This window comes from Pseudoxanthomonas sp. (assembly GCF_002863005.1).
Taxonomy (GTDB): Bacteria; Pseudomonadota; Gammaproteobacteria; order Xanthomonadales; family Xanthomonadaceae; genus Pseudoxanthomonas_A.
In genome coordinates, this window is record NZ_PKDG01000015.1 from 1 (window position 1) to 57,671 (window position 57,671).

General features: G+C 64.4%; 45 protein-coding genes and 1 tRNA gene (1 of these 46 running past the window's edge). 25 read left to right on the forward strand and 21 right to left on the reverse strand.

Annotated elements, in window-relative coordinates:
* Positions 1-706 (reverse strand): MFS transporter (locus CYU89_RS05070; RefSeq protein WP_296279143.1); only part of this gene is annotated, 706 nt, incomplete at its 3' end.
* A complete protein-coding gene (locus CYU89_RS05075; protein ID WP_296279144.1) occupies positions 706-2,892 on the reverse strand; it encodes a primosomal protein N' in 2,187 nt (728 codons plus the stop codon). The genes CYU89_RS05075 and CYU89_RS05070, both read right to left, overlap by 1 nt.
* A 445-nt stretch (positions 2,893-3,337) precedes the next feature.
* Between CYU89_RS05075 and CYU89_RS05080 the strand changes: the two genes are divergently transcribed.
* Positions 3,338-4,306, forward strand: coding sequence for a hypothetical protein (locus CYU89_RS05080; RefSeq protein WP_296279145.1), 969 nt, complete (start codon positions 3,338-3,340; stop codon positions 4,304-4,306).
* Positions 4,293-4,889, forward strand: a complete 597-nt coding sequence (locus CYU89_RS05085; RefSeq protein WP_296279146.1) for a DUF3106 domain-containing protein — start codon at positions 4,293-4,295, stop codon at positions 4,887-4,889. Before CYU89_RS05080 ends, CYU89_RS05085 begins: the two co-directional genes overlap by 14 nt.
* A gap of 42 nt (positions 4,890-4,931) precedes the next feature.
* On the opposite strand, the gene CYU89_RS05090 is transcribed toward CYU89_RS05085, so the two are convergent.
* Positions 4,932-6,158, reverse strand: coding sequence for a DUF3667 domain-containing protein (locus CYU89_RS05090; protein ID WP_296279147.1), 1,227 nt, complete (start codon positions 6,156-6,158; stop codon positions 4,932-4,934).
* A 102-nt stretch (positions 6,159-6,260) separates the two neighbouring features.
* On the opposite strand from CYU89_RS05090, the gene CYU89_RS05095 reads away from it, so the two are divergent.
* Together CYU89_RS05095 and sppA are read left to right on the forward strand one after the other, a co-directional pair.
* The gene (locus CYU89_RS05095) at positions 6,261-7,649 is read left to right on the forward strand and encodes an MATE family efflux transporter (RefSeq protein WP_296279148.1); all 1,389 of its coding nucleotides are present in this window, start codon (positions 6,261-6,263) and stop codon (positions 7,647-7,649) included.
* A 49-nt stretch (positions 7,650-7,698) separates the two neighbouring features.
* Positions 7,699-9,603: a signal peptide peptidase SppA gene (gene sppA / locus CYU89_RS05100; RefSeq protein ID WP_296279149.1), complete on the forward strand. Its 1,905-nt coding sequence runs from the start codon at positions 7,699-7,701 to the stop codon at positions 9,601-9,603.
* Positions 9,604-9,696: 93 nt separating this feature from the next.
* On the opposite strand, the gene CYU89_RS05105 is transcribed toward sppA, so the two are convergent.
* On the reverse strand, positions 9,697-9,825 hold the full coding sequence (locus tag CYU89_RS05105; RefSeq protein ID WP_296279150.1) for a hypothetical protein: 129 nt from the start codon (positions 9,823-9,825) through the stop codon (positions 9,697-9,699).
* Between the two features lie 58 nt (positions 9,826-9,883).
* On the opposite strand from CYU89_RS05105, the gene CYU89_RS05110 reads away from it, so the two are divergent.
* Positions 9,884-10,660, forward strand: a complete 777-nt coding sequence (locus CYU89_RS05110) for an SDR family oxidoreductase (RefSeq protein ID WP_296279151.1) — start codon at positions 9,884-9,886, stop codon at positions 10,658-10,660.
* Positions 10,661-10,731: 71 nt separating this feature from the next.
* Here CYU89_RS05110 and CYU89_RS05115 read toward each other — a convergent pair whose 3' ends face one another.
* From CYU89_RS05115 to CYU89_RS05160, 10 genes are all read right to left on the reverse strand, one after another.
* Complete coding sequence (locus tag CYU89_RS05115) at positions 10,732-11,391, reverse strand: DUF4124 domain-containing protein (protein ID WP_296279152.1); 660 nt, start codon at positions 11,389-11,391, stop codon at positions 10,732-10,734.
* Positions 11,388-12,101, reverse strand: coding sequence for a hypothetical protein (locus CYU89_RS05120; protein ID WP_296279153.1), 714 nt, complete (start codon positions 12,099-12,101; stop codon positions 11,388-11,390). Before CYU89_RS05120 ends, CYU89_RS05115 begins: the two co-directional genes overlap by 4 nt.
* Before the next feature lie 60 nt (positions 12,102-12,161).
* Positions 12,162-12,725 (reverse strand): Sua5/YciO/YrdC/YwlC family protein, encoded by a 564-nt coding sequence (locus CYU89_RS05125; RefSeq protein ID WP_296279154.1) that lies wholly within the window; start codon positions 12,723-12,725, stop codon positions 12,162-12,164.
* Between the two features lie 23 nt (positions 12,726-12,748).
* Positions 12,749-15,256 carry a DNA topoisomerase I gene (locus CYU89_RS05130; RefSeq protein ID WP_296279155.1) on the reverse strand — a complete coding sequence of 836 codons (2,508 nt, stop codon included), beginning with the start codon at positions 15,254-15,256 and terminating at the stop codon, positions 12,749-12,751.
* Between the two features lie 182 nt (positions 15,257-15,438).
* A complete protein-coding gene (locus CYU89_RS05135) occupies positions 15,439-16,434 on the reverse strand; it encodes an RDD family protein (RefSeq protein WP_296279156.1) in 996 nt (331 codons plus the stop codon).
* A complete protein-coding gene (locus CYU89_RS05140; protein WP_296279157.1) occupies positions 16,431-17,321 on the reverse strand; it encodes an RDD family protein in 891 nt (296 codons plus the stop codon). Before CYU89_RS05140 ends, CYU89_RS05135 begins: the two co-directional genes overlap by 4 nt.
* Positions 17,322-17,372: 51 nt before the next feature.
* Entirely contained in the window at positions 17,373-18,107 is a 735-nt protein-coding gene (locus CYU89_RS05145; RefSeq protein WP_296279158.1) for a pilin, read from the reverse strand.
* A 26-nt stretch (positions 18,108-18,133) separates the two neighbouring features.
* Positions 18,134-18,607, reverse strand: a complete 474-nt coding sequence (locus CYU89_RS05150; protein WP_296279159.1) for a DUF494 family protein — start codon at positions 18,605-18,607, stop codon at positions 18,134-18,136.
* A complete protein-coding gene (gene dprA, locus CYU89_RS05155) occupies positions 18,604-19,782 on the reverse strand; it encodes a DNA-processing protein DprA (RefSeq protein ID WP_296279160.1) in 1,179 nt (392 codons plus the stop codon). The genes CYU89_RS05150 and dprA overlap by 4 nt, the downstream gene beginning before the upstream one ends.
* Positions 19,783-19,860: 78 nt before the next feature.
* Positions 19,861-20,985 carry a LysM peptidoglycan-binding domain-containing protein gene (locus CYU89_RS05160; protein ID WP_296279161.1) on the reverse strand — a complete coding sequence of 375 codons (1,125 nt, stop codon included), beginning with the start codon at positions 20,983-20,985 and terminating at the stop codon, positions 19,861-19,863.
* 132 nt (positions 20,986-21,117) lie between these two features.
* Here CYU89_RS05160 and def point away from each other — a divergent pair, with 132 nt between their 5' ends.
* From def to CYU89_RS05195, 7 genes are all read left to right on the forward strand, one after another.
* On the forward strand, positions 21,118-21,630 hold the full coding sequence (gene def, locus CYU89_RS05165; RefSeq protein ID WP_296279162.1) for a peptide deformylase: 513 nt from the start codon (positions 21,118-21,120) through the stop codon (positions 21,628-21,630).
* Positions 21,631-21,705: 75 nt separating this feature from the next.
* Positions 21,706-22,626, forward strand: a complete 921-nt coding sequence (gene fmt / locus CYU89_RS05170) for a methionyl-tRNA formyltransferase (RefSeq protein ID WP_296279163.1) — start codon at positions 21,706-21,708, stop codon at positions 22,624-22,626.
* Complete coding sequence (rsmB, locus tag CYU89_RS05175) at positions 22,623-23,918, forward strand: 16S rRNA (cytosine(967)-C(5))-methyltransferase RsmB (RefSeq protein WP_296279164.1); 1,296 nt, start codon at positions 22,623-22,625, stop codon at positions 23,916-23,918. The genes fmt and rsmB overlap by 4 nt, the downstream gene beginning before the upstream one ends.
* A gap of 205 nt (positions 23,919-24,123) precedes the next feature.
* On the forward strand, positions 24,124-25,374 hold the full coding sequence (locus tag CYU89_RS05180; protein ID WP_296279165.1) for an O-antigen ligase family protein: 1,251 nt from the start codon (positions 24,124-24,126) through the stop codon (positions 25,372-25,374).
* A 98-nt stretch (positions 25,375-25,472) separates the two neighbouring features.
* On the forward strand, positions 25,473-26,549 hold the full coding sequence (locus CYU89_RS05185) for a glycosyltransferase (protein WP_296279166.1): 1,077 nt from the start codon (positions 25,473-25,475) through the stop codon (positions 26,547-26,549).
* 38 nt (positions 26,550-26,587) lie between these two features.
* A complete protein-coding gene (locus CYU89_RS05190) occupies positions 26,588-27,403 on the forward strand; it encodes a glycosyltransferase family 2 protein (protein WP_296279167.1) in 816 nt (271 codons plus the stop codon).
* Complete coding sequence (locus CYU89_RS05195) at positions 27,403-28,431, forward strand: CDP-glycerol glycerophosphotransferase family protein (protein ID WP_296279168.1); 1,029 nt, start codon at positions 27,403-27,405, stop codon at positions 28,429-28,431. The genes CYU89_RS05190 and CYU89_RS05195 overlap by 1 nt, the downstream gene beginning before the upstream one ends.
* A gap of 91 nt (positions 28,432-28,522) precedes the next feature.
* Here the strand turns inward: CYU89_RS05195 and CYU89_RS05200 are convergent, their stop codons facing one another.
* The 3 genes from CYU89_RS05200 to CYU89_RS05210 form a co-directional block, all read right to left on the reverse strand.
* Entirely contained in the window at positions 28,523-30,049 is a 1,527-nt protein-coding gene (locus CYU89_RS05200; protein ID WP_296279169.1) for a PH domain-containing protein, read from the reverse strand.
* Positions 30,049-30,555, reverse strand: coding sequence for a PH domain-containing protein (locus CYU89_RS05205; RefSeq protein ID WP_296279170.1), 507 nt, complete (start codon positions 30,553-30,555; stop codon positions 30,049-30,051). Before CYU89_RS05205 ends, CYU89_RS05200 begins: the two co-directional genes overlap by 1 nt.
* A gap of 79 nt (positions 30,556-30,634) precedes the next feature.
* Positions 30,635-31,534 (reverse strand): lauroyl acyltransferase, encoded by a 900-nt coding sequence (locus CYU89_RS05210; RefSeq protein ID WP_296279171.1) that lies wholly within the window; start codon positions 31,532-31,534, stop codon positions 30,635-30,637.
* Positions 31,535-31,626: 92 nt separating this feature from the next.
* Between CYU89_RS05210 and dtd the strand changes: the two genes are divergently transcribed.
* The 5 genes from dtd to CYU89_RS05235 all read left to right on the forward strand — a co-directional run bounded on the left by dtd (position 31,627) and on the right by CYU89_RS05235 (position 37,716).
* A complete protein-coding gene (gene dtd / locus CYU89_RS05215; protein WP_296279172.1) occupies positions 31,627-32,067 on the forward strand; it encodes a D-aminoacyl-tRNA deacylase in 441 nt (146 codons plus the stop codon).
* A gap of 99 nt (positions 32,068-32,166) precedes the next feature.
* A complete protein-coding gene (gene rpoD, locus CYU89_RS05220; RefSeq protein WP_296279173.1) occupies positions 32,167-34,020 on the forward strand; it encodes an RNA polymerase sigma factor RpoD in 1,854 nt (617 codons plus the stop codon).
* 172 nt (positions 34,021-34,192) lie between these two features.
* Positions 34,193-35,719: a glucan biosynthesis protein G gene (locus CYU89_RS05225; protein WP_296279174.1), complete on the forward strand. Its 1,527-nt coding sequence runs from the start codon at positions 34,193-34,195 to the stop codon at positions 35,717-35,719.
* Positions 35,707-37,650 (forward strand): glucans biosynthesis glucosyltransferase MdoH, encoded by a 1,944-nt coding sequence (gene mdoH, locus CYU89_RS05230; RefSeq protein WP_296279175.1) that lies wholly within the window; start codon positions 35,707-35,709, stop codon positions 37,648-37,650. Before CYU89_RS05225 ends, mdoH begins: the two co-directional genes overlap by 13 nt.
* A tRNA-Ile gene (locus tag CYU89_RS05235) sits at positions 37,641-37,716 on the forward strand. The genes mdoH and CYU89_RS05235 overlap by 10 nt, the downstream gene beginning before the upstream one ends.
* A 663-nt stretch (positions 37,717-38,379) precedes the next feature.
* On the opposite strand, the gene CYU89_RS05240 is transcribed toward CYU89_RS05235, so the two are convergent.
* Genes CYU89_RS05240 through CYU89_RS05250 form a run of 3 tightly spaced genes read right to left on the reverse strand, consistent with a single transcriptional unit; the run spans position 38,380 to position 43,341 of the window.
* On the reverse strand, positions 38,380-39,747 hold the full coding sequence (locus CYU89_RS05240; protein ID WP_296279176.1) for a TniQ family protein: 1,368 nt from the start codon (positions 39,745-39,747) through the stop codon (positions 38,380-38,382).
* A complete protein-coding gene (locus CYU89_RS05245) occupies positions 39,734-40,804 on the reverse strand; it encodes a hypothetical protein (protein WP_296279177.1) in 1,071 nt (356 codons plus the stop codon). The genes CYU89_RS05240 and CYU89_RS05245 overlap by 14 nt, the downstream gene beginning before the upstream one ends.
* Positions 40,801-43,341, reverse strand: a complete 2,541-nt coding sequence (locus CYU89_RS05250) for a DDE-type integrase/transposase/recombinase (RefSeq protein WP_296279178.1) — start codon at positions 43,339-43,341, stop codon at positions 40,801-40,803. Before CYU89_RS05250 ends, CYU89_RS05245 begins: the two co-directional genes overlap by 4 nt.
* 78 nt (positions 43,342-43,419) lie before the next feature.
* Here CYU89_RS05250 and CYU89_RS05255 point away from each other — a divergent pair, with 78 nt between their 5' ends.
* Positions 43,420-43,782 carry a helix-turn-helix transcriptional regulator gene (locus CYU89_RS05255; RefSeq protein ID WP_296279179.1) on the forward strand — a complete coding sequence of 121 codons (363 nt, stop codon included), beginning with the start codon at positions 43,420-43,422 and terminating at the stop codon, positions 43,780-43,782.
* A gap of 176 nt (positions 43,783-43,958) precedes the next feature.
* Here CYU89_RS05255 and CYU89_RS05260 read toward each other — a convergent pair whose 3' ends face one another.
* Positions 43,959-44,201, reverse strand: a complete 243-nt coding sequence (locus CYU89_RS05260; protein ID WP_296279180.1) for a hypothetical protein — start codon at positions 44,199-44,201, stop codon at positions 43,959-43,961.
* 263 nt (positions 44,202-44,464) lie between these two features.
* Between CYU89_RS05260 and CYU89_RS05265 the strand changes: the two genes are divergently transcribed.
* The 7 genes from CYU89_RS05265 to CYU89_RS05295 form a co-directional block, all read left to right on the forward strand.
* Positions 44,465-44,680, forward strand: a complete 216-nt coding sequence (locus CYU89_RS05265) for a helix-turn-helix domain-containing protein (RefSeq protein WP_296279181.1) — start codon at positions 44,465-44,467, stop codon at positions 44,678-44,680.
* Entirely contained in the window at positions 44,681-47,962 is a 3,282-nt protein-coding gene (locus CYU89_RS05270; protein WP_296279182.1) for an SNF2-related protein, read from the forward strand.
* Positions 47,959-50,121 carry a DUF4391 domain-containing protein gene (locus CYU89_RS05275; protein WP_296279183.1) on the forward strand — a complete coding sequence of 721 codons (2,163 nt, stop codon included), beginning with the start codon at positions 47,959-47,961 and terminating at the stop codon, positions 50,119-50,121. The genes CYU89_RS05270 and CYU89_RS05275 overlap by 4 nt, the downstream gene beginning before the upstream one ends.
* Positions 50,122-50,123: 2 nt before the next feature.
* Positions 50,124-51,872 carry a hypothetical protein gene (locus tag CYU89_RS05280; RefSeq protein ID WP_296279184.1) on the forward strand — a complete coding sequence of 583 codons (1,749 nt, stop codon included), beginning with the start codon at positions 50,124-50,126 and terminating at the stop codon, positions 51,870-51,872.
* Positions 51,873-51,931: 59 nt separating this feature from the next.
* On the forward strand, positions 51,932-53,863 hold the full coding sequence (locus tag CYU89_RS05285; protein ID WP_296279185.1) for a site-specific DNA-methyltransferase: 1,932 nt from the start codon (positions 51,932-51,934) through the stop codon (positions 53,861-53,863).
* 10 nt (positions 53,864-53,873) lie between these two features.
* On the forward strand, positions 53,874-55,532 hold the full coding sequence (locus CYU89_RS05290) for an RNA-binding domain-containing protein (RefSeq protein ID WP_296279186.1): 1,659 nt from the start codon (positions 53,874-53,876) through the stop codon (positions 55,530-55,532).
* Positions 55,533-55,629: 97 nt separating this feature from the next.
* Positions 55,630-57,671: the 5' portion of a DEAD/DEAH box helicase family protein gene (locus CYU89_RS05295; RefSeq protein ID WP_296279187.1), read on the forward strand. Its footprint extends 1,060 nt past the window's final position; only the first 2,042 of its 3,102 coding nucleotides appear in the window; its start codon is at positions 55,630-55,632; its stop codon lies beyond the right edge, outside the window.

Sequence of the window (57,671 nt, forward strand, 5' to 3'; positions counted from 1 at the left end):
GCGTTCCCTGTGCCTGCCCGCGGTCCGCGTGGCTGGCGTCACGGCGGCAGAACGATTCGGTTTCCACCATGTTCCGGCGCAGCCACAGCGCGACGAGTGCCGCCACGGCACCGATCGCGAACGGGATGCGCCAACCCCAGTCGCGCAGTTGTTCATCGGTGAGGAAGACGCGCTGCAGCGCGATCAGCACGGCCAGCGCGATCAGGTGGCCCATCACCAGCGTCACGTACTGGAAGCTCGACCAGAAACCGCGGTGCCCGCGCGTGGCCATCTCGCTGAGGTAGGTCGCCGAGGTGCCGTACTCGCCGCCGACCGACAGACCTTGCAGCAAGCGTGCCAGCACCAACAGGATCGGCGCGGCGACGCCGATGGTCGCGTACCCCGGCGTGCAGGCGATGATCAGCGAGCCGCCGCACATCATCACCACCGACAGCATCAACGCGCGCTTGCGTCCATGGCGGTCGGCGTAGCGGCCGAGCAGCCAGCCGCCGAGCGGGCGCATCAGGAAGCCCACGGCGAAGATGGCCGCGGTCTTCAGCAACTGGCTGGTGCGGTCGCCGCCCGGAAAGAAGATCTCGGCGAAATACAGCGAGAACGCCGCATACACGTACCAGTCGTACCACTCCACCAGGTTGCCCACCGATCCGCTGAAGATGCTGCGCAGGCGCTGGGCGGAGGTGAGGCGCGTGGGGGGCGTTGGCGTCATCAGTACAGGTCCATGGGGTCGACATCCAGCGACCAGCGCGTACGGCGTGCTTCCGGGAGGGCATGGATCTGCGGCAGCGCGAGATCGAGCATGCGGTGCAGGGCGCGTCGCTCCGGCGAAGAGAGCAGCAACTGCACGCGATGCAGGCCCGCGCGCCGTGGCATCGGTGCCGGCAACGGGCCGTGCATCTCCAGCACGGCGTCGTGCGCGCGGAGCACCTGCTTGGCCGCCTGCAGGAAGTGCTGCGCGGCATCGGCCTGCTGTGCCTCGGCGCGCAGCAGTGCCAGGTGCGCAAACGGAGGAAAGCCGGCCATCTGGCGTTGTTCCAGTTCGGCCTCGGCGAACGCGTGGTAACCGCCGTTGATCAGCGTGTTCAACAGCGGATGATCGGGATGGTGCGTCTGCAGCCACACATCGCCACGCTTGCCCGCGCGCCCCGCGCGTCCGGCGACCTGGATCAGCTGCTGCGCCAGCTTTTCGCCGGCGCGGAAGTCGGTGGAGAACAGGCCTTCGTCCACGCCGACCACCGTGACGCGGGTGAGGTGCGGCAGGTCGTGGCCCTTGGCGAGGATCTGCGTGCCGACCAGGATGCCGGGCGTGTCGCCCAGCTTCGCCAGTTGCTTCGCAAGGCCATCGCGCTTCTGCGTGGTGCCGCGGTCCACCCGCAGCACCGGCACGTCAGTGAACTGTTCGGCCAGCAGTTCTTCCAGCCGCTCGGTGCCGATGCCCTGCGGTTGCAGCGCCAGTCCACCGCAGTCGGGACAGGCCGGCGGCGACGCCTGTCGTGCGCCGCAATGGTGGCACTGCAGCCGCCTGCCCCCTGCATGCACCGTCATCGGGCTGTCGCAGCGCCTGCAGTGCGCGCTCCAGCCGCAGTCATGGCATAGGAGCACCGGCGCGTAGCCGCGGCGGTTCTTGAAGACCAGTACCTGGCCGCCTGCGTCCAGCGCCTGGCGGATCGCCTGCAGGGTGTCCGCCAGCAGGCCCGCCTGCTGTGCGCGCTTGCGCATGTCCAGCACGCGCACGCCGGGCGGTTGCGCCTCGCCGGCGCGGCGCGAAAGTCGCAGGTGCGCGTAGCGGCCGCTGCGCGCGTTGTGCAGCGTTTCCAGCGATGGCGTGGCGCTGCCGAGCAGCACGGGGACGTCCAGCGCCTTGCCGCGGACCAAGGCGAAGTCGCGCGCGTGGTAACGGATGCCGTCCTGCTGCTTGTAGCTGCCGTCGTGTTCCTCGTCGATCACGATCAACCCGGCTTCGGGCAGCGGTGTGAACACCGCCGAGCGGGTGCCCACGATCACCCTGGCCTCGCCGCGCAGACAGGCCGCCCAGGTGCGCGCGCGTTCGCCATCGTTGAGGCCGGAGTGCAGAGCGTGCACGGGCACGCCCAGCCGTTCGCGGAACCGCGCCAGCGTCTGTGGGGTCAGGCCGATCTCGGGCACCAGCACCAGCGCCTGCCGTCCGCGGCGAAGGCAGCCGGCGATGGCGTGCAGGTAAACCTCGGTCTTGCCGCTGCCGGTCACGCCATCCAGCAGCAGCGCGCCGAAACCGACCGTGCCGGTGACCGCGTCAGCGGCGGCCTGCTGTTCCTCGTTGAGCGTCGGCCCGGGGCGTGGAGCGGGCACCGCGGGCACCACGGCGGCAGGGACGCGCTCGGCCAGCCCCCGCTTGCCCAGGTCGCTGGCGGTGGCGCGGCCGGCGTCCAGGTGCAGGTCCAGCGCATCTTCATCCAGTGTGCCGTGCGCCACCAGCAGATCGGCCAGGCGGCGCGGCCGGCTGCCCGCACGCAGGCGGTCCCGCCGGCCCAGGCCCGCCTCCGTCAGTCGCCAGTGCCAGGCGTGGGTGTCGGGCAGCGGCTCGCCCTGGCGCAGCAGGACGGGCAGTGCGGTCGCCACCACCTCGCCCAGCGGCGCATGGGTATAGCGCGCCAGCCAGTGCAGCGATTCCAGCAGTTCGCCCTGCAGCAGCGGATGGGCGTCCAGCAGGGCGTCGGCGTGGCGTAGTTCCATGCCGGGGTCCGTCGCGGGCGCGACGTCGGCGACGAAGCCCGTCAGTGGCCGGTTGCCGAACACCACGCTCACCCGCTTCCCCACGTCCGCGGGGGTGGCGTCATGGCCGGGCGGAGGCAGGTAGTCGAACAGCCGCGGCAGGGGCACGGGCAGGGCGACTTGCAGGACGGACACGGGCGGCATTGCGTGCAGTGTATCGGCCTGTCCCGGCGCGGGTCAGGTCTCACACAGTTGCGGTGATGTCCTGCCGGAATCTTGACGAAAATCACGCAAGTGCTGATCCCGGAAGGAGATTCCGGTTTATCCACACCTGCTGTGGATAAATCTGTGCATGGCCGGAATGCTTCACGGCGCGATGACGCTGCCGCAAGCATCCCGCCCGGGTTGGCCAAAAAAGTGCCAGCAATACTTTCTTTATTTAAATCATGTAGTTAGGCGTGAAACGCAGCTGACACAATCGGGGGGAGGGTGGCATCGCGGCCACGGATGACAGATCGGTGACTGCTGTGCACAACGTGATTTCCCGGAAACCCTTGTGGCGCCGAAGAGAGCAGATTCCGACGGTCTGTCAAGCATCCGTACCGCCGTCGCAGGTGACTATGATCGCCAGTACGCCACCGGTTCCACGATGACCTCTTCCCGTTCCGATTCCTCCCCCGCCCCCGCCGCATTGGCCGCCTTCCTGCGGGGATGCGAGCGCCGCGGTGCGGTGTTCGCCGAACTCCAGTGCGGAGACGCCGATCGCGGCGACGTCGCCCTCGCCGCCGCCCTGCGCGCCTTTCGGGGCAAGGCGGCCGCGCTCCCGATGGCGGACTGGCCCGTGCGCTTCTGGACACTGCTCGCGGCCACGCCCCAGCTGCGGGTCGATGGCCCGTCGGCGCGCTGGGCGGGCGGCTTCGCCGCCCTTGCCCGGCCGGCGGCCGCCGATCGCGCCGCGCTGCTGCTGAGACTCGCCGGCGGCCTGCAGGAAGCCGAAGCCGCTGCCGCGCTTGGCCTCGACGACGCCGCGTACCGCGATGCCCTCGCACGCGCCTGCCCGCGCGACTCCCTGGGACACCCCGATGCGGGCGCCTGGCGCGCCTTGGCCGAGGCGATCCAGCAGCACCTGCGGGAACTGCCGGACCACCGCCTCGCCACGCTCGCGCGCCTGCGGGAAGAGGCCCTGGCTGGGATTCGCATTACACCACCGGCACCCCAGGCGGGACCGGCAACGGCGGTTCCGGCCGCGCGCCGCCGGTATTGGATCCTGCTGCTCGCGTTCCTCCTGCTCGCGGCGGCCGGCGCGGGGCTGTGGTGGTGGCGTGGGTCGCCACCGGGGGCGACAACGTCGCTGCCGGCCGTGAGCGCGCTTTCTGATGAAGGCGTCGCGGCGCTTCCGCCGGATCCGGTGATCACCTCGGAACCGCTACCCGCCACCGATGCGCCCGTTGGCCGCGCCGCCGGGATCGCCACCGCCGACGCTCATGCCGACTTTGCCCTCCTGTCGGACCCCGAGGGCGAAGCGCTCGCGCGCGAGGCGGATTTCCTGGCCTGGTACGTGGCGGGTGCCGGCGCGCCCACGTCTGACGCGGGAGCCGCGACCGATGCCGCCCGCTGACGTCAGGCGGGCAACGGCCCTGCGCGCGATCGCCGTGATCGTGCTGTGGGCGGGCATCGGTGCGTCGTCCGCACAGGAGGCTTCGAATGCCGCCCGCTGGGCCGCGACGTCGCCGCTGGCGCAGGCCGCGTGGCAGCAGCGGCGCGTGGCGTGGGACGCCTTGCCCGCGCGCGAGCGCGAGGACCGTCGCGCGCGCTACGCCGCCTGGCGGGCGTTGGATGACGTGCAGCGCGCCCGGCTGCGTGCCGCCGCCGCCGAGATCGCCGGCCTGCCGCCGGAACACCAGGCGGCGCTGCGCACCCAGTTCAGCGTGCTGGACGCCATGCAGCGACGCGGCTGGCGCCTTGGGCCGGAACTCGGCGCCGACTGGCCACGGTTGCAGCCGCTGTTCGCTTACGTGCCGCCGGCCGAACGCGAGGGCCTGTTGTCGGTGCTGCGCCGACTGGATGCGGAACAGCGCGATGACCTGGCCGCCCTGGCGCAGCGCCTGCCACCGCAGGACCGCGATGCCTTCCGCCGTGAACTGTTGGCGGTGCCGGAGGGCCAGCGCCGCGCGTGGCTGCGGCAGCGGCGCGACCGGTAACGGGGCGGCGTCGCCACGCGATGGCGCAAGGCTCGCCTCGCGCTACGCGTTCGCCCACGTACTCAGCATCAGGTACATGGCCCCCATCACCAGCATGATGAAGTACACCGTGCCCAGCACCGAGAACTTCACCAGCGTCACCACCCCGTGCTGGCGGTACACGCGCTGCTGCATCCACAACAGGTAGAGCGGCATCCAGCAGAAGACCAGCATCTGCGCCATGCGCACCAGCCAGGAGGCGCCCTCGGGCAACAGTCGGCCGATGCCTGCGCACAGGAAGATCGCCAGCAGGCACAGGCACAGATAGGCGTGGCTGTAGAGCGCCACCACCAGGTGCTCCAGGTAACCTCGCCGCGTCTCGATGTAGAAGAGTTTCAGCAGCACCGCGAACAACGGCACCAGTACGAACAACACCGACGGTACCGAGCCGATCAGCAGGTTGAAGAAGTGCGCCGGGTCCTGCTGGATGCGCGGGATGTTCTGCTCGGCGCGCGCGAGCTTGCGGCTCAGCCACCGGTTGGCGAAGTCGGGCAGTCCGCTGAGCCGTACGGGGTTGGTCTCTGCATCGAACGGCTTGTCGCCGACGCTGATCAGGGGCTGCGCGGCCACCTCGGGGAAGGGCTGGCCCTCGGGGAAACGGTCAGGCAGGGCGAGCGCAGGGTGGTCGGGCTGCAGTTCGGCGATGCGCTCGCGGGCGAGTCGCTGCGTCGAGAAGATGTTGTCTTCCATCGGCTTGCGCACGAAGCCCAGCCCGGCCGGCAGGCTGGCGCGTGCCGACACCAGGCCATCGATCGTTTCGTCGCGCAGCTTCAGCACGTCCTCGACCGTGGCGGCCTTGCTGAAATCCACGCCGCCCCGGTCGGGGGCGGCCATCAGGTTGGTGGGCTTGCCGTCGGCCGCCGCGGGGACGGACGGCGGCGCGATCTGCACGTTCGCCAGGTCTTCGGCGTGCAGGGTGAGCTTGGCCACGAAGAACGTCAGCACGGCCAGGATCACGAACAGCCGCAGCGGCGCCACGTACGGCGCGCGGTGGCCGGACAGGTACGCGTTGGCAAGTTTCCCCGGCGACATCAGCGCGCGCAGTGTGCGGAAGATGCGTCCGTCCAGGTGCCAGAACGATTCGAACACCTCCTCCACCGCATGCCCGAAGCTGCGCAGCGGGTTGTGCGCGTTCTGCCCGCACTGGTGGCAGAACCCGCCCTGCAGCGGCGTCTGGCAGTTCTCGCACGCGCGGGCGTGCACCGTGTCGGCGGAGTGCGATGACGTCATGGGGTGTTCGAACGGTGCGGGTGGCGAGCGGGTAAGATACCGGCCTCCCGTGACCCGGTGCCAGCGCGAAACCGCGCGGCCGCAGTCCGGCGGTTGATCCTCATGTCTTCCCCTGCTCTCCCGACCCCGCGCTTCGGCCAGGAAGTGCGCTCGACGGCCACGCTCGCCCTGCCGCTGGTGCTGGGCCATGTGTCCACCGGACTGATCGGCTTCGTCGACAACGTCATCGCCGGCCACCACGCCACCGCCACGCTGGCGGCGGTGACGGTGGGCACCGCGTTGCTGTGGCTGCCGATGATGGTGCCGATCGGCACACTGATCTCGCTGACCGCCTCGGTCTCGCAACTCGATGGCGCGAACCGGCGCAGCGAGATCGCGCCCCTGTTCCGGCAGGCGCTGTGGCTGTCGCTGGGCCTTGGCCTGCTGATGTTCGCCTTCCTGAGCCTGGCGCCGCATGCGCTCGCGGCGTTCGGCATCGCGCCCGACATCATCCCCGGCGCGACCGCCTTCCTGCACGGGATCCGCTGGGGCGTGCCGGCGCTGACGCTCTATTTCTGCATGCGCTACCTCAGCGAAGGCACGCACTGGACGCTGCCGACGATGATCCTCGGCTTCGGCGGACTGCTGGTGCTCGCACCGGTCGGGTATGTGCTGGCGTTCGGCAAGTTCGGATTCCCCGAAATGGGCGCGGGTGGCCTCGGCGTCGCGTCGGCGCTGACCATGTGGCTGCAGGCGACCGCCTTCGCGATCTACCTGGCGCGATCGACGCGCTTCGCCGACCTTCAATTGTTCGCGCACCTCGAGCCGCCGCGCCGGGCACCGATCATGCAGTTGCTGCGCACCGGCCTGCCCATCGGCATCACGGTGCTGATGGAAGGCAGCCTCTTCATCGTCACCGCGCTGCTGATCGCCCGCCTCGGCGCCACGCCGGCGGCGGCGCACCAGATCGCCATCAACGTGTCGGCGCTGTGCTTCATGATTCCCATGGGCGTGGCCGAGGCCACGACGGTGCGGGTGGGGCATGCGGTGGGGGCGGGCAACGTGCAGGGCATCCGCCGCGCTGCCCATGCCGGCTATGTCATCGTGCTGGCCACGCAGGCGATGTCCGCCATGTTCCTGCTGCTGGGCCACGACCTGGTGGTGGCGCTGTACACCGATGATCTCGCCGTGGCCGCGCTGGCGGGTACGTTGCTGCTGTTCGCGGCGGCGTTCCAGTTTCCGGACGGCATCCAGGTACTGTCGGCCGGCGCATTGCGTGGGTTGAAGGACACGCGCGTGCCCATGTGGCTGGCGGTGGTCTCCTACTGGGGCCTGGGCATGCCGCTGGGTGCCGGGCTGGGCCTGGGGCTGGGCTGGGGGCCGCAGGGCATGTGGCTGGGCCTGATCGTGGGCCTGACCGCCGCGGCGGTGCTGCTGGGCTGGCGCTTCGAGCGCAGCAGCCGGCGCCACGCGGCGCTGCCGGCCGTGCCAACGGTGACCAACGGGGCATGAAAGCCCCGCCGCCGCACGCTACAGTGGCCCCAGTTTCCCGGAGCTTTCCATGAGCCAAGTCGCACCCGCACCCCGTCGCAGCCCGATCGTCGCGTTCTTCGTCGGCCTGTGGGACGTGATGAACTTCACCCGCAAGCTGGTCCTCAACCTGATCTTCTTCGGGCTGCTGTTCCTGATCTTCATCGTGTTCGTCATCGCCGCCGGCAGCGGCGGGGTGAAGCCGCTGTCCGAGCGCACCACCTTCGTGCTGGCGCCGGAAGGCCGCCTGGTCGAACAGTTCACCGCCGACCCCGCCACCCGTGCGCTGGCCAAGGCGCTGGGCGACAAGGCCGCCGAGGAAGTGCAGCTGCGCGACCTGCTGCGCGCGATCGAGGCGGCGCAGAAGGACGAGAAGATCGAACGCATGCTGCTGCGCGTGGACGAGCTGCAGCCGACCGGCTACGCCTCGCTGCGCGAAGTCGCCGCCGCGCTGGCGAAGTTCCGCGCCTCCGGCAAGCAGATCGTCGCGTTCGGCGAGAACATCAGCCAGACCCAGTACCTGCTGGCCGCGCAGGCCGACGAGGTCTACCTCGACCCGATGGGCAGCCTGATGCTCGAGGGCCTCGGCCGTTACCGCCAGTACTACCGCGAAGGCCTGCAGGACAAGCTGGGCGTGGACGTGCACCTGTTCAAGGTGGGCGAATACAAGTCCGCTGCCGAGCCCTACGTGCTGGACGCCGCATCCAAGGAAGCGAAGGAAGCCGACCTGTTCTGGATGAACGACGTGTGGCAGCGCCTGCTGGCCGACATCGCCAAGGTCCGCAAGACCACGCCCGAAGCGCTGGCGGCCGGCATCGATACGCTGCCCGAGGGCGTCGCCGCCGCCGGTGGCGACCTGGCCAAGTACGCCCTGCAGCAGAAGCTGGTGGACGGCCTGAAGACGCAGGAAGAGGTCGAGAACCTGCTGATCGAGCGTGGCGTGGCCGACGAGGATTCGGATACCGGTTTCCGCGCCATCGGCCTGGCCGGTTACCTGACCCAGCTCGACGCCAAGAAGAATCCGCTCGACAAGCGCCCGCAGGTCGCGGTGGTCGTGGCTGAAGGCGAAATCACCGACGGCGACCAGCCGGCCGGTCGCGTCGGCGGCCTGTCCACCTCGGCGCTGCTGCGCGAAGCGCGCGACGACGACGACGTGAAGGCGGTGGTGCTGCGCGTGGATTCGCCCGGCGGCGGCGTGTACGCCTCCGAGCAGATCCGCCGCGAAGTGGCGGCGCTGAAGAAGGCCGGCAAGCCTGTGGTCGTCTCGATGGGTGACCTGGCCGCCTCGGGCGGCTACTGGATCAGCATGAATGCGGACCGCATCTACGCGGATCCGTCCACCATCACCGGTTCGATCGGCATCTTCGGCGTCATTCCCACCGTGCCGCGCACGCTGGAGAAGATCGGCGTGCGCACCGACGGCGTCGGCACCACCCGTTTCGCCGGCGCGTTCGACATCACCCGTCCGCTGGATCCGGCCGTCGGCCAGGTGATCCAGTCGGTGATCGACAAGGGCTACGCCGACTTCACCGGCAAGGTGGCCGAGGCGCGCAAGAAGCCGGTCGAAGAAATCGATGCCGTCGCCCGTGGCCGCGTATGGAGCGGCGCGCAGGCGAAGGAGCGTGGCCTGGTGGACGAACTCGCCGGTTTCGATGCCGCCGTGGCCGATGCCGCCAAGCGTGCCAAGCTGGGCGGAGCCGATGCGTACCGCGTGCGCTACATCGAGAAGATGTCCTCGCCGTTCTCGCAGTTCATGGGTGGATTCGCTGGCAGCCGCATCGGTGCGGCGTGGCTGAAGGATTCCGACTTCGCTCGCGCGCTATTGGCGCGCAGCCTGCCGGAGATGGAAGCGCAGCTGCGTTTCGTCGACGAAGCCGTCAACGATCGCCACGGTGCCCCGGTGAAGAGCCTGGCGTACTGCTTCTGCGGATTCTGACCGGCTTCGCCATGCCGTGATCGACGGGCCGCGCGGGCAACCGCGCGGCCCGTTGCGTTTTGCGCATCGCAGGAAGACACGATGTCGCGCGACTCAGGACGATGCGGTATCGCTCCCGGCCTGCGGCTCTGGCGGTTCGTCGGTCGGCGGCGGCTCGGGGGCGCGGCAGGCGGCGCAGGCCAGCAAGGCGGCGGCGAGCAGGATGAGGCGGATCCGGATCATGGCGACGGTCCTCCCGTGACGTGGCGCTATGCTACGCCCATCGACGAAGGAGGCGCAGGTGGCAGCGAACCGGTGGCGGCTGGACGGACAACGGGCGCTGGTGACCGGCGCCAGCGCGGGGATCGGGCTGGCGATCGCCCGCGAGTTGCTGGGCCTGGGCGCGGACCTGCTGATGGTGGCGCGCGATGTCGATGCGTTGCAGGATGCGCGTACCGAGCTGGCGGACGAATTCCCCGAACAGGGGATCGGCACCCTGGCTGCCGACGTGGCCGACGACGAAGACCGTCGCGCCATCCTCGACTGGGTGGAAGACCACGGCGATGGCCTCAACATCCTGGTCAACAATGCCGGCGGCAACCTCACCCGCGCCGCGGTGGACTACACCGAAGACGAGTGGCGGGGCATCTTCGAAACCAACCTGTTCTCCGCGTTCGAACTGTCGCGTTACGCGCATCCCCTGCTCACGCGGCATGCGACGTCCAGCATCGTCAATGTCGGCAGCGTGTCCGGCATCACCGCGGTGCGTAGCGGTGCGCCCTATGGCATGACCAAGGCCGCGCTGCACCAGCTCACCCGCAACCTGGCCGCCGAATGGGCCGAGGATGGCGTGCGCGTCAACGCGGTGGCGCCGTGGTACATCCGCACGCGCCGCACCTCCGGGCCACTGTCCGACGCCGACTACTACGAAGAGGTCATCGCCCGAACCCCGATGCGCCGCATCGGCGAGCCGGAGGAAGTGGCCGCCGCCGCCGCGTTCCTGTGCCTGCCGGCGGCCAGCTACGTCACCGGCGAATGCATCGCGGTGGATGGCGGCTTCCTGCGGTACGGTTTCTGAGGCATGGAAATCCTCGCCCTCATCATCCTGCCGATGACGCTCGCGCTGTGGTCCGCGCGACGGGTTGATCGCTAGAGGCCGCAGCTGCTTTCAGCGACGATGCGTGCGACACGCTCGTAATCGGCGCGGTTCTTCTCTGCATTCTCGCGGCGGGCGAAACGGAAGGCGACCTCGGTCTCGTCGCGGCGCTTCTTCCATGCATCGCACAGCGCGCCATCGGGCACGCGCGCACACGTGTCGCGCACCACTTCGCAAGCCTGGCCGGCGCCGGCCTGGGGATTTCCGTCCAGTCCCACGGTGCGCAGGTTCACGCAGCGCGAGGCCGGCTCGACGTCCTCCGTCACGTACGTGTCCTTGTCGTGCGTGGTGCACTGGAACAGGATCGGCGGCGGCAGGCGACGGACATCGGTCGACGCCGCGGGCGCGGGTGAGGTCGTGGTTGTCGCCGGACGCGGCGCCGTGGGCGTGGATGCCGGCGTGGAGGACGGCGGCGTCGCAGGGGCGGTGGGCGTGGTGCCCGGCCCCATCGGCACGGTGTTGACGCCCTGCATGGTGCGCTGTTCCTGCTTCATGCCTTTCGGGCACGGCGAATTCTGCAGCGTCAGCGCGCCACTGGCATCGGTGCAGCGGTAGATGACCACCTCGGCGCGCGCGGCGGTGGTGCCGAGCTGCCAGGACAGCACGATCAGCAGCAGAAGCACGAGGGGACGAGCGGTGGTTTTCATGTTCATCTGCAATCGTTGGCCATGCGCGCATCGATGCCGCGCTGCTCCAAGTCTAGCGCGCGGCGTTCACTCGGCATCGCGCTGCCGTAGCGGCGAAGGATGTCGTAGCGCCGGTCGGACAGGCGTGAACAGATTTCTTCCTGCGGCAGCGGATGGCAGGGGTCGCGCACCCAGGTGCCGCCGGGCACGAACACGGGACCCGGCCGATGATGTCCGCCGGCCGGTGGAGGCGGGCGGGGAGGATCACCGCTGCGGAAGGACAGGTTGCCGTTTCCGATCGACACGTTGCCCGACACGCTGCCGCCGCTGCGCGGCCACGCGGGGTAGGCGGAATACGGCAGCCCGTAGGACACCCAGCGGGGATTGCCGTCGCCGGTATCGCTGGTATAGGTCTCGCCCTCGGGGGTGGTGCATTCGTACATCGGCTTGGGCGGGCTGAGGTAGACCACGCGGGGCGCCGGCGCCGCAGGGGCGACGAGTGGCGGAGGGGGCATGGCGGCGCTGGCCGGCACGTGCGGCGGATCCTGGGGCCGCTGCATGGCACGGACTTCCTGTTTCTCGCCCTTCAGACAGGGTGAATCGCGCAGCGCGACGTTGCCGTTGGGGGCAACACAGCGGTAGATCGTCACCGGGGGCAGTGGGGCCGGCTGCGCGTGAGGGACCGACGGCAACGCCGTCAGCAAGGCGATCAGCAGGCGTGGAGTCGGGCGGCGCACGGGCCCATGGTGCGCGCCGCAGCGTTCAATGGAAAGGCGATGGTGCGGCCCGTATGGCCGTCAGTCACGCAGCGACTGCCCGGTGAGGGCATCGCGGATGACGGTGGGACGGTCCAAGCCCCCCGTGAGGCCCGGCACGAGCGCATCGACCCGCGCCAGCAGGGCGGGATCGAGCGCGGCCGCCTCGCTCACCGCGGGCTTGCCGCTCAGGTTGGCGCTGGTGGAGACGAGCGCGCCGCCGTACGCCTCGCACAGGCCCACCACGACCGGATGCGCGCTGACGCGCACCGCGATGCCCCGGTGCGCCCCGGTGATCCAGCGCGGCGCCTGTGCGGACGCCGGCATCACCCAGGTATGCGGGCCGGGCCAACTGGACAGTACGTCGGTGAGGCGTGCGGTCGGCACGGCGGCGATGTCGATCAACGGCTTGAGCTGTTCCAGCGTGGCGGCGATCAGGATCAGGCCCTTGTCGACCGGGCGCTGCTTGATCGCCAGCAGCCGGTGCACCGCGCCCTCGTCGAACGGATCGCAGCCGAGACCCCACACGGCCTCGGTGGGGTAGGCGATCACGCCTCCACTGCGGATGACGTCGGCGGCTTCCTCGATGGTCCGTTCGGTGGGCATGGCGTCGGTATCGTCGCGTGGCGTCAGAAGGGCGCGTCGTCTCCGGCGGCGACCTTGGCCGCAGCCTTCTTCACCGTCTTCTTGGCGGCCGTCTTCTTCGTGGCCGTCTTCTTGGCCGTCTTTTTCGCCGCTTTCTTCACCGCCTTCTTGGCGGGTGCCTTCTTGGCGGCGTCGGCCTTGGGCGCGGCAGCCTTCTTCACAACGGCTTTCTTCGTCGCCGCCTTCTTGCCGAAGCCCTTGCGCACCGGCTTGCCGGTTTCTTCCAGCAGCTTCGTCACTTCGTCGAAGGTGAGCGACGCCGGCTCGCGATCCTTGGGAATCTTGCCGTTGAGCTTGCCGTCGCTGATGTACGGGCCGAAGCGGCCGTTCAGCACCTGGATGTCACTGCCGTCGAATTCCTTGATGATGCGGTTGCGCGCGATCTCTTCCTTCTCTTCGATCAGGAACACCGCGCGCGCCAGGTCGATCGTGTACGGGTCGTCTTCCTTCTTCAGCGAGGCATACACGCTGCCGCGCTTGGCGAAGGGACCGAAGCGGCCGATGCCCACGCTGACCTCTTCATCCTTGTCCTGCCCCAGCTTGCGCGGCAGCTTGAACAGCTCCAGCGCGTCTTCCAGCGTAATGGTGTGCATCGACTGACCGGGGCGCAGCGAGGCGAACTCCAGCTTCTCGTCGGTGTCCTTGTCGCCGATCTGCGCATACGGACCATAACGGCCCAGGCGCACGCTGACCGGCTTGCCGGACTTGGGATCGTTGCCGAGTTCGCGCGCGCCGGTGGCTTCGCTGCGGTCGACCGTTTCCGCCTTTTCGTCCACCAGTTCCTTGAACGGGCCCCAGAACTTTTCCATCAGCGGCACCCACTCTTCCTCGCCGCGGGAGACGGCATCGAGCTCGTCCTCCAGCTTGGCGGTGAAGTCGTAGTCCACGTACTGGGTGAAGTGGCCGGACAGGAACTTGCTGACCGCGCGGCCCACATCGCTGGGCTTGAACGCGCGGCCTTCCATTTCCACGTATTTGCGGAAGATCAGCGTCTGGATGATCGACGCGTAGGTCGACGGACGGCCGATGCCGTATTCCTCGAGCGCCTTGACCAGCGCCGCTTCGGTGAAGCGCGGCGGCGGCTGGGTGAAATGCTGGTCGGCGTGGATGCGGTCCAGCGGCACGGTGTCGCCGGGCTTCATCGGCGGCAGCTTGCGCCCTTCGTCGTCGTCCTCGGCGTTCTTCTGGTCCTTGCCTTCCTCATACACGGCGAGGAAGCCGGGATCGACCACGGTGGTGCCGCTGGCACGGAAGCTGTGCTGGCTGCCCGCGGCGAGGTCGACGCTGACGGTGTTGAGCGTGGCCGGCACCATCTGGCAGGCGACGGCGCGCTTCCAGATCAGGTCGTACAGCTTGCGCTCGTCGTCGCTCAGGTACTTGGCTACCTGCGCCGGCGTGCGCAGCGCGCTGGTCGGGCGGACGGCTTCGTGCGCTTCCTGCGCGTTCTTGGACTTGGTGACGTAGACGTTGGGCTTGTCCGGCAGCGCCTGCGTGCCGTAGTCGCGCGCGATGACGTCGCGGATCTCGGCCAGCGCATCCTGTGACAGGCTCACCGAGTCGGTACGCATGTAGCTGATCAGGCCAACCGTGCCTTCATCGCCGATGGCCACGCCTTCGTACAGCTTCTGTGCCACCTGCATCGTCTTGCGGGTCGTGAAGCCGAGCTTGCGCGAGGCTTCCTGCTGCAGCGTGGAGGTGGTGAACGGCGGCGCCGGGCGGCGCTTGCGTTCCTTGCTGGTCACGTCGGTGACGTGCAGCGCGCCTTGTGCGGCCTGCTGGATGCGCAGGCGGGCGGCTTCGGCGGTGTCGCCGTCGGTGACGGTGAACTGTTCGAACTTCTGGCCGTCCAGCCTGGTGAGCTTGGCGGTGAACGCCTGGCGCGGATGCGCGCACTCGGCCTCGATGCTCCAGTACTCGCGGGCGATGAAGGCTTCGATCTCCTCCTCGCGCTCGACGATCATGCGCAAGGCCGGCGACTGCACGCGGCCGGCGGACAGGCCGCGCTGGACCTTGCGCCACAGCACCGGCGAGAGGTTGAAGCCGACCAAGTAGTCCAGGGCGCGCCGCGCCTGCTGCGCGTCGACCAGGTCGCCCGCGATCTGCCGCGGCTGGCCCATGGCTTCCTTGATGGCGCGAGGGGTGATCTCGGTGAACACCACCCGGTGCAGCGGCTTGTCCTTCAGCAGGCCGCGCTCTTTCAGGATCTCGGCGATGTGCCAGCTGATCGCCTCGCCTTCGCGGTCCGGGTCCGTGGCCAGGAAGATGTCGTCGGCACCCTTGGCGGCCTTGGCGATGGCATCGACGTGCTTCTCGTTCTTCTCGATCAGGTCGTAGCGCATGGCGAACCCGTTGGCCGGGTCCACCGCACCTTCTTTCGGCACCAGGTCACGGACATGGCCGTAGGACGCCAGGACGGTGAAGTCCTTGCCGAGGTATTTGTTGATCGTCTTGGCCTTGGCGGGCGACTCGACGATGAGCAGGTGCTTGGGCATGTCGGGGATTCAGGGGAGTTCGGGTGGGCCGTCCGGGGCCGGCTAGGGTGCCCCGGATGCGGGCGCCAGAGAAGCGGACGCCCGGAGCGGGGGCCCCGGGCGTTCAGTTTCCTATTTATAGTGGTGTCACGGCCGGGGCCGGGCTGTCAAGCCGTATCCGCCCGCCGGAGGTCCCCGGGGGCTCAGCGCCAGTTGCCGTTGCCCATCGAGGCGATGGCCGCGAAGGCGACGATCATGAGGATCAGCGCGCCCACCACCAGCAGTCCGCCGATGATCAGCACCACCAGCGCCACCGTGCCCAGTTCCTCGCGCTGGCGCTCGGGTTGGGCCGTGAACGCCCACTTGTCGACGACCAGGGTGTCGCAGATGAGGTCGTGCAGTGCCTGCTTGCGGCCGGTGAAGGCGGCCATCAGGAACCCGATGCCGAGGATGATCATGGACAGGAACGTGGCCCAATAGCGGCCAAATCCGCGCAGGAAGCTGATCTTCTCGCCACTGGTACGCACGACCTTGATGCCGATGGCGAGCTTGCCCGGCGTGGCCATCAGCCCGGCCGCGGAATGGAACCAGCCGTACGTCAACGCCATGAGCAGGTACGAAATGCCCGATTCGCCGACGTTGAAGGTGGAAGCGGCCCCGAAGGAACTCGAGAAAGCGTTGCCCATGCCCAGCAGCCCGGCGACGATCGCGGCCACGATGCCGACCGGAATGCCGATGGCGAACGCGTCGATGAAGCTCGCCGCCACGCGCTTCCAGAACCCGGCATACACCACGTGCCCATCGGTGACACGCGTGCCGTAGGCGCGGGTTTCGACGTCCGCCCGCGGCGCGGCGTAGAGCGAGTCGCCGGACGTGACGGCCGGCGACTGCCGTACGGCCGGGGCAGGCGAGGCGTAGGTGGGCTCACTGGCGGTGAAGACCGCGCGGCCGGTCAGCGGCCTGTCGACGACGGGCTCCGCGGCCGCCGGCGCCTCGGGCGGTGGAAGCGAACTGGCGGGCGTGACAGCGAGGCCCAGTTCGTCGGCAAGTTCACCCAGCGGCGTCCACTGGCCCATGCCGTCCCGCCAGGCGAGCGAGGCCGGGGTGAGTGCTCCCTTGCGATACAGCGCCACCAGGGCGTCCTGCGCCACCGGGCCCTGGCGCTCGTGGCGCAGGTCGACGTAGTACCACTCGGTCATGACAGGTCCTTCATCAACATCGCCCCCATCACGGCGTAGATCGCGATGCTGCCGACGATGGCCAGGCCGGCCAGCACCAGGATCACGATGGTGACCACCCCGAGCTCATCACGCTGGCGCTCCGGGAATGCGGTGAAGGCCCACTTGTCGACCACCAGCGTGTCGCACAGCATGTCGTGCAGCGCCTGCTTGCGCTCGGTCAGCGCCACCATCAGGCCGGAGATCAGCACGCCCAGGCCGCAGGTGACCATGGTGAAGACCAGATAGGCCAGCGAGCGCAGGAAGCCGCGCCAGAAGCTCATCCGTTGGCCGTCGATGCGCGCCACCTTGATGCCGACCGCAAGCTTGCCCAGGCTGGCCTGCAGGGAAGAGGACTGCATCCAGCCGAAGTAGATGCAGGGCGCAAGGAACAGGATCGGGTAGATGGCCAGCATCGAGGCGATGCCTGCGCCGGTGGCGAAGGGATTGTCGGAGCCACCTGCCCCCATCACGCCGACGCCGATCAGCATCAGCGGGATCATCAGCGCGTAGCTGATGATGGTGGTGACGATGCTGTCGATGAAACTGGCGGCAAAGCGCTTCCACAGTCCCGCGTGGACGAGGTGGCCGCTGGCCACCGGCTGGAAGGACGCCAGGTCCGCCGCCGGTGGGGCGTAGGGCAGGTCGGCGCCGGGCAAGGCGGTGTCGGGCGCGGGTGACGCCAGGGTATCGAGTGGCAGGTCGAGCTCGGAGGCGAGCGAGCCCAGCGGCTGCCAGTCCTGCAGGCCCTCACGCCACACCAGCGTGTTCGCGTCCAGGCGCGCATGGCGCACATGGCCTTCCAGTTCCGCGGCCGAGAACGGCCCTTGCCGTTGCCCGCTGGCATCGGCGTAATACCACTGCGTCATTGCGTCATTCCCCGGTGAAACGCGTGGCTCCCGTCGCCACGCTGACGGTCATCAACCGCGGCAGTCCAGCGGCAGGTACTTGTCGTCGATTTCCGACGAGCAGTTCCACGCGCTGCCGTCGGTCCCCATGTCCCACCACAGCTTGCGGCCATCGATCTGCGCGTTGCCGGTGTTGCCGAATTCCAGTTCGAAGCCACAGGTGCCGTCATCGAACTCGCCGACGATCGCCCGCGTCACGTAGGTGCCGGCGTAGCTCTCCGGCGTGCCGATGTCGCCTTCGCCGTTGCCGGGGCATCGGTCCTCGCCGGTGCGGATGGACTCCACCTGCAGCTTCAGCGGCTCGCTCTCGGCGATCGCCTGCGACACCTTGGCGCGCAGCGTGTAGTCGTTGTAGGCGGGAATGGAGATCGCGGCCAGGATGGCGCCAATCCCCAGGCAAGGGACCAGCAGAACGGCGGCGACGATCAGCGCGATCTTGCCGCCGGACATGCGCGGCTTCGGGGCGGGGGCGACCGGTGTGCGCAGCAGGCGGTCCTGCGACGCCACCGCGGCGGCCGGTACGGCCGGCGGTACCGGCGGAGGCGTGCTGGCCATCGATTCGGACGTTGCGGGTGCCAGGCCGAGTTCGTCGGCGAAGGTGCGCAAGGGCTGCCACTCCGGCAGGCCTTCCCGCCACACCAGGCCGTCGAGGGCGATGCGTCCGAAACGGTAATGGGTGACCAGTTCTTCCGACGAGACCGGACCGTGCTGTTCACGGTTCCGGTCGGCGTAATACCAACCCGACATGCTTCCCCCTGAAGCGGATCAACGCCTCAGTGTACCGGCTCGGGCTCGTCGGAAAACATCTGGGTTTCCATCCACGCATAGGCGGCTTCGGAACCCGGTTGGTTGAACAGCACCATCAGCACGACCCATTTGAGGTCGTCCAGGTCCAGTTCGTCCTGGTCCAGCGCCATCGCCCGGTCCAGCACCAGCTCGCGCTGGTCCGCGTCGAGCACGCCATGCTGTTCCAGGAACAGGAGGAAGCCCCGGCACTCGACATCGAGCTTGTCCAGCTCGGGGCCGTGGAACACGCGGGTGGGGCCGCCCACGCGGGGCGTCGAGGCGGCCGGCCGCTGGTCGGCCAGGGCATCGAGCCAGTCGAACGCCTTGCTGATTTCGGCGGGGCTGAAACCGGCCTGGATCAGGCCGTTCTGGAGAGAGTCGCGATCACGGACGGGGTCCGCGTCCTCGGTGAAATAGTGTTCGAACAGGTACAGCAGTACATCCAGGATGCTCTCTTTCATTGCCCCTCGGCCTGCGTCGTCGACGCTGTGGAGGTGAAGAAACCGGTCTTTCTCTGGTATCGGCCGTGGTCCGCCGTTACTAAGCCATCCAGTTCCATGACCAGCAGCATGGAGGACAGTTCCGCGGCCGTCAATCGGGTGCGTGAGACAAGCTGATCCATACCTGTTGGGTCATGGCCCAGTGCTTCCCACAAGCGCTTGTAGTCTGCCTCAAGACGCAGGGGCGTCTCTCCCGTCCCTGCGATCACCCCGGATTCAGCCTCGCCAAGGCGTGCCCTGAGCGCGTCGGCCAGGTCCGCGGCGAGGGGAGCCAGCGCCTCGATGACCTCGGCGGCGGATTCAACCAGGGCCGCGCCATCCCGGATCAGACGATGGCAGCCGCGGGCCTTGGGGTTGTGGATGGAGCCCGGGATGGCGAAGACCTCGCGTCCGGCGTCGCCAGCCTGCCGGGCGGTGATGAGCGCGCCGGAACGCTCAGCGGCCTCGACCACCAGCGTGCCCAGCGCGAGGCCGGCCAGGATCCGGTTGCGGGCGGGGAAATGGCTGCGGAGCGCGGGGGTGCCCGGCGGGTGTTCACTGACCACTGCCCCGTGCAGTGCCAGGCGGTCGCGCAGCCGGTCGTGCCCAGGCGGATAGACCACGTCCGGGCCCGTGCCCACCACCGCCACGGTGGTGCCGCTCCCGATCGCCAGTGCGGCCTCGTGCGCCGCGGCGTCGACGCCACGCGCCATTCCGCTGACCACCACGATGCCGGCGGACGCGAGCGCCCGCGCGAAGGCCTGCGCGTTGTCGCGGCCGCCGCTGGTGGGGGTACGGCTGCCGACGACCGCAACCGCTGGGCGCCACAGCAGGCTGGGGTCGCCATCGACGAACAGGGCGAACGGTGGGCTGGACATCGCCCGTAGCGGGGCCGGGTAGTCGGCATCGTGCCAGCCGATCAGATGGTGGCCGTCGACCTGCAGCCAGCGCAGCGTGCAGGCCAGCGCGTCGTCCTCGCCCTTCTGCTGGAGCTGCGCGATCCGCGGGCCGTCCAGTCCCTCCACGCGCCAGGCCATGGCGCCAGCGGCCATGGCCGCACTCGGTGAACCGTATCGTTCCAGCAGGCGACGACGCGGCAGGACGGGGCCGCCGGCCAAGACCAGCCGGGCCAGCGCGATCAGGTCATCGTTGGGCATGCGCCCAGCGTAGGCGCCAAACGACGACGGCGCCCTCGGGCGCCGTCGCGGTACCGCGTAGGAATTACCCGACGCGCGTCAGTAGGTTGCGTCCGGATGTTTCAGCTCGTAGCCGACGCGCGTGGCTTCCACGCCTTCCATGACCAGCGCGTAGCTGACCTTGTCGAAGGTGCGGAACACCATGGCATGGCTGGCGTACTCGTCCGGCAGGCTGACGCGACCGGCCCCGGACTTGGGCGACTCGCTGACGCGCGAGGATTCCGGATACGCCATGCGGTTGGCCGTGTGGCTGCCATTGCGCCAGACGGAGAACACCGTACCGTTGTCGACGCCGTCCAGCCGGCCGCCGGAAATGGCGATCACGTCGCGCGGACCGCCCGATGTCAGGGCATCGGCCACCGCCAGCACGCGCAGCTTGCCGGCCGGATCGCGGGCGGGCGGGTGCGGGAAGAAATGCAGGTCGTAAGGCTGGGCATCGACCGGGATCAGGCGGTCGCCGACGCGGACTTCGTGACCGCCGATATCGGCGACCAGGGTGCTGACCTCGGTGCCCGGCACGACGCCGCGGGTGAAAGTGGCCACGTTGACCCGGACCAGCTCGTAACCCAGGAACTCGCCCTTGCCGCTCTGCTCGACGATGTCCTTCCACTGGTCCACTTCGCCGCGAATCGAACGGCCGCGGAAATCGAGATCCTGGGCGCGCGGATTGTCGGTGAAGCGGGCGGTGGGCCGCACGACCAGGTAACGCTGGCCGGGCTGGCCGGCATCGAGGCCGCGCACGTAGATGTTGTGGCCGCCGGAGGCGCGCAGGCGGTCTTCGTCCAGGCCGGCGACATGCGGCAGCTGTTCGAAGCTGTCCACCACGCGGCGATCCTTGAGGAACGGCTCGATGTCGGACAGCGGGATGGCGTTGAGCGGAGCATCCTGGCGCGGCCCCGGCTGCACCGCGACGCGGTCCAGGTAGGCCAGGCTGATGACGTCGCCCGGGTAGATCAGGTGCGGGTTCTGGATCTGCGGGTTGGCCTGCCAGATCTCCGGCCACAGCCACGGCTTCTTGAGGAAGCGCGCGGAAATGTCCCACAGCGTGTCGCCACGCTTGACCACATAGGTATCAGGATGGCTTCCCGCCATCTCGGCGGCAGCCGCATAGGTGCCGACGGTCAGCACCGCAACGGCGAAAACCGTACGAAAACATTTAAACATGGCGGTATCTACCTGATTCCCCGACAGGTGGTCAGCACTATAGTCCAGAAAACCCGGCGCAACGCAAGCGCCCGCGTTAGAATTCGTGAGGCCTTGCCGGATTCCACTGGCGCCCCCATCCCGAGACGTACCATGGCCCTGCTTCCCATCCTTGAATTCCCCGATCCGCGCCTGCGGACCAAGGCCGCGCCGGTCGATGCCGGATATGTGACGACGCCCGCTTTCCAGCGCCTGCTCGACGACATGTTCGAAACCATGTACGACGCACCCGGCATCGGCCTGGCCGCTAGCCAGGTGGACGTGCACCAGCGCTTCATGGTGATCGACATCAGCGAAGAGAAGAACCAGCCGCAGGTCTTCATCAACCCCGAGCTGAGCGACAAGGCCGGCGAGCAGGTCTACCAGGAAGGCTGCCTGTCCGTGCCCGGCATCTTCGCCGACGTCACCCGCGCCGACGAGGTGACGGTGCGCTTCCTCGACCGGCAGGGCCAGCCGCAGGAGCTGCGTGCCGACGGCTTGCTGGCGGTCTGCATCCAGCACGAGATGGATCACCTGGACGGCAAGCTGTTCGTCGACTACCTCTCGCCGCTGAAGCGCGAGATGGTGCGCAAGAAGCTGGCCAAGCAGCGCAAGCACGTCGCCTGACGTGCGCGTGCGGCGGGACCGGATGACCGGGCTGTCCCCGCCGGCTCCCCTCTCCCTTCCAGAAGCCTGCCCCCCATGAGAATCGTCTTCGCCGGCACGCCGGCGTTCGCCGTGCCCTGTCTCCGCGCGGCGCATGCCCACCATGAAGTCGTCGCCGTCTACACACAGCCCGACCGGCCTGCCGGCCGCGGCCGCGGACTGACGCCCTCGCCGGTGAAGCTGGAGGCGATACAGCGCGGCATCCCGGTGCTGCAGCCGTTGTCGCTGAAGAAGAAATCCACCCAGGATGCGCTGCGCGAGATGCAGCCTGACGTGATGATCGTCGTGGCCTACGGCCTTATCCTGCCGCAGGCGGTGCTCGACATTCCGCAGTACGGGTGCTGGAACGTCCATGCGTCGCTGCTGCCCCGCTGGCGGGGTGCGGCGCCGATCCAGCGCGCGATCGAGGCCGGCGACGACGAGACCGGCGTCTGCCTGATGCAGATGGAGGCCGGTCTGGATACAGGGCCGGTGCTGCTGGCGCAAAGCCTGCCCATTGGACCTGACGACACCGGCGGCCAGTTGCACGACCGGCTTTCCGACCTGGGCGCGCAGGTGCTTCGCGATGCGCTGGGGTTGTTGCGTGCCGGGATCCGGCTTCCGCCGCACCCGCAGTCCGACGTGGGCATCGAATATGCGCACAAGCTGGACAAGGCCGAGGCGAAGCTGGACTGGACGCAGCCCGCCGACGTGCTGGCGCGCAAGGTGCGCGCGTTCAACCCGTGGCCCGTCGCCGAAGCACAGGTCGCCGGTGAGCGCCTGCGCATCCATGGTGCCGTGCCCGTCGACCACGGGCATGCCGCAGCCCCCGGGACCTTGCTGGCCGCGAACAGGCAGGGGCTGGACATCGCCTGTGGCACGGGCGTGCTGCGCCTGCGCGTCGTCCAGCGGGAAGGCGGCAAGGCCATCACCGCGGCGGACTACCTCAACGCGCGGCGCGACCTGGTGGCCTCATGACGACCCAGGCCGGCGTCGCGGTGCGGGTCATCGCGACCCGCGTCGTGGACGCCGTGATGCATCGGGGCCGCTCGCTGAAGGCCGAGCTCGCCGCGAACCTGCCCCGCATCGAGGATGCGCGCGACCGCGCGCTGCTGGAGGCGATCTGCTTCGCCGCCCTGCGCTCGCGCATGCGCGGCGAGGCGGCGATCGCGGCCTGGATGAGCAAGCCCCCGGGACCAGCCGACAGCGAGCTGCGCGCGCTGTTGCACGTGGGGTTCGCGCAACTGGTGGTGATGGCACTGCCCGCACATGCCGCACTGTCCGCCACGGTGGAAGCCGTGCGGGCGTTGGGGCGACCGCACCAGGACAAGCTGGTGAATGCGCTGCTGCGGCGCGCGCAGCGCGAAGGCTTGCCGACGGTGCCTGCCGACGCAGCATGGCCCGCCTGGTTGCGGCGGCACGTACGCACGGACTGGCCGCAGCAGGCCGACGCGATCTTCGCCGCCAGCCAGTGCGAGGCGCCGCTGTGGCTGCGGGTGAACCGCCGCCACGGCACGCGCGAGGCGTATCGGGGGCGGCTTCAGGATGCCGGCATCGCGGCCGAGACCGCCGACGGCGTGGCGGATGCCCTCCTGTTGCGGGCGCCCATCGCGGCCACCACGTTGCCCGGCTTCGCCGAGGGCCATGTGTCGGTGCAGGACGGTGCCGCCCAGCGTGTGGCGGATCTGTTCCACGATCTGCCGGCCGGTGCGCGCGTGCTGGACCTGTGCGCAGCCCCCGGTGGCAAGTCCGCGCATCTGCTCGAACGCGACCCGTCTCTGCAGCTCGTGGCGCTGGATATCGATGCGCGCCGCCTGCAGCGGGTGCGCGAAACACTGGAGCGCGTGGGCGTGAGTGCACGCCTGCACGCAGCCGATGGTGCCGATCCGGCGTCGTGGTGGGATGGACAACCATTCGACGCCGTGCTGCTCGATGCGCCCTGCTCCGCCACGGGTATCGTCCGGCGCCAACCTGATGTCCTGCTGCACCGCCGTGCGGAGGACATGGTGGCGTTGACCGGCCTGCAGGCGCGCCTGCTCGACGCGGCATGGCAGGTGCTGCGCCCGGGCGGCCGGCTGGTCTACGCCACCTGCTCGCTGCTGCGAATGGAAAATGCGGAGCAACTCGCGTCGTTCAGGGCAAGGCATGCCGATGCCGCGATGGAGGCACTGGGTGACGCGTGGGGTCGCGCCGATGACGGTGGCAGGCAGCGGCTTCCGGGCGAGCAGGACATGGACGGGTTCTTCTATGCCGCGTTGCGGAAAGCGTGAGCACGGTTGCAGGACGTCGCATCTCACCCGCGCGTCGTTGCAGGGGTGTGCCGTGAAGGCGCGCGGCTGACGCATACTTGCGCGCCGCGGGCGGTTCGAGTGTCGCGCGGTCGCGGCACGAACGTGCCGCGATGGCGGTCGCGCCCGCGACAGTGCGGAGACCGCCGCCTTTATCGTCACGTCGAAATGCGCAGGACCGGAAGCTATGCAGGACAGGAGTGAACGTCGACAGGAGGTCGCGCGCGGGCTGACATGGCTGGCCGGCTTCGCCGCTACCGCCCTGCTTGTCGTGCCCAAGGGCCTGTCCGTGTTCGCCGCTCTGATGTTCCTCGCCACGTTGCTGGCGCTGCCGGACGCGCTGCGCGATCGGCGCGCCGTGCCGCGTGCCGTGTATGCGCTGCTCGCCGTCGCGGTGTTCGTGATCGCCGTCGCTGCCACGTCGATGTGGCGAGGCGATGCGCGGCTGGCCGAACTGGACAACCCATCGCGCACCTTGCTGCTGCCTTGGTGCGCCTGGCTGGCCTGGGTGACGCGCGTGCGCCTGTCCGGCCTGTGGTACGGCGCCTTGGTCGGGCTGCTGGTCGCATCCGCCGTGTCGATCGCGCAGTCGGCGTTGGGCGTGGATCGGGCAGGCAGCGACGCCAACCCGATCGTGTTCGCCAATGCCGTGTTGGCGCTGTCGGTGGTCGCGGTGTTCTGCAGGCCCGCTGACGAGCGGGGAAGAATGCGCCTGCTGGTGCTGGCGGCCATGGTACTGGCCAATGTCGCGGTCACCCTGAGCGGCAGCCGCGGCGTGTTGCCGGGTCTGGGACTGGTGGTGCTGATGTGGCTGGTGGGCACGGCGCCGCGCCGTCGCTGGTGGCGGCTCGGCGGCGCGGCCGTCGTGCTGGCGGCGCTGTTCGTCGCGATGTGGACGGTGCCGTGGTTGTCCACCCAGTTCCGTCTGGATCAGTTGCACGCGGACGTGGCCGGCCTTTCCCAGGGACAGGTGGACAAGCCCATCAGCGCGCGTATCGCCCTGCTGTCGGTGGCCTGGGACGCGTTTCGCGAAGCGCCGCTCACGGGGACCGGCATCGGCGGGTTCGCCGAGCGGATCGACGACAGCCGGTACTGCCTGGGACGAGAGCGGCATTTCTGCGGACTGGAGCACGCACACAACGACATCGCCCAGTGGGGGGCGACGATGGGCGTGTTCGGTATCGCAGCACTGGCCGCGCTGTACCTGGTGCCCCTGCTGATCGCTGCGCGCCAGATCCGGCAGGCCCGGCTCGACCGGCCGCGCGGCGCGCCCTGGACCGCAGGCATGCTGGCAGCGACCTATCTGGTGTCCGGCCTGACCCAGTCGATGTTTTCCCACGCCCTGAGCACCAGCGCCTTCGTGGTGCTGGCTGGGCTGCTGCTGGGCAGTGGGATGGTGGCTTCAAGGGGCTCGAGCGAAACCCATTCACATTCGTGAATTCAGGTGAAACGTACCGCGGCCGTGCTTGATGGCTCTCACAATCGAGTCATGGAGCGATTTCTAGAATCGGCGCTCCACCGCCTCCCTTCTCTCCAATGCCGCACGTGAACCTGATCGGTTGGGACAACGGTGTCGGCCTGAGCCGCGATCTCCGTCTCATCGAACAGGCACTGCGGGACGCCGGCTATCGGGTCAGCCTGCAGCCGGCGCGCGGCCGCGGCAAGCTGAGGAAGTGGTTCGGTCCTTGGCTGCAGCGGGCTCGTCTTGCCGGACGGCGCCTGGTCGGCGCAGAGCGGTTCGACCTGAACATCATGCTCGAGCACGTGGCCCCCGAGTACCTGCGGTCCGCTGCCCGCAATGCCTTCATTCCGAATCCGGAATGGTGCCTGCCGCGCGACGTGCGGCGCCTGCGTCGCGTCGATGGCGTGATGACGAAGACCCGCCATGCCGAGCAGATCTTCCGCAGTCGGGGTGCGGCCATCGCACCCATCGGGTTCACAAGCAGCGATCGCCATCTCCCCCACGTGGAAAGACAGCGCACCTTCCTGCACTTGGCCGGGCGCAGCAGCGCCAAGCGCACGCGCGTGGTGCTCGAGACATGGGCGCGGCACCCCGAATGGCCCACGCTGACGGTGGTACAGCATCCGCGCATGGCGGACATCCGGCCACGGGCGTCGAACATCGTGCATCGCGTGGACTACCTGGCGGACGCCGAGCTGCGCGAGTTGCAGAACGCAAATCTCTTCCACCTGTGTCCCTCGGAAACCGAAGGCTTCGGCCACTACATCGTGGAGGCGCTCAGCGTGGGTGCCGTCGTGCTGACGACCGACGCCGCGCCGATGAACGAACTGGTCACCGAAGAGCGCGGCGTGCTGATCCCGTACTCGCACACGGATCGCCAGCATCTGGCCACGCGCTACCTGGTAGATGCGCAGGCCTTGGAGGCGGCGGTCTCCACCGTGTTGGCGATGGACGATGCGGCGATCCAGGCGAAACAGCAGGCGGCACGCGCGTTCTTCCTGGACAACGATGCCGTGTTCCGCGCCCGACTGGTGGAGGCGGTGGCGGCGATGGTCGGCCAGCCGCGAAGCGCCGGCGTCCGGGACGCCCATGCGGCGGTCCTGGAGGCTTGTCCATCGCAGGAACCCGCCCTGCCGGTCGCGCAGGCCTGAGGCCGCCACGCCGCGGACCGCGCGGGTAGAATCGGCGGATGCCTCTTCTTCCCGTTTCCCTCGTCGTCATCACCCACAACGAGGCCTCGAACATCGCGCGCTGTCTGGACAGCGTGCCCTTCGCCGCGGACAAGCTGGTGGTCGACAGCGGCAGCGAGGACGAGACGGTCGCGGTTGCCGAAGCGCATGGTGCGCGCGTAGTGCACCAGCCCTGGCTGGGCTTCGGACCCCAGCGCAACTTCGCCGACACCCGGGCCATCCATGACTGGGTGCTGGTACTGGATGCGGACGAATTCCTTTCTCCCGAACTGGCTGCCCAGCTCGAGGCCGGTTTGCCCGCGCTGATGACGTCCGACAAGGCCGGCGCCTGGTTGCGGCGACGTACCTGGCTGATGGGCGCGCCGATGCGCTGGTATCGCCCGATGGTGGGCGAGCGCATGGCGCGGCTGTACCACCGGGGGCGTGCGCGCTGGAGCGATGCGCGCGTGCATGAATCGCTGCGCTTCGACGGCGAAGCGCTGGAGTTCACTGCGCCGTTCAACCACGCCGACAACCCCAGCCTGGTGCACAAGCAGTTGAAGGTGCTGCGCTACAGCGAGCTGAAGGCGCTGGACTGGAACGACAAGGGGCGCCCGGTGCGGATGTGGCTGGCGCCGCTGGTGTACCTGGCCAGTTTCATCAAGGACTATCTGGTGCGGCTGGCGTTCCTGGATGGCTGGCGCGGCTTCATCATCGCGCAGACCGCCGCCAGCTACGCCGTGTACAAGCGCATGCGCTACTACGAAATGCAGCACAACCCCGCATCGATCGATGCCGCACACCGCAAGCTCGTCCGACACGAACTGGAACGCTGATGGCCAAGCATTACCTCCTCTACGGCTCGGAGCGCTACGCGCTCGCCATCCTGCGGCCGCTGCAGGATGCGATCCGCGCCCGCGGCGGCGAAGCCGCGTGGTTCTTCGACGGTCCCGGCGCGGAAGACCTGAGGCCGGACGAAAAACTGCTGGCCACCACGGAAGAGGTCCGGCGCTGGAACGCCATCGCCGTGATCACCGGCAGCAACGCGGTGCCGCACTTCTTCCCGGGGGTGAAGGTCGAAACCTTCCATGGCTTCGATGCCGGCAAGCCGCGGCACATCTACATCCGCGGCTTCTTCGATCTCTACTGCACCACCGGGCCGAACGATACGCGCGCGTTCTCCGAGATCGCCGCGCGCGTCGGCCACTTCAAGGTGGTCGAGACCGGCTGGCCGAAGATCGATCCCTTCATGCAGGAGATCGCCGGCGGCGTGCCGCCGGTGCGCGAACCGCCCGTCATCCTGTACCACTCGACGTTCTCGCCGTCATGGAGCGCGGCCGAGACGCTGTACGAGGAAGTGAAGCGGCTGTCGCGCAGCGGCGAATGGCGCTGGATCGTGACCTTCCATCCGAAGATGAATCCGGACACCGTCGCGAAGTTCCGCGCGCTGCAGAACGACCACCTCCGGTTCGCCGACGACGACAACATCCTCGACCTGTTCCCGCAGGCGGACATGATGTGTTCCGATACCTCGTCGGCGCTGAACGAGTTCCTGTTGACCCACAAGCCGGTGGTGACCTTCAAGAACCGCCGCCCCGGGCCGCAGCTGATCGATATCGATGACGCGGCGCAGTTCGAGCCCGCGATCCGTCGCGCGCTGGCCCGGCCGCCGGAACTGATGCAGGCCATCGTCGACTATGCGGACAGCATCCACCCGTATCGCGACGGGCGCTCCAGCGAACGGGTGCTGGACGCCATCGATGACTTCATCGCTGCCGGTGCACGGAATCCGCGCCCGAAGCCGATGAACCTGTGGCGCAAGCTGAAGATCCGGCGCCGGATAGGCTACTGGGGGCCGGCGTGAGCGAAGCTGCCGGCTGCCACCGTGCAGCGGCATCGCAAGCACCCTGGGGCTTGCCACCAGGGCGCATGTCGCAGCGCCCGAGATAGCTCCATCACCAGCGCATGCGATGCGCGGCCAGCGTGTCGCGTAGCTGCCGGTAAACGCTCTCGGCGTCACGCACAGGCACGAAGCGCAACGCCAGCGGTGCGGCGATCCCGTTCGCGCCTGCCGTGTCCAGCCAGAGCGTCGCGGTGCCGCAGGCATGGTCCAGCGGCGAGCGCGACAAACGCAGCGCCTGCAGTTTGTCGATTTCGGCGAAGCGCCAGTAGCGCGACCACCAGCCACTGCGCACGGCCACCAACTGGTTGTCCAGCGACCAGCCCATGCGCTGTGCCTGCCTGCGTGCGGCATGCCCGGCGAAGAGGATCCATGCCAGCCCCAGCCACGCCCACCCGCCGAGATGCCAGGCGGCGACACCGGTCGCCGGCAACAGGATCGCCAGCGAGGGCAACCACAGGCGCCAGCGCGCGGAAGCATCCACCGGCTGCCAGTCGTCGCGTGGCCATGGCGCGCGGGGCAGCAGGTGGCCGATCAGCGCGTCGCATGCGTCGGGGGTCGCAACCGGCGCGATGTCCTTCAGGGCGCGTGTGTCCTGCCCCGACTTGTCCGCGACGGCCGTATCGATGCGTAGCGAGCGTCGACGGAACAGGCGATGCAGGACGCCTTCGTGCAGGGTCCACGCCTGTATCCGCCGTCGCGCCACGCTTGTGCGCAGGCGAGCGAACAGGCCACGCTCCACCATCAGCCTGCGCGGCTCCTCGGTCAGCCGGAATCCGTGGAACTGCGACAGCGCCAGCGCGACCGAGAGCAGGCGTACCAGCGCCAGTGCGATGCCGATCAGGGCGACGCCGCCGGCCGCGCCCGTCAGCCAGCCCAGGTGCAGCTCCTCGGCATAACCGTAGGCCTGCCGCGCGCCTTGCCGGAAAAACTGCTCGATCATCCGCTCCGGCAGGATCTGCCACGCGGCACCGAATCCGGCGGCCACGACGATCATGCCGCGATTGGAGATAAGTCCCAGGCGGATGACGTCCAGCGTCGACAGGGACAGCAGCGTGGTGCCTTCGCGGGGCGCTGCCGCGTCCGGTTCGGACGACGCGGGCGCGGTCCCGTGCGCCTGATGTCGCACCAGGTCCTCCAGCGCCAGCGCGTCGCGAAGGCCGAGCACGCGCATCTGCGCCTCCGGCTTCTGCCCGCCCGCCGACTCCAGCCGGACTTCGGCGACACCGAACAGGCGGTGCAGCAGGGACTGGTGCACGACCACGTTGTGGATGCGCGAGAACGGAATCTCGCGGCGCGAGCGATGCAGCAGGCCTTCCCGCACCGTCAGGCCGTCGCGTCCGATGGTGTAGCGGTAGGTGAAGTACTGCAGGATCGCCAGCACGACCAGCACCGTGATGCCGATGACGGGTGCGAACGAGGCCCACAGCTCGCCGTCGCCACTGCTCTTGCGCGCACCGAACACCAGCAGCGCGACCAGCGGGAAGATGAACTGCTTGAGCTGCTGCAGCAGCACGAAGAGCCACGACCACGGATGCAGTCGGCGTTCGTCCGGCGCGGCGCCAGGGATGGCGTCGTCCATCACAGGGCGTCGTCGTGGTCGACCTGGGTGGCCAGGCGCTCGCGCAGGCGTTCCGCGTCGTCCGCATCCAGTCCGGAGACCGTGACGGCGGCCATGCGCGTGCCGGCCGTGTGAACCACGAGCGTGGACAGGCGGGCGTTGCGTTCCAGCGGTCCGCGTTTCAGGTCGAGATGCTGCACGCGCGAAATCGGCACGTGCGTTTCGCTCTGCCACCAGTTGCCGCGGCGCACGGCGAATCCCCGGTCATCCAGCCGCCAGCGCGTGCGGCGATGCCGCTTCACCGCCACCCAGGCGCCCAACCCCGCGCCGGCCAGCGCGGCCACGGGGACCGCCAGCCACGGCGACACCATGTCGGTGGCGCGCGACAGGAAGAACGCCGGGAAGCCGAACGGGAACAGCAGCGCCGCGCCGCCAAGGGCGGCGAGCCACGCGCCTCGGGTGGGCAGGGCCTGCCAGTCGGGGGATGGCGCAGCGTCGATCGCGGGCGTGTCCATGGGGTGGCTCATGCAGCAGGCGCATCCTCTTCGCGCGAACGTAGGCGAGGGGATGCGGTGCATCGCGCGTCATGCCATCCCCGGGTCCCGCTCAGCGGTAAGGATTGTCCTCGCCGCTGCCCGGTGGCCGCAGCGTATAGCGTTTGTAGGTCCACTGGTACTGCGCGGGATCGCGCCGGGCGATCCGCTCGACGGTTTCGTTGAGTGCGGTGACGGCGGTGACCGGATCCGCGTCGGCGATCGCCGGCGGTGCCGGCTCCACATGCAGTGCGAAGTCCGGCCCGGGGCCGATCCGTTCGCACCAGGCGAAGAGCACGGTCGCGCCGGTACGCTCGGCAAGCCGCGATACCAGCGTCATCGTCAGCGCGGGGGTGCCGAAGAAGGGTGCGAACTCGCCATCGCCGGCTTTCGGTTGCTGGTCGGGCAGGATGCCGACGGCGCCGCCTTCCTTCAGGACCTTCCACAACTGCCGCACCGCCGGGCCCTCGGCACGCACCTGGCGGATGTTGTCCGCGCCGCGAACGCGCAGCAGGAAGGCGTCGCCCACCGGCGACGCCGGGGGGCGGTACACGATGGCGAGCGGGCCGCGCGAGGCCAGCCACTGGTTGAGCAACTCCCAGTTGCCGAAGTGCGGCGCCGCCACGATCACTCCCTTGCCGCTGGCCAGTGCTGCGTCGTACAGCGCCTCGCCGTGGCGTTCGCGCAGGCAAGCGAGGTTGTCGGCGGGCTTCCGGGTCCAGAAGCGGAGCGTTTCCAGCGCCTGGCGCGCGGTGGTCCGTAGGATCGCCTGGTGCAGGTCCTCGCGCTGGCTGGGCAGCAGGTCGGGATAAGCGATCTCCAGGTTGCGGCGCGCGACGCGACTTTCGCGCGCGTCCGCCTTCCGCCAGACCCACGCCATCGCATCCCCCAGCGCGCGCAGCCACGGCCAGGGGAGGCGCCCGACCAGGGCGGCGGCGTGGTAGCCAAGGGCGGCGAAGGTGTCCGGTTTCATCCGCCGAGTGTAGCCAACCCGCACGCCCCGGCTTCTGATGGCCGCGCATGTCCCGCTATCCTGCCCGCTGCTTCGACCCTGGACTTACGCCCATGCTTTCCCTGATCCAGCGCGTGACGCAGGCGACCGTGACCATCGACGACGCGGTCGTCGGCGCGATCGAAGGGGGCTTGCTGGCGTTGGTGGCAGTAGAGCCCGGCGACACCGAGACCCAGATCGCGCGCATGGCCGAGCGGTTGCTGGGCTACCGCGTCTTCGCCGACGACGCGGGGCGGATGAACCGCTCCCTCGCCGACACCGGAGGAGGCCTCCTGCTGGTCAGCCAGTTCACGCTGGCCGCCGACACCCGGTCGGGCATGCGTCCCAGCTTCACCACCGCCGCCCCGCCCGCCGAGGCTGAACAGGGCTTCAACCGGTTGGTGTCGATCTGTCGCCAACGGCATGCCGGAAGGGTGGAAACGGGGCGTTTCGGCGCCCATATGGTGATCAGCCTCGTCAATGACGGGCCCGTGACCTTCCTGCTGCGTCCCTGACGTTCCTTCCTTGCCAAGGGTGGGCTTCAGGAACGGAAGCCGGCCCGGGCTGGTATAATACGGGGTTCTCCCTTCCTTACTCCCGGTGGCGCAACCTCCATGGCCAACGAACGTCCTGCCCAGCAGTCCGACATCAAGCTCTTGATCAGCAAGGGCCTGGAGCAGGGCTATCTGACTTACGCCGAAGTCAACGACCACCTCCCCGACGACATCGTCGATCCGGAGCAGATCGAAGACATCATCGGCATGATCAACGGCATGGGCATCGATGTCCATGAAGTCGCCCCCGATGCAGAGACGCTGCTGCTCGCCGACGGCAATACCGGCAACCGCGAAGTCGACGAGACCGCGGCGGAAGAAGCCGCCGCGGCGCTGACCTCGCTCGACACCGAAGGTGGCCGTACCACCGACCCGGTGCGCATGTACATGCGCGAGATGGGCACCGTCGAACTGCTGACCCGCGAAGGCGAAATCGCCATCGCCAAGCGCATCGAGGAAGGCCTGGGCCAGGTGCAGGCGTCGCTGGGCAACTTCCCGTGGTCGATCGAACTGCTGCTGGAAGAATACGAACTGCACAAGGCAGGCAAAAAGCGCCTGGCCGAAGTGGTCGTCGGCTTCAACGACATCGAGGAGCCGGCTGAAGAAGTGCCGGCCGCCGAAGAAGTGGTCGAAGCGGCGGACGACGATGCCGATGACGACGATGCCGGCGACGACACCGCCGAGGAAGCGGCCCCCACGGGTCCCGATCCCGAGGAAGTCGCCCGTCGCATGCAGGTACTGGCCGACGGCTATGCCAAGTTCAAGAAGTCGTATGCGAAGAACGGCGCCGACAACAAGGCGGTCGTCAAGCTGCGCACCGAGCTGGGCGAAACCTTCGTCACCCTGAAGCTGCCGCTGCCGCTGACCGACACGCTGGTGCGCAAGCTGCGCGAGGTCGTGGCCCAGGTGAAGGACCACGAGCGTCGCGTGCTGCACCTGTGCGCCAATGTCGCCAAGATGCCGCGCAAGGAATTCCTGCGCGCCTGGGAAGGCAACCAGACCAACCTCGGTTGGGTGGACGAAGTGCTGAAGCGCAAGCAGAAGTGGTCGTCCGGCCTGCGCGACGTACGCGAGCAGATCGTCGCCGAGCAGGAGGCCACCATCGCCGTCGAGCAGGCGATGCATCTGACGCTGGCCGACATCAAGGACATCAGCCGCGCGATGGCCTACGGCGAAGCCAAGGCACGCAAGGCCAAGAAGGAAATGGTCGAGGCCAACCTGCGCCTGGTGATCTCCATCGCCAAGAAGTACACCAACCGCGGCCTGCAGTTCCTCGACCTGATCCAGGAAGGCAACATCGGCCTGATGAAGGCGGTGGACAAGTTCGAGTACCGCCGCGGCTACAAGTTCTCGACTTACGCGACCTGGTGGATCCGCCAGGCGATCACCCGCTCGATCGCCGACCAGGCCCGCACCATCCGCATCCCGGTGCACATGATCGAGACGATCAACAAGCTCAACCGCATTTCCCGCCAGATGCTCCAGCAGTACGGCCGCGAGGCCACGCCGGAGGAGCTGGCCAAGGAAATGGACATGCCCGAGGACAAGATCCGCAAGGTCATGAAGATCGCGAAGGAACCGATCTCCATGGAAACCCCGATCGGCGACGATGAAGACTCCCACCTGGGCGACTTCATCGAGGACACCAACGTCGAGTCCCCGATCGAGAACACCACCAACATCAACCTGTCGGAAACGGTCCGCGACGTGCTCGCCGGCCTGACCCCGCGGGAAGCCAAGGTGCTGCGGATGCGTTTCGGCATCGACATGAATACCGACCACACCCTCGAGGAAGTCGGCAAGCAGTTCGACGTCACGCGCGAGCGCATCCGCCAGATAGAGGCGAAGGCGTTGCGCAAGCTGCGCCACCCGTCGCGCTCGGAACAGCTGCGCAGTTTCCTCGATATCGACTGACGCGAAGAACGCGGTGTTTGCACCAACGAAGCGCGGCCCTTGATGGGCCGCGTTTCTTTTTGGTGCGACGAGATGCGCCAGCGGCGTGATGTGTTCTCATCGTCATCACGCGATCGTCGTTATGCTGTCGCGACCCCACGAGTCAGACTTTCGCGTGCAGCGACGGGACGCCATGAAATCCGTCCTTGCCATCGCGTTGCTGGGCACCATGCCCCGCGTGATGGCGCAGGCCACCCGAGCCGCGGACACCGCCGCGACCCCCGCACGATTTGATCTGGAAACGGTTCCACGCCTGGCGCGCGCGCTGGCGCGGCAGCCGTATCGCGCCCCCGACGCCCAGCTGCCTGCATCGCTGGACACCGGTTACGACGCCTACCGCGATCTGCGCTTCGACCAAGCGCAGGCGATCTGGCGAAAGGAGGGCCTGCCCTTCCAGTTGCAGATGTTCCATCGCGGCTTCCTGTTCAAGCAGCGCGTCGAACTGCATCGCGTGCACGATGGCGTCGCCACGCCCATCGCTTATTCGCCTGACCTGTTCGCGTTCCCGCCCGGTGTCGATCCGGGCATGCGGGACGACATCGGCTTCGCCGGGTTCCGCGTGCACACGCCACTGAATAAGCCCGGCGTGTACGACGAACTGATCGCGTTCCTGGGGGCCAGCTATTTCCGCGCACTGGGCAAGGGGCATGCCTACGGTCTGTCGGCGCGCGGCCTGGCGCTGGGCAGCGGCGACGCCGGGGAGGAAGAGTTCCCGCTGTTCCGCGCGTTCTGGATCGAACAACCCGCGCCCGGCGCGCGTCGCCTGGTCGTGCACGCGCTGCTCGACAGCCCCAGCATCGCCGGTGCGTTCCGTTTCGAGATCCTGCCGGGCGACGAGACCGTCATCGACGTGCAATCGCGCCTGTTTCCCCGCGTCGATCTCCCCCGTGCGGGCATTGCGCCGCTGACCAGCATGTTCGAGTTCGACGCCGGCGATCGCGTCGGTACCGACGACTATCGGCCTGCGGTGCACGACTCCGACGGACTGGCGATCCTCAACGGCCGAGGCGACCAGATCTGGCGGCCCTTGAGCAATCCGCGGCGCGTGCAGATCAGTGCCTTCGCCGATGCGGGTCCGCGTGGTTTCGGCCTGATGCAGCGAAAGCGCGGGTTCGCCGACTATGCGGACATCGAGGCGCGCTACCACCAGCGCCCCAGCCTGTGGATCGAGCCACGCGGCGACTGGGGCAAGGGCGCGGTGACGCTGGTCGAAATTCCCACCGGCGACGAATACCACGACAACATCGTCGCCTTCTGGCGCCCGGAGCAGCCGCTGCGCGCCGGCCGTGAGCATCGTTTCGACTATCGCATGCACTGGTGCGATGCGCATCGCTGGAAAGCCGACCTGGCCATCGTCGCCGATACCCGCATCGGTGCCGCGCCGGATCCGGCACGGCGCCTGGTGGTGCTCGATCTCGAAGGGGGGCGCCTTGCCTCGCTGCCGCGCGATGTCCGGCTGACGCCCGACGTCTGGTCCGCCCGTGGCGAAGTGGTCGGCGCGGTGGTGTATCCGAATCCCGAGACGCAGGGGTGGCGCCTCAGTTTCGAGTTCCGCCCGCAAACGCAACGTGGGGACGACCGCGACGTCGAGTTGCATGCGCGCGTCCTCGAGGGCCACGCGCCGCTGTCCGAAACCTGGCTGTATCGATGGAGCCCGTGACCATGCACGATGCACACTCGCCGTCGCCTTCCTGGCTGCCGCCGGAATCGCCGTTGCCCATGCCGGTGCAGGATCTGCGCAATGGCCGCCTGTCTTCGCGCCGCCTGCCGACGTCGCCCTGCGGGATCGCCTGGCGCCGCGCAGGGGTGATGGGCATGGCGGTCGCGATGACGCTGTTCGCCACCTACCAGATCTGGTGGGTGCTGCGGGGAGACGGCATCAGCATGCTGGAGGGCGTACTGCTGGCGCTCTTCGTCGCCTTGTTCGCCTGGATCGCCCTGTCGTTCTCCAGTGCGCTGGCAGGATTCGCGTTGCTGCTGTCGAAGCGTCCGCACCCGCTCGGCATCGACGAGGGTCACCGGCCATCGCTGACGACACGCACGGCACTGCTCGTGCCCACGTACAACGAAGACCCGCAGCGGGTGCTGGCCGGCGTGCAGGCGATGCATGAATCGTTGGTGGATACCGGTCAGTCCGCTTGCTTCGACTTCTTCATCCTCAGCGACACCACAGACGAGGATGTGCGACGGAAAGAGGTCGTGGCCGTGCACGCGTTGCGGCATCGCCTGGGCCCGGACGCGCGCGTCTTCTATCGGCGCCGGGAGAAGAACACCGAACGGAAGGCCGGCAACATCGCAGACTGGGTACGCCGCTTCGGCGGCGCGTATCCGCATCTGCTGATCCTGGATGCGGACAGCCTGATGACCGGCGAGACGCTGGTGAGGCTGTCGGCGGCAATGGAACGCGAGCCGATGCTCGCCCTCATCCAGACGCTGCCGATGATCGTCAACGGGCGCACGTTCTTCGCACGCATGCAGCAGTTCGCCGGGCGCGTCTACGGTCCCGTGGCGGCGCACGGCATCGCATGGTGGCATGGGGCGGAGGGCAACTACTGGGGCCACAACGCCATGATCCGCACGGCCGCCTTCGCGCGCCACGCGGGCCTGCCCCGGTTGGGGGGTGGCAAGCCGTTCGAAGGCGCCGTGCTTAGCCACGACTTCGTCGAAGCCGCACTGCTGCGTCGCGGTGGCTGGGCGGTGCACATGGTGCCCGGCATGGGCGGCAGCTTCGAAGAAGGACCGCCGTCGCTGATCGACATGCTCGTGCGCGATCGCCGCTGGTGCCAGGGCAACCTGCAGCATGGCGCCGTGCTGCCCGCGCGTGGTCTCCATTGGATCAGCCGAATGCACCTGATGGTGGGAATCGGCCACTACGCCACGGCGCCCATGTGGGCCATGCTGATGCTGGTGGGTCTGGCGATCCCGCTGCAGCAGGCGGGTTTCCACTTGTCGCAACCGCAGCTCGACGGATTCACGCCCGCGCTCTACTGGCGTGGCGGTGATCCCGAGCGTTTCCTGTGGGTCTTTTACCTGACCATGGCGGTGCTGCTGGCGCCGAAGGTCATGGGGTGCATCGCCACGATGCTCGATGCGCCGTTGCGTCGGCAGTGCGGCGGTGCGCTGCGCATCGCCGGCAGCGCGCTGCTGGAGACGATGATGGCGGCCCTGATGGCGCCCGTGACCATGTACGTGCAATCGCGGGGCGTGGCCGAAGTGCTGGCCGGGCGCGACTCCGGGTGGGAAACGCAACGTCGCGATGACGGCAGCGTGCCGCTCGCGGGACTGGTGCGCCGCTACGCCGGCCTAAGCGTGTTCGGTGCCTTCAGTGGCGTGCTTGCGTACCTGGTGTCACCGGCGTTGGCCGCATGGATGGCCCCGGTGGTGATGGGCATGGTGCTTTCCGTGCCGCTCAACCTGTTGACGGCATCGCCCTCGCTCGGCGACCGCTTGCGCAGGGCAGGCTGGCTGCGCACCCCGGAAGAAGCCGCGCCGCCCACGATCCTCGCGCGTGCGCTCGAGCTCCGCACGCCGTTCGTCGAGGCACCGTCCCCTACCGCCTCCGGTACAATTCCGGCGGCGGAGGGCCTATAGCTCAATGGTTAGAGCAGAGGACTCATAATCCTTTGGTTCCAGGTTCGAGTCCTGGTGGGCCCACCAACCGCTTGAGGCCGTGAGGCCTTGTGCGCGATCCAAGCGAGTTTGGCCAGTTCGGCCAAACCTTGATGGACGTCCGGCAAGTTTGGCCAGAAAACAATCGCGGTGGAGTGTAATCGCCTGTACAGATTCTGTTCGATCAGCTCATACGGGTAGTAGGTGCAGATTCCGCTTAAATTCGACAGCCGCGCTGGCGAGGACTGAACACGGCGCTGGCGCCTGGTCACTTCGACGTGATGCCCGCCATCAGCGATAAGCTGGCATCACGTTGCGCTGTTCGGGCGGCCAAACAGGGACTGCGCCCACGCCATCATCTCCTCGTGGGTCATAGTCCGACCCGCATCCACATCGGCAAGTTCAGCCAACGTGCGCTGGTGCTTCTCTTCGTCCGCTGGCATTGGTAAGCCTGCCAACAAGTCAATATTGGGCAAGTTCATATTAAGGCGCCGCAAAAGCTTGCAGGTCACTATAGTGCACAGCGAAAACAATACAGGCGGCCGCTTAATTGCGAAGCGATATGGGCTTAGAACCGCTATCCGCGAAAGCGGACATTGTTGGCATCGGTTAGTAGAGCTGCCGTTCCGTTCAAGCCGTCCAGGCCAACGCTGGCGCCGTGTTTAATCCCGCCGTCAGGGTGTCCCGTCGATTATCTGAACCAGATTCCGGTCACGTTGGGCCAGTCTGAATCCTTGGCTTGTGAAGGTTGTTAGCCTTTCGATACTTCTTGTATGCCCTACTGCTAAACATCTTGGTGAGTGCGGCTGACACGGCACGCCGCGCGCGATACACCCCAAGCCCACAATCATTGACTACAGCTGTTACTAAGTGATCATGACTGGGGAACTTGGTAGATGGATAATCTAGAACTGGGCCAGCCAGAAGATAGGCAATAGCACGCTGGTGATTGGCCGAGGCCATCATTTGATCAAGCCTCCTTCGATGCGATCCAAGCTGGGAAATCTCATCCGACAACTTGTAGTTCAGAAATCCGACGGAAACGCCAAACTCCCTCGCAATCGCTGCCTTCGAAGTTACTCGCTGGCCTGCCTTCTTCTTCAGCTCCTTCAGAATCCGGCGCCTCAACTCCTTCAGAAGTTCAGGGGGGCGCAGAGGCTTCCGATCGATGGGAACGTCGAGGCGGGCAAACTCGAACATGCAAGCCGATTTCGCTGCGCCAGCAGGGTCAGAAAGCAAATGAACTGGATTAATCCCAAAGGCCGTGCAGCGCCTGATAAGAGTAGGAAATCTAGGAGGGGTTATCTCGCGATTGGTCTGCGGCCGCCTCGGGGCATCGTACGCATACTTTGAAATTTTCTTCCCCACGGCATTCATGTACGTAGAGAATTCCCGAATGAATATTTGCCAGGCATCTTTGGCAACGACGAGTTGTCCGGAAGACAGTTCCGAGACCAATTGAACGCATTCCTTCTCGTGGAGATGTGGGTTGGGGTCGTGTCTCCAACTTGATGGCGGTGCTTGCAGTGAGTGTTTGCATCGGCAGCAGAGATGCATCCTGCCCAAGTGATGGTAGCGGGGCTGCAAGGCGCCGCACTGGGGACAATTGGCTTCAAGGGTCAATTTATGCTCTGGGCATCGGCCAATGAATGGAATGGCCCAAAGAAGCCGGTCATATACAGCACCGATAGATCTGAGGTCGTCGGCATGGCATGCGGGACACCATGCGCGTCCATCGCGAACCAAACCAACACCGTTGCTTCCAAGCGCCGTTCCAAGAGGCAAGAAAGTTGTTCGGATGAGATCGGGCGACCCTGTCGCTGCGGATACAATATCAAGGTACGCGCTTACGTTGGCCCCGATACCACAGAACATGGGATTAAGAGTGTTTATGACATTGATCTTCGCGCGATTGTCGAGTGGGTTCTTTAGCAGCCACCATTTTCGAAGATGCGTGGTCATCACGTAAATGGAAACACTGTGTGCTACTGCCATTCTGCAGAGCAATGATCCAAACGCCTCGATCGCCGAAGGCTCTTCACCAAGTGGAGAAATCGGAAAGTACTCAGTCATCATCATGGAGCGCAATCTCCATTGCTGCATTCCGCCTTGGGCTACGCTCAAATGGAGTGCGCTTCTGCTTCGGGGAATCTCCCGTACTCTGGGCGGCAGTCTGATCTTCCGAAGCTCGCCGCTCAGGAGTTGCAATTGGGAACTCCGAGCTGGATCGAAGCGCCTCCCTGCCTTTCCTTATATCTAGCGCGATAGATCTTCGCTCCTTTTCTGGAGGGGCGCATTCTCTAAGAGTCGCCGCATCGATGGGCTGATGTCTGGCTTTCGCCAACATGCTGCATTTCCAGAGATGCTTATCGAGAAGTCCAAATGTTCCATTGTTCCAGTAGAGGAGACTTACTGTTTCATCGACTAGAAGCGTTTTTGGTTTCAGATCGAGCTTTACGCTGTAAGTCTTGAGTATCCGAGCCCACGTCTCAACGTCTGCCGGATCGTCCTTGGAATAATTGCCAAAATCGAAATGAATGACTCGTCCGCAGAAATGTGACGAGTCGAAAAGCCCTTTGTAGGCCATCTCATACCCGCCGCAAGCAATGAGAGAGCGTTCGATCGCGCATGTTGACTTGATCGACTCAAGAATTGCGGCTCTCAGTTCTGGGTCACGCGTTCTTGTTAGAAGATGAGCCTCGTCAAGGCATATGCGGCGTGTGAACCTATTCTGGAACGCTTCCTTTAGAGCAATACGAAGAGTTGACTCATCTCTTCCTTTCGATGGAAAGTAGTGATCATTCTCGTCAAGTGCGCCGATGTGCTTGTAAATAGGATGATTCAGTTCCTTCAGCAACTCGATGCCGATCCACTTCGGCTTCGTGCGCCCTTCGCTAACAGTTTCGACCTGAAGACCAACAATAGGGATCGACCCAGGGCGTTCATCTTTGAAGGATGCCCGGAGAATGGGCACGACCTCATTGAAAATTACAGATTTTCCGCACTGTGTTGGGCCAAGAAGAGCGAGTGCAATCCCATCAGTTGCATCTCGACATAGAGGGACGAACTCGTCTCGGGCGCGCTCAAGAAGGGGGTGCTTGATGATGCCGCCTGTCACACGTGATACCCGATTCATGTGGGCGACTCATCTTCGTACGGTTCAACGTCATCAAAGCTGAAAGGCACAAAACCAGCCGACTCAGATACGTTATCGGGGCTGGCATTCTTGGCGCCAGGCGCCGAACTCGGGACTTCCCTGCGATCTGCAATTTCGCGGAGCTTCTCATGGACGATTTCCGCAGCGCAGCGGTTCATGTCGTTGGTGAGCTCAGCGCGGAGCGCGGAAAGATCATGGCGCTCAGCAGTCTTGAAGAGTAGGCTGGATTCTGACATGGCTGCTTGCAGTGCTGAGTTCGAGTTCCTGCACTCCAGCCACTTTCCTTCGATGCACACATAGATCACCGAATCGTCATATGGCTCGAGCCGCACGGATATGTCCTTCTTGTATCCGCGGTAATTCAGAAGTCGTGGCGAGCTGTACCACTTATCGCTGACATGAATGCCGCGACCAGTCCAAAGCTTGTAGTTCGTATCGGGCGACTCGATTGACGTTGCTATCAAGAACTTGAGGTCCCAAGTAACCTTGCGTCCGCTGTGCGGGTAGAACTTATGGGCCTGTAGGCGGATCGCCGAACGAGAAGACAACTCTCCGGGCTTCAAGCCGTTGTTATAGCCCTGAAAAACAAACGCCTCGATCGCTTCAAAGGCTTCGAGCAGGGTCAGGCTAGAGTTCTTTGTTGCCTTGAATGCGGCTGAGACCGCGCGAGCTCGTTCGATGCTGATTCCGAACCCAGGAAGTCCACGGACGAAACGGTCTTTGAAGTCTTTGAAGAGGCGCTCGACCTGCTGACCGAAGCGGGGATCTTCAGGTGGGCGCTCGCAGCGCACCACGCGCAACGTGGCGAGCATGACAAGAAAGTGGGCGCTCTTAAAATCGCTTCCACCATCGGTGATTATCATCTCAGGCAAGCGACCGTGACGACGAACGCAATCACGAATTACCATTGTGCAGGCCTTCTTGCTTGGATCCGAGAAGGACAGCCAGATGGCGAGGACCTCGCCAGTGAACGCATCGACCATCGCGGTCAACCAAGCGCGCTTAGTGATCTTTGCCCCGTTGACGTAGCCAACGACAAGATGAAGATCGGTTTTCCAGTGGTCGATGTGGGCAACTGCGAATGGTCGCGTTGCAATGATTGTCTTGGTTTCTGGGTCAAACGAGTCGGCTTGTTCGTTCTCGAGGCGTCTTCCACCGCGACTGAATGAATCTTCTTTGTGAAGCGGCGTCTTGTCCCAGTATGTGTAGAAGGTTGAGCGGCAGATTGGCTGATCGTCGAAGAAGTCAAGATCGATCTTTGCTTGCGGGAATGCCTCTTTATAGGCTTCGTAGCACGAATGAATGGACGGGTCGTTTGGATCGCCCTTTCCCGCGCGAATGAATGCCTGAAGATAGGTCTGATGAACCGAGCTAATGAGCGGATCGCTGTTGCCGCAGTTCAGCCACCTCGGAACGATGCTGCCAATATCCCCGTTTGATTCACGAAACGCTTTGCGATGTCTCCTGATCGTGCGATCTGAGACGGGTTTGCCTCGCGCGTTGACACGCGTTGTGCCTTGGATAATTGCCAACCGTGCAGCGACCTCGACCTCATGCCTTGGGTCCATTACATCGTGTGCGTTGACGTCCGCTGAGTGAAGCAGCTCTGCAAGCCCCTTACTCGACTCCTGCGCGCGCTTTGCCAAGCCTAAAGTTGTTGACACCCAGACGCTACTTGGATCAGAAAGCGTGACCTTATCAAGGTCAGCAAAGAGTTCTTCGGAGTTCAGCAGCTGAAGAATGGGAGTTTGATCAGTTTCGCCGATGCGTTCGAGTAAGTCAGAAACTCTCATCGTGGATTCGTGCTTGAAGAGCTGACGAATGCCGTGCCTAGCTTTCCGGTAGTGCTTCGTATCTGGAGCTTCGCGAGCGCTTGAGAGCAATCGCAAGTTGTCTGCGCGGAGGGAGCTAAGCGCACTGATGGGAACGACGATGAGGCAGATTCCGAGTGCATTGAAGTAATGAGCCGCAGGAAGATAGTGGTACCCGTTCTCATCGACGTTCCAATCGCTTGGCCGTTCACGTACCAGGCGTTCGAGTTCTGCGTCGCTCTTGATTTCGTAGGCGCACACCCGCTGCTTGTCGACCACCAGGTAGTCAACCGTATATGTCGTTCGTGTCCGCCGGCCAATACTGTCGGTGATGCAGAGCTTGATGCTGATGGGCTGGTCAAAGACAGCCAGTAGATCATCGCGCCGGTCGAGCTCAACGAGGAAGTGGTACTCCCCCGTCATCGACTCGGCTTGCAGAACCACCCTTGGGATACTTCTGAGCGGAACCTCGAGGATCAGGTTTCGCCTTCTCTTGCGACCCACTTTTCGGGCTGGAGGCGAAACTCCAGTCTCTAGAATGTAGGTGAGTCCAGGAGGCGGCAGGTTGAGCCGCCTAAGGGATTCGGCGGTTAGCTTCTGCACCTTCTCCCCTGCTTGGACTAGGGCCTCCTCCAGGTCCTGGCACGGCGCTTCGAGCGCGGCCCGTATGTCTTGTAGGGTCTGATCCATAGTCAGATCGGTCACGTGATCCAAGACTCTTTACAATATAGACCAATGAGAGGAAAAAGACAAGATTCTCGACTTTTTGGAAAGAATCTCAAGATGGAGCGTGTCCGTCTAGGGCTGAATCAGTCCGCTCTCGCACAAGTGGGAGGCGTCAGCAAGGCAACCCAAGTGGCCTACGAGGCTGATAGCACCAAGCCTGATGCCAGCTACCTATCGCATGTAGCTGAGGCCGGGGTAGACGTGCATTGGCTGCTGACAGGCCGGCGTGCGACTGCTGGGGTGCAGTGGGAGCTGATCTTTGACCTCTTGGCTCTTATAGACGAGTGGATGGTCGAACGTGGTAAGCCAACATCGACGTCGGAGCGAAACGACCTACTTCGTACGCTGTACGCTCAGTTCTGTACGGACAATCGCATCGACGTTGAACAGATGCGCGCGACTTTCCGGTTGGTGAAATGAGCGATCACGATCAATCCAGTAGGCCAGGCCTCTCGCCACGTGAGATCCAAGAAGTACGAAGGAAACTTCGTGAGCTTGATGGAAGGCCCTCTCTGGGGAGTCGCATCGGTAAAGTCATGTCTTATCCGCCTACCACTTCTGGCAACGTCAAGCGCTACAGGTTCGGCGTCAGTCTTCTACTTCTGGCGATCTTCTTGATGTTGGTGGTTGTCGTGCTTCCAAGTGACGATCGGCGTCTGTACTTCGCCGGCTTCGCTGTTGTGATGGTCCTTATCGCGGCTTGGCAGATTGATCTGGCGAAGAAGCGATAGCGCGCAGGCATCACGCTGGTTTACGGCGAACGCGGATTCGGTCCCACCGGGCGGGCCGGCAAGCGTGAAATAGAAGCATGTGCTCTCCCAAGGATCCGTCGATCCCACGGGGTGCGCATTGGCAAGGCCGTCTGCGCGCCGCCCCTGACGAGCCGAGTTTTGCACTCCAGCCAGCTAGTGTCTTGGCCATATCCATCACCTAAGTCATTGCAGAATCGCGGTAGGCCGGCCCGAATCAGTGGCGATTCGCGTTAGTTCGATTGCGCCAAAGCGCACTTGTTGACGACGCTTGGGCTCATGGTCAAAAAATGCAGGGGTGTGGGAGAATTGGCTAATCTTGGCAAGACGCCGCCAAGCAGGGGACAACCTAGATGGGCACTACCGATTCGAGCGGGGAAATCCTGACGCTGGAGGAGGTCGCTGCGTTCCTGAAAGCCGGGAAGCGGACGGTGTATCGCTTTGCCCAGAACGGCGATATCCCCGCCTTCAAGCTTGGCGGCACGTGGCGCTTCCGTCGCTCGGAGCTGGAACGCTGGATCGATGCGAACTCCAACCAACACCCCCCTGCCAAGAAGGGGGGTGACTGAATGGAGATCATCGACAACGTCAGCCGCTTGCTTGGCGACGACCTCAAACGTTCCCTGAAGCCGGGCGCCAAGCTCAAGGTCGCTGCCTCCTGCTTCTCCATGTATGCCTACGAGGCACTGAAGTCCGAACTGGAGCAGATCGAGGAGCTGGACTTCATATTCACCTCGCCTACCTTCCTGCCGGATGAGGTCACCGACCGGATTCGTAAGGAGCGGCGGGAGTTCCATATCCCCAAGCTGGACCGGGAGCGCAGCCTGTACGGCAGCGAGTTCGAGATCCAACTGCGCAACAAGCTGACCCAGCGCGCCGTGGCTCGCGAGTGCGCCGATTGGCTACGGCGCAAGGCGACATTCAAGAGCAACTGCAGCAAGGCCCCAATGCAGCAATTCGCCTGCGTCCAAGCTGACGCAGCGGATATGGCCTATATGCCGCTGCACGGATTTACCGCTGTTGACCTGGGCTATGAGTCGGGGAATGCCGTCTCCAACCTGGTCAACAAGATGGACGAGCCCAGTTTCACCGCGACCTGGCTTAGCTTGTTCGACCAGATCTGGAACGACCCGGAGAAGCTGGAGGACGTGACATCGCAGATCTGCGAGCACATCGCCACCGTCTATCGGGAGAACTCGCCGGAGAGCATCTACTTCCTAATGCTCTACAACATCTTCAACGAGTTTCTGGATGACATCGACGAAGACGTATTGCCCAACGACCGAACCGGCTATCAGGACACGTTGATCTGGAACAAGCTCTTCAACTACCAGAAGGACGCGGCCACCGGCATCATCAACAAGCTGGAGACGTACAGCGGCTGCATCCTTGCCGACAGCGTCGGCTTGGGCAAAACCTTTACCGCGCTGGCGGTCATTAAATACTACGAGCTTCGCAACAAGTCCGTCCTAGTGTTGTGCCCGAAGAAGCTGGCGGACAACTGGCTCAACTACAACCGCAATCTCAAGACCAACATCCTCGCTCGCGATCGATTTAGTTACGACGTGCTGTGCCACACCGACCTGAGCCGCACCAGCGGCGAGTCCTTCGGTACGCCGCTGAATCGCATCAACTGGGGCAACTACGATCTGGTCGTCATCGACGAATCGCACAATTTCCGGAACAACGACGCCTACAAGGACAAGGAAACCCGCTACCAGAAGCTGATGAACAAGGTCATCCGCGAAGGCGTGAAGACAAAGGTGCTGATGCTTTCCGCCACGCCGGTCAACAACCGCTTCAACGACCTGCGCAACCAGCTGGCTTTGGCCTACGAAGGCGATTCCGAGAACCTGAGCAAAAAGCTTCGTACCAGCAAGTCTGTGGAAGAGGTCTTTCGCAATGCGCAAAAGGCCTTCAACGTCTGGTCGAAGCTACCTCCGGAGGAGCGGACTCCCCGCGCCATCTTGGACGGGTTGGATTTCGATTTCTTCGAGCTGCTGGACAGCGTCACCATTGCTCGTTCGCGCAAGCACATCCAGACCTTCTACGACACCAAGGACATCGGTCCGTTCCCCGAACGACGCAAGCCGCTGTCGTTCCAAAGCACTCTATCCGATCTGGATAGCTGCCCTAGCTTCAACGAGATCTTCGAGAAGCTTTCCCGACTCAAGCTGTCGGTGTACGCCCCGGTGAGCTACATCCTTCCCAGTTGCATGGCGAAGTATGCGGAGATGTACGACACCAAGGTGGGCAGCAAAGGCACCTTGCGACAGGCGGATCGCGAGAAAAGCTTGCAGGCGCTTATGACGGTCAACCTGCTGAAGCGCCTTGAAAGCTCTGTCGCGGCATTCCGGCTTACCTTGCAGCTGCTGCGCAAGAACCACCTACGCACACTGGACAAGATCGTCAACTTCCGCCAGGTCGGCGGCGGCAGCGTTGAGGACATGACCGAGGCGCTGGGAGAACTGGAAGCCGACGACGACGATCTGCTCGACCTGGAGCAGGGCGCCGATATCGGTGGCAAGGTTAAAATCAACCTAGCCGACATGGACCTGCCCCGCTGGCAGTTCGACCTTGGCCAGGATCTTGAGTACATCGAGGACGTGCTGTCCCTGATGGAGAAGATCACCCCGGAGCACGATGCTAAGCTTCAGCACCTCAAAGCGCATGTACTGGGGAAGATCGCTAATCCGATCAACGCGGGTAACAAGAAGGTACTGATCTTCACCGCCTTCGCCGACACGGCGGACTATCTGTACGCCAATCTGGCTCCGGCGCTGTCGGCTGCGCACAAGCTGCACACAGCCAAAGTCACCGGCAAAGGCTCGCCCAAGTCCACCTTGGCCAAGGGTTATGACTTCCAGGAACTGTTAACGCTGTTTTCACCGCGGTCCAAGGACAAGGACATCGTCCTGCCCAACGAGCTGGCGGAAGTCGATATCCTAATCGGCACCGACTGTATTTCCGAAGGCCAGAACCTTCAGGACTGCGATTACCTGATCAACTACGACATCCACTGGAACCCGGTTCGCATCATCCAGCGTTTCGGCCGTGTGGACCGAATCGGCTCGCAGAATGCCAGTATTCAGCTGGTCAACTATTGGCCGGACATTTCACTCGATGAGTACATCCGACTGAAGGAGCGTGTCGAAAGCCGGATGATGATCGCCGACGTCACCGCCACTGGCGATGACAATGTGCTGTCAGCACAGGCAAACGATGTCTCCTATCGCAAGGAGCAGCTGCGCCGCTTGCAGGAAGAAGTCATCGAGCTGGAAGATTTGAAGACCGGCGTGTCCATCACAGACCTTGGCCTCAACGACTTCCGCATGGACTTGCTGAACTACGTCAAGGCGCACGGCGAATTAGAGAGGTCGCCCAATGGCCTGCATGCCATCGTGCCCGCCAATTCGGAGCTGGGTCTACAACCCGGCGTGTTCTTCACCCTGCGCAACCGCAATACGGGCGTAAACCCACCTACCCATCTGCCGCAGCACAACCGTCTGCACCCGTTTTATCTGATCTACATGGGCCAAGACGGGCAGGTTATTCACGACCACACCGAGGTCAAACGCCTGCTCGATCTAGCACGCAGTTGCTGCAAGGGCCAAGACCGGCCATTTGCAGATCTCTGCCACGCGTTCAACAAGGCCACCACCGATGGCCGCAACATGCGCCCCTATTCTGACCTCCTAGGCGAAGCCATCCGCTCGATGATCGAGGTCAAAGAAGAGAAGGACATCGACAGCCTGTTCTCGCCTGGAAAGACCAGTGCGCTTACTCAGACCATTTCCGGTTTGGACGATTTTGAGCTGGTCTCGTTCCTCATCGTACAGGAGGTAGCGTGAGCGACGCCGAACATCCTGCCCTGATTGCATGGCCTGACACTGCGAAGGTCAATCGAACCGTTCCGAAGTCGAAGTTCTACGAACACGGGGCCGTAAATTCGCGCCTGAAAGATCTGTTCGTCAAGGAAGTCGAACATGTCACTTGGCTATACAAGTTGGCTTCGGAAACCATCAACCTGCCTGCCAAGGACGGCGTGTCGGAAATTCAGGTTTTTGGCGTCCAGCTGAAGACACCTGAACTGAGTCACGAGGTTCTGCGCTGCATCGATGGGGTCATCGAACATCCGATTCTCTTTGAGCTTTACCACGCCGACCTCATACAGGTAGTTGCCTGCTTCAAACGCCCGCGCGGCGGAGACGGCGGAGGCAAGCTTCTCCTCTCCGAGTACTTCGGAACTGGTTGGCGGCCCGCCGACAGCCCGCGTACCGGCTTGCCCATTAGCCTAAGCCTGAACGTCTTGTACGAACGCCTGTTGCTGCGGCTGATTCCGCTGCCGGCTCGCCCGCGGGAGCCTCTTCGGGCTCTGATCGATCGCCTTGGAAGCGTTCGCGCCATGGAGCGCGAACTGGACAAGTCCATCTCATCCCTTGAGAACGAAAGGCAGTTCAATCGTAAGGTTGAGCTAAATGCCGCCGTACGCAAACTAAGGACTCAGCTGGATCAGCTTGGCTATCGCAAGCTGAGTGCCCCCGCGAACAGAACTGAGCTACGCAATATGGCAGAACAACCAGAGATCACCCTGAGTGAGGTCATCGAGTCGATCGATCTGAAGTCTTTGAATGACCTGCTTACACAGGTGATGAGGCAGCAGCAGCAACAGGCCTTGCTCAAGGATACGAATCTCGGGCAAGTGGTCGACGCCGTCGTGAATCTCGCGGCGACCGCACCCGCCGACGAAGAACTTTTTGCAGCGGCGATACTAGGACGAGTTGCCGCCGTTGCACGTGGGCGCGAGAACGAAGTTCATTCCCGCGTGAACGAGCTTTTCACGGGCGAGCCACCATCTATCGAGACCTTGGCGGACGGCGACGCCAAGGAGTATGCCGCCAAGATGCTGGCTTACACCGAGGCGGAATGGCTCTCCGGCTACTGCGCCCACGAAGCCCTGGCGATTGACACTGCCAACAATGCTCGCAAGGAGCTGCTTCGAATCCTGCTAAGCAACAGCGAAGACTTGGCGGGCTTCATCCGTCACTTGATCGAAGTGGCGGGGATCGTAAAGGACATCGAATCTCCCGACACCCGCATCAAGCGCGTTCGCAGAATCTTCGAGTCGATTGCTGAAGTAGTAAGAAACTACGAAGGGAACGTCGGCCTGGAGCCCGGCACCGCTTTGGCAAGTCTGACTGAAAACTTCCTGCGCGGCGCAACCACTGCAGACACGGATGCGCTTCATGCCAGCTTAGATGCTGCCAACGGCGTACTCGTTCGCGTGATCGAGCTGCGCTACTCCCATGCACTTCACGGGGAAACTTACCGGCTATTGCAGGACAGCAAGAAACTGCTCACGCCAGGCCCATGGACACGCTACATCGAAGCCTCGGCCGTGATCCCCAAAGTGCAGATGAACCTCCTGGAAACAGCACTTGTCCTTGCTCGGCAAAACCGAACCGACAAAGAAATTCTGCGCGCGATGGAGGCCAGTTGGCCTTCCACGCCAATCATAACCAGTGCCATCAGGCTGCATTTCAAAAAAGCGGTTGATGTTGATCCGGAAGTGGCCGACTACTGGCTGAAGGTTGGCCGCGTCTCGCAAAGCGAACGAGCTGCGGAGCACAAGCTCGGCAACACTGAAGACCAGCAGATCGGCGAGCTGCTGATCCAGCTCGATGCTAACCGGGACAGCATGGGCAAGTTGAACAGTGCCGTCGTGCCTGTCTTGAAGACTTTCGATGCCTATCAGGCTGCCACGGTCGAGCGCGCTGCCACTGGCTACGAGAGCATCGCTCAAGTCGCCGAGCGACTGGCTCGCATGCGTAAGCTGAGCAAGACCGACCTATTGGGCAGCATCGTCGAATACAACCCCATCGAACACGATATGGAAGGCGGCCATCGTTCCGGCATTCGCCGCGTCAAAGTAGTGCGCGACGGCATTCTGAAAGAGTTCGGCGGAAAGATTAAAACACTTGTAAAGCCCCGAGTTGAGCCTGAGGAATAGACATGGAATTCACGAAAGCGAAAATCATCCTCGCCAATCTGCGCGAGCGCATCGAAGTCGGAAGCGACGGCAAGTTCCGTCTCGAAGGCGTCATCACCCAGCGCGAATTGGAAGCATTGGACTTCTTTGTTTCCAATCAGCCCGACAGCCCTGATTCGCTCTCCACTCCAATCGCTGCCCCGCCCAGTCCTAAACCAGCGCTTGTTAAGCCGATTGTTGGCTCGACTGCCGAACCGCAGACCTCTCTGCCTGAGCCAGAACCGACGGTGGAAGAGCCCGTCACGCTGGACTTGTCCACGCTGTCTTTGCCTGAAGCCGATGCAACCTATCGCGTCTGCCTCGACTTCGGTACCGCCATGTCCAAGGCAAGCTTCGTTCATGACAACGAAGATGTGGATGTGGAGGACATCCAGGTACTGAAGCTAGGCATCCCTGGCGATCAAGAGGAAATCGACGAGGTCATGCTGGTTTCCTCGGTTTTCATCGACGCTGATGGGCTCCTATGGTTCGGCCAGAACGCCGTTAAGCATGCCGTAGATGGCAGCGGATCCCGGATCGACAACATCAAGCGCGCCCTGTCCGAAGGCAACTTGAACGTTCCCGTGGACACCACCTATAACCCGACATCGCAACCGCTCACCTACAAGGATGTCGTCCTCGCCTATCTGACCTTCTTCACATGGGCGATCGGCTATGCGCTTCAGAACGATGTCGAGTCCCCCGTGGTGGCGAGCAATTTCAAGCGGCGCTTTGCCATGCCGTGCTTCCCACGGGCGAACGCGCGCATGGTGGAGGGTGAGCTGAGAGCCCTGCTAGGCGAGGCGCAGATCCTTGCTGACACCTTCGGCGATGAGATCCACGCGGGCCTGCCCCTTAATCGCTTCCTCTCGGCTTTGAAGCAGTTGCGTACCGAGAAGCGCGACTACACCTTTATTGAAGGTAGTGTCACCGAGCCGCTAGGTGTGGCGGGCTCCCTGCTTAGCTGGCAGGCCAACCACGACTCACTGGCGCTGGTGGTGGACATCGGTGCAGGCACTAGCGACTTTAGCTTGTATCGACTGAAAGTTACCGTGAATGACGACGGCAGCATCGATAAGACCAGGACCACAGCCGGCGAGGTGGATGGAACAGCACGCGGCATCACCGAGGCGGGCAATCACCTCGATAAGCTTCTTAAAGGTTTCATCCTGCAAAAGGCTGGTGTCAGCGGCTCGCACGATAGGTTCCAGAACATCAGTCACGCGCTTGAACGCGACATCCGCGACTACAAGGAGTCCCTTTTCAATTCCGGGTCCGTCTATGTCCCTCTTTACAACGGGGAGGCGGTGGACGTCTCACTAACCGAGTTCCTGGCATTGGATGAAGTCACAGCCTTCGAGAAGTCCTTGCGCAAGACGCTGGTCGAGATTCTCGAGTCCGCAGATAAGGAATGGATCAACTGGGTACAAGCCAATCCGAGCCATAATCTCACCATCGTATTGACTGGCGGCGGTGCCACCTTGCCCATGGTCCGGAAATTGGCGGAAGGTACGGTGACGGCGCACGGTAAGACCATCCCGGTTGCAGCGGCAAGATCCTTCCCGGAATGGCTGCGCACCGGCTATCCAGATCTGGAAACCCCTTACCCACGCATCGCGGTCTCGCTCGGCGGCGCGCGCCGAAACCTCATTCGTTCGATGGGTGTTTTGAAGAGCACCGGCTTTGGCGGAGGTAGTCCCACTCTTGGCAGCTATCCAACCAAGGGCATTTGATCCTTCTGACTGAACGTGATCAATGCATCGCCAACCTCCATTCGTTTCAAGTGAACATCATGGACAAACTGAAAATGCACTCCCCCAATCTGACCGATGCCAACCTGGCGTGCTTGCGCGAGCTGTTTCCGGGCTGCGTGACGGAGGCTACGGGCGAGGACGGCAGCGTGAAGCTGGCGGTGGATTTCGACCAGTTGCGGCAGGAGTTGTCGGCTTCGTTGGTGGAGGGGCCGCAAGAGCGTTATCACCTGAACTGGCCGGGCAAGCGCGAGGCGCTGCTGACGGCGAATGCACCGATTGCCAAGACCTTGCGACCTGTGCGCGAGGAGAGCGTTGACTTCGATTCGACGCAGAACCTCTTCATCGAAGGCGACAATCTGGATGCTTTGAAGCTGCTACAGGAAACCTACCTTGGCAAGGTGAAGATGATCTATATCGACCCGCCGTATAACACGGGCAACGATTTCATCTACGAAGACGACTTCGCTGAGAACGCCGCTGAGTACCTGAGCCGCTCAAATCAGGTAGACGACGAAGGCAATCGTCTGATTGCGAACACAACGTCCAACGGACGCTTCCATTCCGACTGGCTGAGCATGATGTATCCACGCCTTCGGCTTGCTCGCAATCTGCTTTCCGATGACGGAGCTTTGTTCATTTCCATTGACGACAATGAGGCTTCAAACCTAATTGCGGTTTGCTCTGAGGTTTTCGGTGCCGAGAATTTCGTTGCCCAGCTTGCTGTTCAGCTCAATCCGCGCGGCAGGCATCTGGATAGGTTCGTTGCAAAGACACATGAAAGTATCTTGATCTTCGTAAAGGATGGCCTGAATTCTGACGCAATCAACGGCCTAGAAAAGGAAGGCCGCATGGTGGACGAATACAAAAGGAAGGACAAACAAGGGCAGTATCGCCCGCTCGGCCTACGCAATCGAAATCAAGCCTTTAACCCAACTACACGGCCGAAGCTCTACTACCCTCTTTATGTAAACCCCGCCGACGGCTCCGTATCCTTGGCTAGAGACGCGAACTACGCCGTTGAGATCTGGCCAGACGCCCCCGACGGCACCAAGACGTGCTGGACATGGGGAACAGACAAAGTAAGGAAGGAAGGCGACATCTTGTTTGCGGAGCAAACAGGGCAAGAGTGGCGTATCTATCGCAAAGACTATCTCTTGGGCAAGGACGGGGAAGTGGCCAAGACACTAGCCAAGTCTCTATGGACTGACAAGGAAATTACCAATGACTATGGGCGTAAGACAGTCAGGGATTTGTTTGGATCCGCGATTATGGATTTTCCGAAATCGACACAGCTGCTCGAAAAGATTATCCAAATGGGTGCTAGAAATGACTCTTTGATCCTTGATTTTTTTGCTGGATCCAGCTCGACCGCCGATGCACTTCTTCGCCTCAACTCCGTAGATAGCGGCAACCGTCGCTTCATCATGATGCAGCTACCGGAGCCATGCGCGACCGATTCCGAGGCATTCAAAGCTGGCTACGAGACCATCGCTGAATTGAGCAAGGAGCGGATCCGTCGTACCGGCAATAAGCTCAGAGGTGACGACAGTCAGGTCGACGTTGGCTTTCGTGTGATGAAGATCGACACCTCCAACATGGCTGACGTGCACTACACCCCTGATCAGATCACCCAAGGCGATCTGCTCGACACCGTCGATAACATCAAGCCCGACCGCGTCCCGGAAGACCTTTTGTTCCAGGTAATGCTGGACTGGGGCGTTGATCTCGCCCTGCCCATCGAGAAGAAGGTCATCCAGGGCAAGGACGTGTATTTCGTGGATACCGACGCGCTGGCCGCCTGCTTCGACAAGACCGGCGGCATCGATGATGCCTTCGCCAAGGAGCTTGCCACTTTCAAGCCGTTGCGCGCCGTATTCCGCGATGCAGGCTTCAAGGGCGACGATGTGAAGATCAATATAGAGCAGATCTTCAAGTTGCTCTCGCCTGGCACCGAAGTGAAGTGCCTGTAAAGGTGACACGATGGAACAAGCGGAATTGAGCCCATTGTTGAGCGGCCTGATCGCCACCTGGGAAAACGAGGTGGTAGAGTTCAAGCAGGCCGGCAACGATTACAGCACCGACGACATCGGCAAGTACTTCTCCGCGCTCGCCAACGAGGCTAACCTTCGCGGGGCCGAGTCCGGCTGGCTGGTGTTCGGCGTGAACAACAAAGTCCGCGCCGTGGTGGGCACCGATTACCGCCCACAGGAGGAGCGCCTGCAATCGCTGAAGATGCAGATTGCGGAGAACGCCGAGCCGCGTATCACCTTCCGCGACATCCACGAACTGCATCACGCGGATGGACGCGTGTTGCTGTTCCAGATCCCCGCCGCCCCGCGCGGTATCCCGATCGCCTGGAAAGGTCACTATTTCGCCCGCGCCGGGGAAAGCCTGACCTCGCTGGGCTTGGACAAGCAGGACGAAATCCGCCGCCAGACCCTGGCCATGGACTGGACGGCCCAGGTCGTGACCGCGGCCACGCTGGACGATCTGGATGACACCGCCGTGCGCAAGGCACGCGAGTCGTTCGCCAAGAAGTACGCCAACCGCATCACCCTTGAGGAGGTGATGGGGTGGCCGCTGCCAACCTTTCTTGACCGCGCCCGACTCACCCAGGGCGGACAGATCACCCGCGCCACCCTGCTGTTGCTCGGCAATGCCGAATCCGCCTACCGGCTTTCGCCGCACCCGGCGCAGATGACCTGGAGCCTGGAAGGCCCGGAACGCGCCTACGAGCACTTCGGCCTGCCTTTTCTGCTCAAGACCACCGAGCTCTATCAGCGCGTCCGCAACATCCAGTTGCGCATCCTGCCGCAGAACGAGCTGGTTCCCGTGGAAGTGCCGAAGTACGACCAGAGAATCGTCCTTGAAGCCCTGCACAACTGCATCGCCCACCAGGACTACACCCGCAATGGCCGCGTGGTGGTCACCGAGCAGCCGGACAGGCTGATCTTCACCAATGAAGGCGGCTTCTATGACGGCCAGCCGGACGAGTACATCCAAGGCACCAAGATCCCACGCCGTTACCGCAATCCGTTCCTCGCCCAGGCAATGGCCGAGTTGAACATGATCGACACGATGGGCTACGGCATCCGTGACATGTATGCCGGGCAGGCGCGCCGCTACTTCCCGATGCCGGACTACGACCTGAGCGAGCCCAACGCGGTGAAGATGACGATCTACGGCGGCGTGGTGGACATTGCCTACAGCCGGCTACTGATCCAGAAGACCGATCTGCCGCTGGCCGACGTACTGGCCTTGGACCGCGTGCAGAAGAAGCTGCCGCTTCCGGACGAGGCCGCCGCCCGCTTGCGCAAGGCCGGGCTAATCGAGGGCCGCAAGCCGAATTACTTCGTTTCCGCCACTGTGGCGGCAGCCACGTCTAGCGTGGCCGACTACCTGCGCACGCGGGGACAGGATGACGCCTTCTACGCCAAGCTGATCACGGACTATCTGGAAGTGAAGGGCGAGGCGAGCCGAGCAGAGATCAACAAGCTGCTGCTGGGCAAGCTCAGTGACGCCCTGACAGAGGAGCAAAAGGACAACAAGGTCGCCAACCTACTGACCAAACTGCGCCGCGCAGGGCGAATTCAGAACACCGGCAGCCGCGGGCAGCCAGTCTGGAAGCTTGCAGAATGAATGCAGAAAGCAACGCTCATTTTGTACTTATAAATCAATGTGTTAAATCTTTCTGCACCCCGATGCAAAAAGAAGCAGAAAGAGGCCCCGGACAGCCATGAAGCTCAAATTCAAAACCCAGGCCTACCAGACCGCCGCCGTGCAGGCGGTGGTGGATTGCTTCAAGGGCCAGCCGCCGGCCAGCCCCGAGGCGATCAGCTATCGGATCGATCCCGGCAAGCAGGCCAAGGGCCAGACCATCGGCAGCACCGTCGCCAGCGATGCCGGCTTCCGCAATGCCGATCTGTTCCTCAGCGAAAAGCAGCTTCTGGACAACATCCAGATGGTGCAGCGCGGCCAGAACCTGCCGATATCCGACAAACTGGTGAAGACCAAGGTGGCCGACATCAATCTCGATGTCGAGATGGAAACAGGTACGGGCAAGACCTATTGCTACATCAAGACCATCTTCGAGTTGAATAGGCAGTACGGCTGGAGCAAGTTCATCATCGTGGTGCCATCGATCGCCATCCGCGAGGGCGTGGCCAAGTCGCTGCAAATCACGGCCGATCACCTGCTGGAGTCGTACCAGAAGAAGGCACGGTTCTTCATCTACAACTCCAAGCAGCTTCACAAGCTGGAAAGCTTTTCGTCCGATGCCGGCATCAACGTGATGGTCATCAACGTGCAGGCGTTCAATGCTAAGGGCGCGGACGCAAGGCGCATTTATGGCACGCCGAGGACGCTTCCCAACGGCAAGACCGAAATGGTCGGACTGGACGATTTCCAGTCACGAAAACCAATCGACGTTATCAACGCCAATCGCCCGATCCTGATCCTGGACGAGCCACAGAAGATGGAGGGTGCGAAGACGCTGGATTCGCTTGCCGACTTCAAACCACTAGCGGTGCTGCGCTACTCGGCCACGCACAAGACAACGCACAACAAGATCCACCGCCTGGATGCGCTGGACGCCTACAACCAGAAGCTGGTAAAGAAGATCGCCGTACGCGGCGTCACGATGAAGGGGTTAGCCGGCACCAACGCCTACCTGTACCTGCAATCGATCCACATCTCGCCCAAGAAGCCGCCAGAAGCACGCGTCGAGTTCGAGCAGAAGCTCAAAGGTGGCGGTATCAAGCGCATCGTGCGAAAGCTGAAGAAGGGCGACAACCTGTTCGACTGTTCCGAAGGCCTCGACCAGTACCGTGAGGGTTATGTCGTCTCGGACATCAATGCGGTCACCGATACCCTCAGCTTCACCAATGGCGTGGAGCTGACCACTGGCGATGCCACTGGTGACGTGAACGAAGCCGCCCTGCGCCGCATCCAGATCCGAGAGACCATCAAGGCGCACTTCGACAAGGAACAGGCCTTGTTTCAGCAAGGAATCAAGGTTCTGTCGCTGTTCTTCATCGACGAAGTCGTGAAGTACCGCGATTACACCCAGCAGGACGAGAAGGGCGAGTACGCCCACATCTTCGAGGACGAGTACAACCTCTACCTCAACGAGGTTCTGGAACTGGAAGAAACACCTTGGACGAAGTACCTGAAGTCCATCGCGGTGGAAAAGACCCACAGTGGCTACTTCTCCATCGACAAGAAGAGCAAGCGCCTGATCGACCCGGACGAAGAAAAGCGCGGCGAGAACGCCGGCATGTCCAATGACGCCGATGCCTACGACCTGATCCTGAAGGACAAGGAACGTTTGCTGTCCTTCGACACCCCGGTGCGCTTCATCTTTTCCCACTCGGCCCTGCGCGAGGGCTGGGACAATCCCAACGTGTTTGTCATCTGTACCCTCAAGCACAGCGACAACACAATCTCACGCCGCCAGGAAGTCGGCCGCGGCTTGCGCCTGTCCGTAAACCAGCAAGGCGAGCGCATGGATGGCGGCAACGTCCACGACATCAATGTGCTCACCGTGGTGGCAAGCGAGAGCTACAAGGAATTTGTGACTGCATTGCAGGCAGACATCAGTGCCTCGCTGTCCACACGCCCCAGGATCGCAGACAAGACCTATTTCATTGGCAAGGTACTGAAGGCGCCGAGCGGCGACGTAACGGTCACCGCCGACATGGCGACCGACATCGAGTTCTACCTCATCCAGAACGGCTACGTTGACAAGAAGCGCAACATCACCGAGAAGTATCACGAGGC

What these genes read in the sequence shown, in the direction of transcription:
- CYU89_RS05075 (WP_296279144.1), bottom strand. Translation starts at nt 2,892, where the DNA reads ATGCCGCCCGTGTCCGTCCTGCAAGTCGCCCTGCCCGTGCCCCTGCCG.
- CYU89_RS05080 (WP_296279145.1), top strand. Translation starts at nt 3,338, where the DNA reads ATGACCTCTTCCCGTTCCGATTCCTCCCCCGCCCCCGCCGCATTGGCC.
- CYU89_RS05085 (WP_296279146.1), top strand. Translation starts at nt 4,293, where the DNA reads ATGCCGCCCGCTGACGTCAGGCGGGCAACGGCCCTGCGCGCGATCGCC.
- CYU89_RS05090 (WP_296279147.1), bottom strand. Translation starts at nt 6,158, where the DNA reads ATGACGTCATCGCACTCCGCCGACACGGTGCACGCCCGCGCGTGCGAG.
- CYU89_RS05095 (WP_296279148.1), top strand. Translation starts at nt 6,261, where the DNA reads ATGTCTTCCCCTGCTCTCCCGACCCCGCGCTTCGGCCAGGAAGTGCGC.
- sppA (WP_296279149.1), top strand. Translation starts at nt 7,699, where the DNA reads ATGAGCCAAGTCGCACCCGCACCCCGTCGCAGCCCGATCGTCGCGTTC.
- CYU89_RS05105 (WP_296279150.1), bottom strand. Translation starts at nt 9,825, where the DNA reads ATGATCCGGATCCGCCTCATCCTGCTCGCCGCCGCCTTGCTGGCCTGC.
- CYU89_RS05115 (WP_296279152.1), bottom strand. Translation starts at nt 11,391, where the DNA reads ATGAACATGAAAACCACCGCTCGTCCCCTCGTGCTTCTGCTGCTGATC.
- CYU89_RS05125 (WP_296279154.1), bottom strand. Translation starts at nt 12,725, where the DNA reads ATGCCCACCGAACGGACCATCGAGGAAGCCGCCGACGTCATCCGCAGT.
- CYU89_RS05130 (WP_296279155.1), bottom strand. Translation starts at nt 15,256, where the DNA reads ATGCCCAAGCACCTGCTCATCGTCGAGTCGCCCGCCAAGGCCAAGACG.
- CYU89_RS05135 (WP_296279156.1), bottom strand. Translation starts at nt 16,434, where the DNA reads ATGACCGAGTGGTACTACGTCGACCTGCGCCACGAGCGCCAGGGCCCG.
- CYU89_RS05140 (WP_296279157.1), bottom strand. Translation starts at nt 17,321, where the DNA reads ATGACGCAGTGGTATTACGCCGATGCCAGCGGGCAACGGCAAGGGCCG.
- CYU89_RS05145 (WP_296279158.1), bottom strand. Translation starts at nt 18,107, where the DNA reads ATGTCGGGTTGGTATTACGCCGACCGGAACCGTGAACAGCACGGTCCG.
- CYU89_RS05150 (WP_296279159.1), bottom strand. Translation starts at nt 18,607, where the DNA reads ATGAAAGAGAGCATCCTGGATGTACTGCTGTACCTGTTCGAACACTAT.
- dprA (WP_296279160.1), bottom strand. Translation starts at nt 19,782, where the DNA reads ATGCCCAACGATGACCTGATCGCGCTGGCCCGGCTGGTCTTGGCCGGC.
- CYU89_RS05160 (WP_296279161.1), bottom strand. Translation starts at nt 20,985, where the DNA reads ATGTTTAAATGTTTTCGTACGGTTTTCGCCGTTGCGGTGCTGACCGTC.
- def (WP_296279162.1), top strand. Translation starts at nt 21,118, where the DNA reads ATGGCCCTGCTTCCCATCCTTGAATTCCCCGATCCGCGCCTGCGGACC.
- fmt (WP_296279163.1), top strand. Translation starts at nt 21,706, where the DNA reads ATGAGAATCGTCTTCGCCGGCACGCCGGCGTTCGCCGTGCCCTGTCTC.
- rsmB (WP_296279164.1), top strand. Translation starts at nt 22,623, where the DNA reads ATGACGACCCAGGCCGGCGTCGCGGTGCGGGTCATCGCGACCCGCGTC.
- CYU89_RS05180 (WP_296279165.1), top strand. Translation starts at nt 24,124, where the DNA reads ATGCAGGACAGGAGTGAACGTCGACAGGAGGTCGCGCGCGGGCTGACA.
- CYU89_RS05185 (WP_296279166.1), top strand. Translation starts at nt 25,473, where the DNA reads ATGCCGCACGTGAACCTGATCGGTTGGGACAACGGTGTCGGCCTGAGC.
- CYU89_RS05190 (WP_296279167.1), top strand. Translation starts at nt 26,588, where the DNA reads ATGCCTCTTCTTCCCGTTTCCCTCGTCGTCATCACCCACAACGAGGCC.
- CYU89_RS05195 (WP_296279168.1), top strand. Translation starts at nt 27,403, where the DNA reads ATGGCCAAGCATTACCTCCTCTACGGCTCGGAGCGCTACGCGCTCGCC.
- CYU89_RS05200 (WP_296279169.1), bottom strand. Translation starts at nt 30,049, where the DNA reads ATGGACGACGCCATCCCTGGCGCCGCGCCGGACGAACGCCGACTGCAT.
- CYU89_RS05205 (WP_296279170.1), bottom strand. Translation starts at nt 30,555, where the DNA reads ATGAGCCACCCCATGGACACGCCCGCGATCGACGCTGCGCCATCCCCC.
- CYU89_RS05210 (WP_296279171.1), bottom strand. Translation starts at nt 31,534, where the DNA reads ATGAAACCGGACACCTTCGCCGCCCTTGGCTACCACGCCGCCGCCCTG.
- dtd (WP_296279172.1), top strand. Translation starts at nt 31,627, where the DNA reads ATGCTTTCCCTGATCCAGCGCGTGACGCAGGCGACCGTGACCATCGAC.
- rpoD (WP_296279173.1), top strand. Translation starts at nt 32,167, where the DNA reads ATGGCCAACGAACGTCCTGCCCAGCAGTCCGACATCAAGCTCTTGATC.
- CYU89_RS05225 (WP_296279174.1), top strand. Translation starts at nt 34,193, where the DNA reads ATGAAATCCGTCCTTGCCATCGCGTTGCTGGGCACCATGCCCCGCGTG.
- mdoH (WP_296279175.1), top strand. Translation starts at nt 35,707, where the DNA reads ATGGAGCCCGTGACCATGCACGATGCACACTCGCCGTCGCCTTCCTGG.
- CYU89_RS05240 (WP_296279176.1), bottom strand. Translation starts at nt 39,747, where the DNA reads ATGATGATGACTGAGTACTTTCCGATTTCTCCACTTGGTGAAGAGCCT.
- CYU89_RS05245 (WP_296279177.1), bottom strand. Translation starts at nt 40,804, where the DNA reads ATGAATCGGGTATCACGTGTGACAGGCGGCATCATCAAGCACCCCCTT.
- CYU89_RS05255 (WP_296279179.1), top strand. Translation starts at nt 43,420, where the DNA reads ATGGAGCGTGTCCGTCTAGGGCTGAATCAGTCCGCTCTCGCACAAGTG.
- CYU89_RS05265 (WP_296279181.1), top strand. Translation starts at nt 44,465, where the DNA reads ATGGGCACTACCGATTCGAGCGGGGAAATCCTGACGCTGGAGGAGGTC.
- CYU89_RS05270 (WP_296279182.1), top strand. Translation starts at nt 44,681, where the DNA reads ATGGAGATCATCGACAACGTCAGCCGCTTGCTTGGCGACGACCTCAAA.
- CYU89_RS05280 (WP_296279184.1), top strand. Translation starts at nt 50,124, where the DNA reads ATGGAATTCACGAAAGCGAAAATCATCCTCGCCAATCTGCGCGAGCGC.
- CYU89_RS05285 (WP_296279185.1), top strand. Translation starts at nt 51,932, where the DNA reads ATGGACAAACTGAAAATGCACTCCCCCAATCTGACCGATGCCAACCTG.
- CYU89_RS05290 (WP_296279186.1), top strand. Translation starts at nt 53,874, where the DNA reads ATGGAACAAGCGGAATTGAGCCCATTGTTGAGCGGCCTGATCGCCACC.